The organism is Actinomyces ruminicola (genome assembly GCF_900103885.1).
GTDB classification, from domain to species: Bacteria; Actinomycetota; Actinomycetes; order Actinomycetales; family Actinomycetaceae; genus Actinomyces; species Actinomyces ruminicola.
On record NZ_FNIM01000006.1, the window covers coordinates 57672 to 115342 of the forward strand.

The 57671-nt window shown below is 70.5% G+C and carries 46 protein-coding genes, 5 tRNA genes and 1 other RNA gene (2 of these 52 cut by a window edge); 24 read left to right on the forward strand and 28 right to left on the reverse strand.

Features of this window, described 5'->3' with window-relative positions; translation table 11 throughout:
- The 7 genes from pgsA to BLR49_RS06620 form a co-directional block, all read right to left on the reverse strand.
- Window positions 1-184, reverse strand: the start of a protein-coding gene (gene pgsA, locus BLR49_RS06590) for a phosphatidylinositol phosphate synthase (RefSeq protein WP_092535306.1). 455 nt of this gene lie to the left of the window's left edge; the window shows 184 of its 639 coding nt (coding positions 1-184); the start codon lies at window positions 182-184; the stop codon falls past the left edge of the window.
- A 9-nt stretch (window positions 185-193) separates the two neighbouring features.
- Window positions 194-811: an HIT family protein gene (locus tag BLR49_RS06595; RefSeq protein ID WP_245690531.1), complete on the reverse strand. Its 618-nt coding sequence runs from the start codon at window positions 809-811 to the stop codon at window positions 194-196.
- Between the two features lie 49 nt (window positions 812-860).
- Window positions 861-2903 carry a threonine--tRNA ligase gene (thrS, locus tag BLR49_RS06600; RefSeq protein ID WP_092535312.1) on the reverse strand — a complete coding sequence of 681 codons (2043 nt, stop codon included), beginning with the start codon at window positions 2901-2903 and terminating at the stop codon, window positions 861-863.
- A 90-nt stretch (window positions 2904-2993) separates the two neighbouring features.
- Window positions 2994-4034 carry a lipid II:glycine glycyltransferase FemX gene (locus BLR49_RS06605; protein ID WP_245690520.1) on the reverse strand — a complete coding sequence of 347 codons (1041 nt, stop codon included), beginning with the start codon at window positions 4032-4034 and terminating at the stop codon, window positions 2994-2996.
- Window positions 4035-4228: 194 nt separating this feature from the next.
- Entirely contained in the window at window positions 4229-5476 is a 1248-nt protein-coding gene (locus tag BLR49_RS06610; RefSeq protein ID WP_092535315.1) for a carboxylate--amine ligase, read from the reverse strand.
- A gap of 84 nt (window positions 5477-5560) precedes the next feature.
- Window positions 5561-5632: transfer RNA gene (locus tag BLR49_RS06615), tRNA-Val, on the reverse strand.
- Window position 5633: 1 nt separating this feature from the next.
- Window positions 5634-5706 (reverse strand) — tRNA-Gly (locus BLR49_RS06620).
- Between the two features lie 274 nt (window positions 5707-5980).
- Here BLR49_RS06620 and glgX point away from each other — a divergent pair.
- Together glgX and treY are read left to right on the forward strand one after the other, a co-directional pair.
- Window positions 5981-8401, forward strand: coding sequence for a glycogen debranching protein GlgX (glgX, locus tag BLR49_RS06625; RefSeq protein WP_092535318.1), 2421 nt, complete (start codon window positions 5981-5983; stop codon window positions 8399-8401).
- A complete protein-coding gene (gene treY / locus BLR49_RS06630) occupies window positions 8398-10932 on the forward strand; it encodes a malto-oligosyltrehalose synthase (RefSeq protein WP_092535321.1) in 2535 nt (844 codons plus the stop codon). The genes glgX and treY overlap by 4 nt, the downstream gene beginning before the upstream one ends.
- Window positions 10933-10950: 18 nt before the next feature.
- On the opposite strand, the gene BLR49_RS06635 is transcribed toward treY, so the two are convergent.
- Window positions 10951-12090, reverse strand: a complete 1140-nt coding sequence (locus BLR49_RS06635; RefSeq protein ID WP_092535324.1) for a lipid II:glycine glycyltransferase FemX — start codon at window positions 12088-12090, stop codon at window positions 10951-10953.
- A 182-nt stretch (window positions 12091-12272) separates the two neighbouring features.
- Here BLR49_RS06635 and BLR49_RS06640 point away from each other — a divergent pair, with 182 nt between their 5' ends.
- Both BLR49_RS06640 and BLR49_RS06645 read left to right on the forward strand, forming a co-directional pair.
- Window positions 12273-12875 carry a DUF3000 domain-containing protein gene (locus BLR49_RS06640; RefSeq protein WP_092535327.1) on the forward strand — a complete coding sequence of 201 codons (603 nt, stop codon included), beginning with the start codon at window positions 12273-12275 and terminating at the stop codon, window positions 12873-12875.
- Window positions 12872-14161, forward strand: coding sequence for an HRDC domain-containing protein (locus BLR49_RS06645; RefSeq protein ID WP_245690522.1), 1290 nt, complete (start codon window positions 12872-12874; stop codon window positions 14159-14161). Before BLR49_RS06640 ends, BLR49_RS06645 begins: the two co-directional genes overlap by 4 nt.
- Before the next feature lie 99 nt (window positions 14162-14260).
- On the opposite strand, the gene BLR49_RS06650 is transcribed toward BLR49_RS06645, so the two are convergent.
- The 6 genes from BLR49_RS06650 to dxs form a co-directional block, all read right to left on the reverse strand.
- Entirely contained in the window at window positions 14261-14470 is a 210-nt protein-coding gene (locus BLR49_RS06650) for a hypothetical protein (RefSeq protein ID WP_092535330.1), read from the reverse strand.
- A gap of 5 nt (window positions 14471-14475) precedes the next feature.
- The gene (locus tag BLR49_RS06655; RefSeq protein ID WP_092535501.1) at window positions 14476-15945 is read right to left on the reverse strand and encodes an NAD(P)/FAD-dependent oxidoreductase; all 1470 of its coding nucleotides are present in this window, start codon (window positions 15943-15945) and stop codon (window positions 14476-14478) included.
- A 163-nt stretch (window positions 15946-16108) separates the two neighbouring features.
- The gene (gene pflA / locus BLR49_RS06660) at window positions 16109-16987 is read right to left on the reverse strand and encodes a pyruvate formate-lyase-activating protein (RefSeq protein ID WP_092535333.1); all 879 of its coding nucleotides are present in this window, start codon (window positions 16985-16987) and stop codon (window positions 16109-16111) included.
- Between the two features lie 23 nt (window positions 16988-17010).
- Window positions 17011-17256: an autonomous glycyl radical cofactor GrcA2 gene (gene grcA2 / locus BLR49_RS06665; RefSeq protein WP_092535338.1), complete on the reverse strand. Its 246-nt coding sequence runs from the start codon at window positions 17254-17256 to the stop codon at window positions 17011-17013.
- A 73-nt stretch (window positions 17257-17329) separates the two neighbouring features.
- A complete protein-coding gene (gene pflB / locus BLR49_RS06670; protein WP_092535341.1) occupies window positions 17330-19450 on the reverse strand; it encodes a formate C-acetyltransferase in 2121 nt (706 codons plus the stop codon).
- Between the two features lie 420 nt (window positions 19451-19870).
- A complete protein-coding gene (gene dxs, locus BLR49_RS06675; RefSeq protein WP_092535344.1) occupies window positions 19871-21916 on the reverse strand; it encodes a 1-deoxy-D-xylulose-5-phosphate synthase in 2046 nt (681 codons plus the stop codon).
- Between the two features lie 232 nt (window positions 21917-22148).
- Between dxs and BLR49_RS06680 the strand changes: the two genes are divergently transcribed.
- Both BLR49_RS06680 and BLR49_RS06685 read left to right on the forward strand, forming a co-directional pair.
- Entirely contained in the window at window positions 22149-24155 is a 2007-nt protein-coding gene (locus BLR49_RS06680) for an alpha/beta hydrolase family protein (protein WP_092535347.1), read from the forward strand.
- Between the two features lie 52 nt (window positions 24156-24207).
- Entirely contained in the window at window positions 24208-26076 is a 1869-nt protein-coding gene (locus tag BLR49_RS06685) for a chloride channel protein (protein ID WP_245690524.1), read from the forward strand.
- 14 nt (window positions 26077-26090) lie between these two features.
- Here the strand turns inward: BLR49_RS06685 and BLR49_RS06690 are convergent, their stop codons facing one another.
- Window positions 26091-26570, reverse strand: coding sequence for a hypothetical protein (locus BLR49_RS06690; RefSeq protein WP_092535350.1), 480 nt, complete (start codon window positions 26568-26570; stop codon window positions 26091-26093).
- 103 nt (window positions 26571-26673) lie between these two features.
- Between BLR49_RS06690 and BLR49_RS06695 the strand changes: the two genes are divergently transcribed.
- The 5 genes from BLR49_RS06695 to BLR49_RS06715 all read left to right on the forward strand — a co-directional run bounded on the left by BLR49_RS06695 (window position 26674) and on the right by BLR49_RS06715 (window position 33223).
- Entirely contained in the window at window positions 26674-28245 is a 1572-nt protein-coding gene (locus BLR49_RS06695; protein ID WP_143013719.1) for a leucyl aminopeptidase, read from the forward strand.
- Between the two features lie 205 nt (window positions 28246-28450).
- Window positions 28451-29803 (forward strand): dihydrolipoyl dehydrogenase, encoded by a 1353-nt coding sequence (gene lpdA / locus BLR49_RS06700; protein ID WP_092535353.1) that lies wholly within the window; start codon window positions 28451-28453, stop codon window positions 29801-29803.
- A gap of 65 nt (window positions 29804-29868) precedes the next feature.
- The gene (gene sucB / locus BLR49_RS06705; protein WP_092535356.1) at window positions 29869-31251 is read left to right on the forward strand and encodes a 2-oxoglutarate dehydrogenase, E2 component, dihydrolipoamide succinyltransferase; all 1383 of its coding nucleotides are present in this window, start codon (window positions 29869-29871) and stop codon (window positions 31249-31251) included.
- 713 nt (window positions 31252-31964) lie between these two features.
- Complete coding sequence (locus BLR49_RS06710) at window positions 31965-32231, forward strand: hypothetical protein (protein ID WP_092535359.1); 267 nt, start codon at window positions 31965-31967, stop codon at window positions 32229-32231.
- A 2-nt stretch (window positions 32232-32233) separates the two neighbouring features.
- Complete coding sequence (locus BLR49_RS06715) at window positions 32234-33223, forward strand: SRPBCC family protein (protein WP_092535362.1); 990 nt, start codon at window positions 32234-32236, stop codon at window positions 33221-33223.
- A 28-nt stretch (window positions 33224-33251) separates the two neighbouring features.
- On the opposite strand, the gene BLR49_RS06720 is transcribed toward BLR49_RS06715, so the two are convergent.
- A complete protein-coding gene (locus BLR49_RS06720) occupies window positions 33252-34706 on the reverse strand; it encodes a serine/threonine-protein kinase (RefSeq protein ID WP_092535507.1) in 1455 nt (484 codons plus the stop codon).
- Window positions 34707-34888: 182 nt separating this feature from the next.
- Between BLR49_RS06720 and lipB the strand changes: the two genes are divergently transcribed.
- The 7 genes from lipB (at window position 34889) to BLR49_RS06755 (ending at window position 41909) form a co-directional block, all read left to right on the forward strand.
- Window positions 34889-35575, forward strand: a complete 687-nt coding sequence (lipB, locus tag BLR49_RS06725; RefSeq protein WP_092535510.1) for a lipoyl(octanoyl) transferase LipB — start codon at window positions 34889-34891, stop codon at window positions 35573-35575.
- A 154-nt stretch (window positions 35576-35729) separates the two neighbouring features.
- Entirely contained in the window at window positions 35730-36749 is a 1020-nt protein-coding gene (gene lipA / locus BLR49_RS06730; protein WP_092535365.1) for a lipoyl synthase, read from the forward strand.
- A gap of 29 nt (window positions 36750-36778) precedes the next feature.
- Window positions 36779-37501, forward strand: a complete 723-nt coding sequence (locus BLR49_RS06735; protein ID WP_092535368.1) for a DUF4191 domain-containing protein — start codon at window positions 36779-36781, stop codon at window positions 37499-37501.
- A 135-nt stretch (window positions 37502-37636) separates the two neighbouring features.
- Window positions 37637-39061 (forward strand): type I glutamate--ammonia ligase, encoded by a 1425-nt coding sequence (glnA, locus tag BLR49_RS06740; RefSeq protein ID WP_092535371.1) that lies wholly within the window; start codon window positions 37637-37639, stop codon window positions 39059-39061.
- A 99-nt stretch (window positions 39062-39160) separates the two neighbouring features.
- Window positions 39161-40108, forward strand: coding sequence for an ABC transporter substrate-binding protein (locus BLR49_RS06745; RefSeq protein ID WP_092535374.1), 948 nt, complete (start codon window positions 39161-39163; stop codon window positions 40106-40108).
- Window positions 40109-40110: 2 nt separating this feature from the next.
- Complete coding sequence (locus tag BLR49_RS06750) at window positions 40111-41097, forward strand: amino acid ABC transporter permease (protein ID WP_092535377.1); 987 nt, start codon at window positions 40111-40113, stop codon at window positions 41095-41097.
- Entirely contained in the window at window positions 41094-41909 is an 816-nt protein-coding gene (locus BLR49_RS06755) for an amino acid ABC transporter ATP-binding protein (protein WP_281241801.1), read from the forward strand. The genes BLR49_RS06750 and BLR49_RS06755 overlap by 4 nt, the downstream gene beginning before the upstream one ends.
- 15 nt (window positions 41910-41924) lie before the next feature.
- Here BLR49_RS06755 and BLR49_RS06760 read toward each other — a convergent pair whose 3' ends face one another.
- The 3 genes from BLR49_RS06760 to glnA (BLR49_RS06770) are packed head-to-tail and all read right to left on the reverse strand — an operon-like array spanning window position 41925 to window position 47515.
- The gene (locus BLR49_RS06760; RefSeq protein ID WP_092535380.1) at window positions 41925-42575 is read right to left on the reverse strand and encodes a histidine phosphatase family protein; all 651 of its coding nucleotides are present in this window, start codon (window positions 42573-42575) and stop codon (window positions 41925-41927) included.
- Between the two features lie 52 nt (window positions 42576-42627).
- Entirely contained in the window at window positions 42628-46176 is a 3549-nt protein-coding gene (locus BLR49_RS06765) for a bifunctional [glutamine synthetase] adenylyltransferase/[glutamine synthetase]-adenylyl-L-tyrosine phosphorylase (protein ID WP_092535383.1), read from the reverse strand.
- Window positions 46177-46183: 7 nt separating this feature from the next.
- Window positions 46184-47515, reverse strand: coding sequence for a type I glutamate--ammonia ligase (gene glnA, locus BLR49_RS06770; RefSeq protein WP_092535516.1), 1332 nt, complete (start codon window positions 47513-47515; stop codon window positions 46184-46186).
- Window positions 47516-47703: 188 nt separating this feature from the next.
- Here glnA (BLR49_RS06770) and BLR49_RS06775 point away from each other — a divergent pair, with 188 nt between their 5' ends.
- The 3 genes from BLR49_RS06775 (at window position 47704) to panB (ending at window position 49656) form a co-directional block, all read left to right on the forward strand.
- Window positions 47704-48087: a hypothetical protein gene (locus BLR49_RS06775; RefSeq protein WP_092535386.1), complete on the forward strand. Its 384-nt coding sequence runs from the start codon at window positions 47704-47706 to the stop codon at window positions 48085-48087.
- A 3-nt stretch (window positions 48088-48090) separates the two neighbouring features.
- Window positions 48091-48609 carry a DUF6036 family nucleotidyltransferase gene (locus BLR49_RS06780; RefSeq protein WP_092535390.1) on the forward strand — a complete coding sequence of 173 codons (519 nt, stop codon included), beginning with the start codon at window positions 48091-48093 and terminating at the stop codon, window positions 48607-48609.
- A gap of 258 nt (window positions 48610-48867) precedes the next feature.
- Complete coding sequence (panB, locus tag BLR49_RS06785; RefSeq protein WP_281241803.1) at window positions 48868-49656, forward strand: 3-methyl-2-oxobutanoate hydroxymethyltransferase; 789 nt, start codon at window positions 48868-48870, stop codon at window positions 49654-49656.
- A 99-nt stretch (window positions 49657-49755) separates the two neighbouring features.
- Here the strand turns inward: panB and BLR49_RS06790 are convergent, their stop codons facing one another.
- The gene (locus BLR49_RS06790) at window positions 49756-50499 is read right to left on the reverse strand and encodes a histidine phosphatase family protein (protein WP_092535396.1); all 744 of its coding nucleotides are present in this window, start codon (window positions 50497-50499) and stop codon (window positions 49756-49758) included.
- A 69-nt stretch (window positions 50500-50568) separates the two neighbouring features.
- Between BLR49_RS06790 and map the strand changes: the two genes are divergently transcribed.
- Together map and BLR49_RS06800 are read left to right on the forward strand one after the other, a co-directional pair.
- The gene (map, locus tag BLR49_RS06795) at window positions 50569-51459 is read left to right on the forward strand and encodes a type I methionyl aminopeptidase (RefSeq protein ID WP_092535399.1); all 891 of its coding nucleotides are present in this window, start codon (window positions 50569-50571) and stop codon (window positions 51457-51459) included.
- Between the two features lie 209 nt (window positions 51460-51668).
- Window positions 51669-52796 (forward strand): hypothetical protein, encoded by a 1128-nt coding sequence (locus tag BLR49_RS06800; protein ID WP_092535402.1) that lies wholly within the window; start codon window positions 51669-51671, stop codon window positions 52794-52796.
- A 103-nt stretch (window positions 52797-52899) separates the two neighbouring features.
- On the opposite strand, the gene rnpB is transcribed toward BLR49_RS06800, so the two are convergent.
- The 5 genes from rnpB to BLR49_RS06825 all read right to left on the reverse strand — a co-directional run bounded on the left by rnpB (window position 52900) and on the right by BLR49_RS06825 (window position 55303).
- Window positions 52900-53292, reverse strand: an RNA gene (gene rnpB / locus BLR49_RS06805) — RNase P RNA component class A.
- A 65-nt stretch (window positions 53293-53357) separates the two neighbouring features.
- Window positions 53358-54092 carry a zinc ribbon domain-containing protein gene (locus tag BLR49_RS06810; RefSeq protein ID WP_092535406.1) on the reverse strand — a complete coding sequence of 245 codons (735 nt, stop codon included), beginning with the start codon at window positions 54090-54092 and terminating at the stop codon, window positions 53358-53360.
- Between the two features lie 127 nt (window positions 54093-54219).
- Window positions 54220-55092 (reverse strand): Nif3-like dinuclear metal center hexameric protein, encoded by an 873-nt coding sequence (locus BLR49_RS06815; RefSeq protein WP_092535410.1) that lies wholly within the window; start codon window positions 55090-55092, stop codon window positions 54220-54222.
- Window positions 55093-55114: 22 nt separating this feature from the next.
- Window positions 55115-55195, reverse strand: a tRNA-Leu gene (locus tag BLR49_RS06820).
- A 17-nt stretch (window positions 55196-55212) separates the two neighbouring features.
- Window positions 55213-55303 (reverse strand) — tRNA-Ile (locus BLR49_RS06825).
- Between the two features lie 199 nt (window positions 55304-55502).
- Between BLR49_RS06825 and BLR49_RS06830 the strand changes: the two genes are divergently transcribed.
- Entirely contained in the window at window positions 55503-56675 is a 1173-nt protein-coding gene (locus tag BLR49_RS06830; protein WP_092535413.1) for an aminotransferase class I/II-fold pyridoxal phosphate-dependent enzyme, read from the forward strand.
- Here the strand turns inward: BLR49_RS06830 and BLR49_RS06835 are convergent.
- The 3 genes from BLR49_RS06835 to BLR49_RS06845 all read right to left on the reverse strand — a co-directional run.
- Window positions 56603-57343: a YdcF family protein gene (locus BLR49_RS06835; protein WP_092535416.1), complete on the reverse strand. Its 741-nt coding sequence runs from the start codon at window positions 57341-57343 to the stop codon at window positions 56603-56605. The genes BLR49_RS06830 and BLR49_RS06835 overlap by 73 nt on opposite strands.
- Before the next feature lie 54 nt (window positions 57344-57397).
- Window positions 57398-57470, reverse strand: a tRNA-Val gene (locus BLR49_RS06840).
- 48 nt (window positions 57471-57518) lie between these two features.
- Window positions 57519-57671: the end of a DUF3052 domain-containing protein gene (locus BLR49_RS06845; RefSeq protein ID WP_092535419.1), read on the reverse strand. 252 nt of this gene lie beyond the right edge of the window; 153 of the gene's 405 nt are visible here — the last part of the coding sequence; its start codon lies beyond the right edge, outside the window; its stop codon occupies window positions 57519-57521.

Below are 57671 nucleotides of genomic sequence, written 5' to 3' on the forward strand. Positions count from 1 at the left end.
CGAGTGCCAGCAGGACGGGGCCAAGGATGAAATGCCCCTGCGGCAGGGTGAGCACCGCGACGGCGATGGTGGCCACCGTGCCTGCGACGGTGAGCATGTTGGGAGTAACGCCGACCCTGGCCAGGCCCCGGGCGGGGCCGGTGAACAGGGCCCGGGTCAGGCCGCGTCCGTGTTGTCCGAGCAAGGCGGGCTCCTAGTGATTCGGGCCGACGGGCCGGTCGGCGTCCAGGCCGGTGGGGGCCGTGTCCCAGGCGGCGGCGAGCTGGTCGCGCTGATCGCCCAGCAGCTGCGGCACGGGCTTGGTCTTGCCGATGATCGGCATGAAGTTGGCGTCCCCGGTCCAGCGCGGCACCACGTGCTGGTGCAGGTGGGCGGCGATGCCGGCGCCCGCGACCTGGCCCTGGTTCATGCCCAGGTTGAAGCCGTGCGGGTGGGAGACCGCGCGCACCACCTCCATGGCGCGGGCGGTGAGCCGCCCGATATCCGCGCGTTCGGCCTCGGTGGCCTCGGTCCAGTCCGAGACATGCCGGTAGGGGCAGATCAGCAGGTGGCCCGTGTTGTAGGGGTACAGGTTCATCAGCACGTAGGCGGACTCGCCGCGGTGCACGATCAAGGCGTCGGTGTCGCTGCGGCCCGGGGCTGCGCAGAAGGGGCACTGTGCCGCGGAGTCGTCGGCGGGCTTGTTCTGGCCGCCGATGTAGACCATGCGGTGAGGGGTCCACAGCCGCCCGAACGGGTCGGGGGTGTCGGCGGGTTGGAAGGGGGCCTCGATGCGCACGCCGTCGACGACGGTGCCGGTGAGCTCATCCAGCGGGCCGGCGCCGGAGGGCGCGCCGAGGCTCTCGGGCACGTCCGCCTGATCAGTCACGGCTGAGCCTCTCCCCCGCCGGGTCGTTGACGCGCTCGGCGATCACGCGGGTGATGTGGGCGACGGCCTCGTCCACCGGCACGCCGTTGGTCTGGGAGCCATCGCGGAAGCGGAAGGAGACTGCCCCGGCGTCGGCGTCCTCCCCGCCCGCAATCAGCGTGAACGGGACCTTCTCCTTGGCGGCGTTGCGGATCTTCTTGCCGAAGCGGTCGTCGGAGTGGTCCACCTCGACGCGTACGCCGTGGGCGCGCAGCTTGGCGGCGACGTCGTCGACGTAGGCGTCGAAGGCCTCGGCCACCGGCACCAGCCGCACCTGCACGGGTGCCAGCCAGGCGGGGAAGGCGCCCGCATAGTGCTCGGTGAGCACGCCGATGAAGCGCTCGACGCTGCCGAGCTTGGCGGCGTGGATCATGATCGGCCGCCGCCGGGTGCCGTCGGCGGCGGTGTACTCCAGGTCGAAGCGCTCGGGCTGGTTGAAGTCGTACTGAATGGTGGACATCTGCCAGGTGCGGCCGATGGCGTCCTTGACCTGCACGGAGACCTTGGGGCCGTAGAAGGCGGCGCCGCCCGGGTCGGGGACGAGCTGCAGCCCGGTGGAGTCGCACACCTCCTGCAGGGTGCGGGTGGCGGCCTCCCAGTCGGCGTCGGAGCCGATGAACTTGTCCTTCTTGGCGCCGTCCTCGTCGCGAGTGGACAGCTCCAGGTAGAAGTCCTCCAGGCCGAATGCCTTCAGGATCGACAGGAAGAACTCGATCTGCCGCCGGATCTCCTCCCCCGCCTGCTCGGGGGTGCAGTAGGTGTGGGAGTCGTCCTGGGTGAAGCCGCGCATGCGGGTGAGTCCGTGCACCACGCCGCTCTTCTCATAGCGGTAGTCGCGGCCCATCTCGAAGAACTTCAGGGGCAGCTCCCGGTAGGAGCGGCCGCGGGAGCGGAAGATGAGGTTGTGCATGGGGCAGTTCATGGCCTTGAGGTAGTACTCCTGGCCGGCCTTGGTGATACTGCCCTCGGCGTCGCGCTCCTCATCGGCGAGCATGGGCGGGAACATGGTGTCCGCGTAGTAGGGCAGGTGGCCGGAGGTGTGGAACAGGCCGCCCTTGGAGATCTCCGGGGTGTGGACCAGGTCGTAGCCGGCCTGGATGTGACGATCGATCACGTACTGCTCGATCTCGTGGCGCAGGATGCCGCCCTTGGGGTGGAAGACGACCAGGCCGGGGCCGATCTCCTCGGGGAAGGAGAACAGGTCCAGCTCGGCGCCGAGCCGCCGGTGGTCGCGGCGGGCGGCCTCGGCCATGCGGGTCTGGTAGGCCTTCAGGTCGTCCTTGGTGGCCCAGGCGGTGCCGTAGATGCGCTGCAGGGAGTCGCCGTTCTGGTCGCCCTTCCAGTAGGCGGCCGAGGAGCGGGTCAGGGCGAAGCCGTTGCCGATGAGCCGGGTGGAGGGCAGGTGGGGGCCGCGGCACAGGTCCTTCCAGACGACGGTGCCGTCGCGCCGGACGTTGTCATACATGGTCAGGCCGCCCGCCCCGACCTCCACGGAGGCGGACTCCGCGCCGGCGCCCTTGGTGGTGATCAGCTCCAGCTTGTAGGGCTGCTCGGCCAGCTCTGCGCGCCCCTCGGCCTCGGTGATGTCGCGCCGCCGGAAGGTCTGGCCCTCCTTGACGATGCGCTTCATGCGCTTCTCGATCTCGCGCAGCAGCTCGGGGGTGACGGCGTCGATGCCCCCGAAGTCGTAGTAGAAGCCGTCGGTGATGAAGGGGCCGATGCCGAGGTTGACGTCGGGGAACAGCTCCTGGACGGCCTGCGCCATGACGTGGGTGGCGGAGTGCCGCAGAATGTTCAGCCCGTCCTCGCTGCCGAGCGTGATGGGCTCGACTACGGCGTCCGCGGGGACGGCGCGGTCCAGGTCCCAGGGCTCACCGTCGACCTTCATGGCGACCACCTCGCGGTCGGCCGCGAACAGCGTGGTCCCCGTTGTGCCCGCCTCAATGGTGCGCTGTGCTCCGTCAACAGTGATGGCGAGTGTGGGCTGGGGTGACACGAATGCTCCTTTGATCAACTGATCAGCTCGGCGCGAGCTGTACTGGTGCTCGCGCGCACGCATCGGATCATACCGAGTGGTGCCTCCGCCTCAGCGGCCCAACCGCCCCCGCACGGCGTGACGCGCGCGACGTGCCCGCACCAGTGCCCGGTACAGCACCGGGCGCACCGCCACGTCCCAGGCGCCGTCGACCTCGGTGGGATGCTGGGCGAAGCGCCGCTTGTAACGGCCCACGCTGTACAGCTCCGGCACGCGCGTGGACTCGGCGCCCATCAGGTCCAGGCCGTGCATGCCCTCCTCGGCGAGTCGGCAGGCCACGGCCCAGTCCAGCGCCTCGGCGCCGCGGAAGGTGCGTGACTCGTTGGAGGAGGCGCCGTAGTAGGCGACCGCATCCTTGCCGGAGACGGTCACCAGGTCCCAGCAGTGCGGCACGCCGTCGCGCCGCAGCACGAACAGCCTGGCATGCTCCGGCCCCAGGCTGGTGAGCATGTCCCAGTACACCTGGGAGGGGTGCGGACGGAAGCCGTCTCGCTCGGCGGTGGCGACCAGCACCTGGTAGACGCGCTCGAACTCCTCCCGGTCCAGGCTGGTCTCCTCGGCCACGGTGCAGCCGGCCTCACGGGCGACGCGCTCAGCCCGGCGCACCCCGCGCCGCCCGTCCCGGGGCATGGCGGCACTGATGGCCTCAGGCGTTCCCGGACGCAGGTCGATGATGTAGGTGCGGTCGTAGGTGATGGAGCTGAGCAGCGGCAGGGTGTCGCGCGCCTGGAAGCGGGCGTGCATGCGGATGAAGGCGATGCGCCGGTCGCGCCGCCGCGCCTCGGCCACGAGCAGGCGCCGCAGCTCTGCCTCGCGCGCCGGAGTCTGCTCGCTGAGCCACACCGGGCCGTGCTTGGCCCACAGAAAGGGGCGGCCGGCCACCTGGTGGCGGTACAGGGCGATGACGGCGACCTTCCGGGAGTCGCACACGTAGGCGTAGCGGCCGAACAACTGCCTGCCCTGACTGCGTTCGAATGCCTCCCATGGCTCGGTCTGCTCCAGCGGCGCCGGCGTGCAGCCGATCGCTATGCGCATCTGACGGGCATCTAGGGGGACGAGGCTGCCGGGGGCGGGCGGCGTCGCTGTGGACATGGGCTGGCACTCCTGTGCGGAAACTGTGTTCAGCCACATCATAGGGAACGCAGCCCCGGACCCGCCCTCATCCGTGGGGATGATCCTGAGCCCCGAGTCCTCCTCAGGGAGAACCCCGACTCCTCCTCCGGGGGCGGGACTGGACGGCGTGCCGCCTCCTCCGGGCGGCGCCCGGACACCCCGGGAGGCGCCTTTCAGCGGCGTCGCAGCAGCGGCTTGGGATGGTAGCGATGGAACTTGCGGTCGTGGTTCAGCTTCTGCGCCGCGACCAGCAGGCGCCGCCGCAGCGAGCGCTCGGCCGGGTCCAGGAGCGGGTCGACGGCGCGCGGCGCCAGCCGCAGCACGCGTCGCCGCAGCGCCGGATCATCGAGCTGGTGGAGTACGAGATGATGCGGCAGCAGGCTGTAGAGCACTTCGCCACGGGCCTCGCGGCGCGGGCCGGGTCGGCCATCGACCAGGTCGGAGATCATCGACAGCATCGGGTTGACACCGGCAGCGCTCATATAGAAGGAGTTGCGGCCGATGCGCGGATTGACCTCGAAGAAGACGGCCCGCCCGTCGCGCGGGTCGATCTTGATGTCGAAGTTCGCGAAGCCGCGGTAGCCGACGGAGGCCAGCAGGCGCTCCGCCCCCGCCCACAGCTCCGGATACGCCTCGGTGATCATCGCCACCGGGTTGCCGATGAGCGTGGGCGCGTGGTCCTCGAGCAGCACCCGAGCCGAGCCGATCACCGTCGTCTCCCCGGTGGAGGCGATATAGGCGGTCACCGAGCGCATGGCGTCGTCCTGACCGGGGATGCGTTCCTGGATCAGGAAGGTGGAGTCGAAGCCGGCCCGCCGCAGGTCCTGCCACAGCGCGCGCAGCTGAGCCGGGGTGTCGAGGAAGTAGATCTTCCGCTTGCCCTCGAACTCCAGGTCGTCCCAGTCTGAGCCGATGGCCGCCTTGCCCACCAGTGGGAAGGGGATGTCGATCTCCGGGTCGCCGTCGGCGAGGTCGGCGCCGGTGATCTCGACCTGCCGCGGCGTGTGCAGGCCCAGCGCGGCACAGGCCTGCGCGAAGCCGACCTTGTTGCTCAGCTCGTCCATGGCCTGCACCGAGGGGAAGGGGACGACGTAGCGCGGCTCGAGCTCGTGCCTGTGGGCGGCCAGATCCCGCGCGACCGAGTCCCGGTTGGCCATCACGATGGCGCTGCGCTCCCCACGTCCGTCCGCCAGTTCGTGCAGCCGGGCGAGCATGGCGGCGGTGTCGTTGGACACCTGCGGCACGACGTCGATGTACGCGGAAAGGCTGATGGCCTCGATCGGGCTGGCCGACAACAGCTTGACCCGCTGACCGGTTGCGTCGTGGAGCTGGCGAGCCAGGGCGTAGGCGCCGATATCGCCGCCAATGACGACGGGGAGTAGGTCCGGTCGGGAGGGGGTTTGGCGCTGCGAGCGGGGCAAGTGGGACCTCCTGCTGGTGTGCCCGGGAACCGGGCCGCATTCAGAAACGAAGACCCCGGGCCATTCGGTCCGAGGTCTTGCCGGTGGGCGATACTGGGATCGAACCAGTGACCTCTTCCGTGTCAGGGAAGCGCGCTCCCGCTGCGCCAATCGCCCGAGCGGATGACGGGACTCGAACCCGCGACCCTCACCTTGGCAAGGTGATGCTCTACCAACTGAGCCACATCCGCATGTTCGGCCTCCCTGTGGAGGCACGCGAGAAAACTAGCAGAGGGCTACGGACGCTGACAAATCCTCCCGGCCTCGCGCACCGATGACCTCGCTCACGCCTCGCTGCCGACCGCCGTAGTGCGGCGCGGGCCGGCATGCGGGTGGCCGGAGCTCCACGATCCGGCCGCCCGCAGCCATCGGGGCGCCCGCGGACCTCCGAGGTGCAGGCGTTCGGTACGAAGTCATATGCAAGGTTCCCGTACCAGGACGTCAATCCGTGGCACAGTTGAGCCCATGCACAGTCCCGCACTCGTCTCGGCCGACTCGGCGGAGCAGTCAGCACAGCCCGTCGAGTCGCCCGCACAGCAGCCCAGCATCCAACCGTCGGTTCCGCAGCCAGCGGCGGAACCGGAGCGTCCCGAGCGGGCGGTATGGCCGGGCCGCCCCTACCCGCTGGGCGCCAACTACGACGGCTCGGGCACGAACTTCGCCCTGTACTCCTCAGCGGCCGAGGCCGTGGAGCTGTGCCTGTTCGACGACGACGGCCGGGAGACCCGCATCCCGCTGACCGAGGAGGACGCGGATGTGTGGCACGCCTACCTGCCGTCCGTGCAGCCGGGCCAGCACTACGGCTACCGGGTGCACGGCCCCTACGATCCGGCCAACGGTCATCGCTGCGACCCCTCCAAGCTCCTCCTGGATCCCTATGCGAAGGCGATCTCCGGCGAGGTGACCGGCTCGCGAGCCCTTTACTCCTACGACTTCGAGGATCCGTCGGCGCGCAACCAGGAGGACTCCGCCCCGGTCACCATGCGCTCGGTGGTGGTCTCCCCGTACTTCGACTGGGGCCGGGACCGGCCGCCCAGCCACGAGTACCACAACACCATCATCTACGAGGCGCACGTCAAGGGCATGACCAAGCTCAACGAGCGCATCCCCGAGCACCTGCGGGGCACCTACGCGGGCCTGGCCGAGCCGGCGGTGATCGAGCACCTCAAGGACCTGGGCATCACCGCGATCGAGTTGATGCCCGTGCACCAGTTCGTCAACGACACCTTCCTGCAGGACAAGGGGCTGTCGAACTACTGGGGCTACAACACCATCGGCTACTTCGCCCCGCACAACGCCTACGCCGCCCACGGCACCGACGGGCAGCAGGTCCAGGAGTTCAAGACGATGGTCAAGGCCTTCCACGAGGCCGACATCGAGGTACTCCTGGACGTGGTCTACAACCACACGGCCGAGGGCAACCACATGGGCCCCACACTGTCCTTCCGCGGTATCGACAACGCCGCCTACTACCGCCTGGTGGACGGCGACCAGGCCCACTACTTCGACACCACCGGCACCGGCAACTCCCTGCTGATGCGCTCCCCGGCGGTCCTCCAGCTGATCATGGACTCGCTGCGCTACTGGGTCACCGAGATGCATGTGGACGGATTCCGCTTCGACCTGGCCTCCACCCTGGCCCGGCAGTTCCACGAGGTGGACAAGCTCTCGGCCTTCTTCGACATCATCCACCAGGACCCGATCCTGTCCCAGGTCAAGCTCATCGCCGAGCCGTGGGACGTGGGCGAGGGCGGCTACAACGTGGGCGAGTTCCCCGCCCTGTGGAGCGAGTGGAACGGCAAGTACCGGGACACGGTGCGCGACTTCTGGAGGGGGGAGCCCTCCACCCTGGGCGAGTTCGCCGCGCGGATCACCGGTTCGTCGGACCTCTACCAGCGCTCCGGCCGCACCCCCGTGTCCAGCATCAACTTCGTCACCGCGCACGACGGCTTCACCCTGCACGACCTGGTCTCCTACAACACCAAGCACAACGAGGCCAACGGCGAGGGAGGCGCCGACGGCGCCTCGGACAACCGCTCCTGGAACTGCGGCGCGGAGGGCCCGACGGACGATCCCGACGTGCTGGCGCTGCGGGGGCGGCAGGTGCGCAACTTCATCGCCACCATGATGTTCAGCCAGGGCGTGCCCATGCTCTGCCACGGCGACGAGATGGGCCGCACCCAGGGCGGCAACAACAACGGCTACTGCCAGGACAATGAGATCACCTGGGTCAACTGGGACCTGACCGAGGAGCAGGAGGACCTGCTGCAGTTCACGCGCAACATGATTCGCCTGCGCCGGGAGCATCCGGTGCTGCGCCGGCGCCGGTTCTTCACCGGCGCGGCCGGCCACGGCGGGGAGTCCGAGCTCGGCGAGATCGAGTGGCTCAGCCCCTCCGGCGCCCGCATGACCGACGAGGACTGGGACACCTGGTACGCCCGGGCGATCACCGTCTTCCTCAACGGCCATGCCATCCACGAGCCCGACGAGCGCGGCCAGCGCATCGACGATGACTCCTTCCTGGCGCTGTTCAACGCCTCCGGCGAGGACATTGTGTTCACCCTGCCGGGTCCGGGTCACAGTCCCCGCTGGTGCACCGTGCTCGACACCGCCCCGAGCACGGCTCCCCGCCCCCAGCAGGTGGCGACCGGCTCCGGCGAGGAGTGGGAAGCCGGCCAGCAGGTGACGGTGGAGGCCCACTCCATGCTGTTCCTCATCTCCATCCCCGAACCGGAGCCGGAAGCGCCCGAGGACCGGCGTGAGCATGAGGAGACGGCCGCTGACACCGCCGATACGGCCGCCGAGGTCACCGGGGCGGCCACCGGTGCCGTCGGCCCGACCGCCCCGACACAGCTGAACGCAGCAACGGCAGGAGGCGCCGCATGACCACCCCTGGCTCCGACCGGCACCTGCCCTCCCCCTCTCACCGCACCCCGGTGACCACCTACCGGCTGCAGCTGGGCGCGTCCCTGACCTTCGACGACGTGCGTGAGCTGCTGCCCTACCTGGGCGAGCTGGGTGTCACCGACCTGTACCTGTCGCCAGTGCTGGCCGCCAGCCCGGGGTCTACGCACGGCTACGACGTCGTCGACCACAATCGCATCAGCGACGTCATGGGCGGCCGGGAGGGGCTGGAGAGGCTCGCCCGGGCCGCGCACGACGCCGGCATGGGCGTGTTGGTGGACATCGTCCCCAATCACATGGCGGTGCCGACGCCGCTGTGGCACAACCCCGTCCTGTGGTCGGTGCTGCGTGACGGCGAGGCCTCGCCCTACGCGACCTGGTTCGACGCCCCCCGGGGCGAGAAGCTGTTCATGCCGGTGCTGGGCAAGCGCCTCGGGCAGGCGCTCACCGACGGCGACTTCACCATTGAGCGAAGGGCGATCCCCACCGAGCCGGAGCGGGGCCAGCAGTGGGTGCTGCGCTACTACGACCACGTCTTCCCGCTCGCCGAGGGCACGCACGACCTGCCCCTGCCCGAGCTGCTGCAACAGCAGCACTACCGGCTGGCCTACTGGCGGGTGGGTGATGAGGAGCTGAACTACCGCCGCTTCTTCGACATCGCCACGCTCGCGGCCGTACGGGTGGAGGACCCGCAGGTCTTCGCCGGCTCGCACGCGCTCGTCCTGGAGCTGTTCGACGGAGGCGTGATCGACGCCCTGCGGGTGGATCACCCCGACGGTCTGGCGGACCCGGAGGGTTACTTCGAGCAGCTGTCCCGCGCCACTGACGGTGCCTGGATCGCCGCCGAGAAGATCCTCGCCCCCGACGAGCTGCTGCCCGGCACGTGGCCCGCCGCGGGCTCGACCGGTTACGACGCCGCCTGGCGGATCGATCAGCTGCAAGTCGACCCCGCCGGCGCCGCGCCGCTGGGCGCGCTGATGCAGGAGCTGACCGGCCAGGCACCGATCGACTACCCCCGCGTGGCCGCCGACGCCAAGCGGGAGATCATCGCCGGCTCGCTCTCCGCCGAGGTCAACCGGCTGACGCGGCTGCTGTACTCGCTGACCTCGCAGGACATCTACTTGTCCGACCACACCTTCCGCGATCTGCGGGCCTGCGTCGTCGAGCTGCTGGTGGCCGCGGACCGCTATCGCGCCTACGTGGTTCCGGGGCGGGCCGCCGATCCCGAGCAGGCCGCCGTGCTGCGGTCCAGCGCCGAGCGGGCGCGTGCGCATCTGACCGCCGAGCAGAGCCAGACCCTGGATCTGGTGGTGGCGATCCTGCTGGGCGAGGAGATCGGTTCCGGCAAGGTCTCCGCAGTGCCTGAGCGGGGCGAGGTCATCACCCGCTTCCAGCAGGTGTGCGGTGCGGTGACCGCCAAGGGCGTGGAGGACACCACCTTCTACCGGTGGACGCATCTGACCAGCCTGACCGAGGTGGGCGGTGACCCCGGCGGTTTCGCCCTGTCCGCTGATGAGGCGCACGCCTGGGCCGCGCGGGTGCAGGCCGGCTGGCCCGCCACCATGGTCACCTCCACCACACACGACACCAAGCGCGGCGAGGACGTGCGCGCCCGCATCGACGTGCTGGCCTCCTACGGCAACGAGTGGGTGGAACTCGTACACCGGTTGCGCGAGTTGACGGCCGACGCTCGGCCCGCCGATCTGGACGGGCGCACCGAGAATCTCCTGTGGCAGACGCTGTGGGGTACCTGGGCGCCCGAGACCGCGGACCCGATCGACGCCGAGCGCCTGGGCGCCTACCTGGTCAAGGCCTCCCGCGAGCAGAAGGCGTGGACCACGTGGACCTCCCCCGACACCGATCGTGAGCGCCGACTCGTCGATTACGCCGGCCACCTGCTCACCCGCGCCGACGTGTCCGAGCAGCTGGACGCCTTCGCCGCGCTGACCTCCCCGGCCGTGCGCAATACCATTCTGGCCAACAAGGCGATGGCACTGACCTGGTTGGGGGTGGCTGACGTGTACCAGGGCAGTGAAACGACCCGTACCAGTCTGGTTGATCCGGACAACCGGCGCCCGGTCGCCTATGCGGGCGAAGCCGGCCTGCGCGCGGCCCTGGAGCGGGCCTCGCGGGCGCGCGCCGGCGCCGACCTCTCGCTGGATGCGGCCAAGCTGCGGCTCACGTCGCGGTTGTGCCGCCTGCGCGCCGAGCGACCCGAGACCTTCGTGGGGGCGCGTTCGGGTTATCGGCCGCTGCCGGTGAGCACGTCCTGCGCCTTCGCCTACGCTCGGACGCTCGACGGCGAGGACGACGTCGTCGTGGTCGTCCGACGCCTCGGGCGGCGCCTGGAGCGCATCGGCGGCTGGGGTGAGCACACCGTGGATCTGCCCGTGGGTCCCTGGGACGACGTGCTCACGGATGCGCGGGTCCCGGGGGGCTCCCGGCGCCTGTCCGACGTGGTCGCGGACGCGCCGGTGACCGTGCTGGCCCGCCCGCGCCGCATCCGCGACTGACGTCCGGCCGACCCGGCGCTACTGCTGCTCCGGCGCCTCGGCCGCTCCGGGGCGCAGCGAGCGCAGGCGGCCGCGCACTGCGGCCACGCCGGACTCGGCACGATGCTTAAGCTCCAGTGCCCTGACAAGGCCGGCATATACACGCGGCCGGACGGGCAGGTCCCACGGCCCGGGAATGGCCACGGTCCCCTCGGGCGTGAACTTGCCCTTGAAGGAACCGACGCCGTTCAGCTCGGGAGTCCGCTCGGAGCCGGCGCCCATCAGGTCCCAGGTGCGCACCCCCCGTTCACGCAGCCAGCAGCCCTCCTTGTACAGCAGGGCGTCCGCGGCCCGGCCCCGACGTCCCTCCGCCGTCGACGCGGCGTAATAGCGCCCGGCGCCGTCGCCCCACAGGGTGTCGATGCTCCAGGCCAAGGCCTCGCCCCCGCCTCGGCGGGCGACGTACAGGCGGCAGTGATCGGGGCCGAGAGTGCGCAGCATGGTCCGGTAGGTATCCTCCGGAGCGGCGCTGAAGCCGTCCCGATCGCCCGTCTCCAGCAGGATCTGGTACAGCTCCCCGAACACCTCCTCGGCCTTGTCGGTCTCGTCGTGGTAGGTGAGTTCGGTGTTGCGCAGCGCCTTGCGCACATCACGGCGCCCCCGCGGCTTGAAGGAGGCGAGAAAGGCCTCGTCGTCGGCCCGATCCACGTTCAGGATGACGGTGTGGTCGTAGGCCATGGTCTGCAGCAGCTCGCGCAGCTCCGGGGCGGGGTGCGTGCAGTGCAGGCGCACGAAGACGACCGCTGGATCGTGGAACCGCACGCCCTCCACCAGCAGCTCCCGCAGCTCGGCCTCCTCGGCGGCGGTGGGCTCCTCGGCGGCGGTGGGCTCCTCGCCGAGCCACACGGGCGCGTGGCGGGCCCACAGATACGGAAAGCCGCGCACGTCCATACGGGTCAGTGAGATCAGTGCACGCGGGGTGCCGGCGGCGGTCTCGTAGACCAGCCGCCCCCAGGGCTCGCGTCCCTCCATGGCGGCGTCGAAGGCGTCCCATGCCGCGGTCTGCTCAATGGGCAGCGTGGTGGCGGCGTCTTCGGCAATACGACGGAAGGTCTCCCAGTCGATGCGCCGCATGGAGCCGCGGGATGCGAGGGGGGTGGCGTTCTCGGGCGAGGTCATGGAGTGTGTTCCTGTCCTGTTCTACTTGGCTGGTGGTGTCGCGGCCGCGAGCGGCGCCGCCTGGCCCGTCTCACGATAGACCAGGACTCCGGCCCATGGCGTGGTTGGACTCGTCAGACGTGTCGGACCGCCGGATCGGCGTGGCGACGCTACCTGCGCATATCCGCCGGTAGCCTGGGGCGGTGGCAGACATCCCCCGCGTGCAGGCTCGTGAGGCGGCCGCGGATACGATCCCGGATCGCTTCCGCACCGCGCTGGAGTCGCTGCGCTCCACTCCCCGGCCGCGCGGCCTGATCCTTCAGGAGGTGCCTGCGTCGTCCCGCCTGGCCCCGTATGCGGCGGCGCTGACGGCGGAGACCGTCCAGACCGAGGCGGGCACGCCGGTCGCCTCCGGACGCTTCGTCGTGCTGCACGATCCCGACACTCAGGCCGCGTGGGACGGAGACTTCCGCCTGGTGGTGATGGCGCGCTCGCGCGTGGATCAGGAGATCGGCACTGACCCCCTGCTCGGCTCGGCCGCCTGGTCCTGGCTGACCGACGCCCTCGACCACGCCGGCGCCGGCAGGCGCGCCCTGGTGGGCACCGTCACCCGGGTGCTGTCAGACACCTTCGGCGGCCTGGAGCTGACGGACGCCTGCGCGCATGTGGAGATCCGTTCCTCCTGGACGCCGTCCACCCCCGACCTGTCGCCACACCTGCTGGCCTGGTACGAGCTGATCCACCTCACCGCCGGGCACGAGCCGGAGAGCGCCGTTCCACTGGGCCTGGCGGGGGCGTCCCGGTGACCGGCGCCCGCGTGCCGCACTCCGCCGTCACCCCGGGCACGACCGATAACCCCGTGCCCGCAGAGGCGGTGGTCTCCTACCAGCGCCCCGCGGAGGGACTGCCCCCGGTCACGGATACGCCGGCGGCACTCGCCGCCGCGGCCGCAGCCCTTGCCCGTGGCTCCGGTCCGATCGCGGTGGACGCCGAACGAGCCTCCGGCTTTCGCTACGGGCAGGACGCCTACCTGGTACAGCTGCGGCGTCAGGGAGCGGGGACGGTGCTGGTGGACCCGCTGGGAGCCGGCGACCTGTCCGCCCTGGCCGCCGCCCTGGACGGGCCGGAGTGGGTGCTGCACGCCGCCGACCAGGACCTGCCGTGCCTGACGGCGCTGGGACTGACGGCCGGCGCCCTGTTCGACACCGAGCTGGCGGCGCGCCTGCTGGGGCGCCGGCACGTGGGACTGGGCGCGGTGGTCGAGGAGACGCTGGGGCTGCGGCTGGCCAAGGATCATGCGGCCGCCGACTGGTCTACCAGGCCGCTGCCGGAGTCCTGGCTGGTTTACGCGGCCCTCGATGTGGAACTGCTCCTCCCCCTGCGCGACGCCCTCGCCCAGGAGCTCGAGGCCGCCGGAAAGGCCGACTGGGCCGCCCAGGAGTTCGAGTACGAGCGCACCCGGCCGATCCGGCCTACCCGGATTGACCCCTGGCGCCGCACGCCCCGATCCGGCCGGGCGGTGCGCACGCCGCGTTCGCTGGCGGTGCTGCGCGAGCTGTGGACCGTCCGTGAGGAGCTGGCCCGGGAGCTGGACGTCACGCCGTCGAAGGTGCTGCCCCACCGCGCCCTGGTCGCGGCGGCCGTGGCCCAGCCGTCATCGCGCCGCCGTCTGGCCTCGCTGCGGGAGTTCTCCTCCCGGCAGGGTCGCCAGCACCAGGAACTGTGGTGGCAGGCGGTGGAGCGCGCCCTGGCACTGCCCGATGACCAGTTGCCGCCCGTGCACGCCCCACTCGCCCCCGGAGAGCTGCCCCAGCCGCGCTCCTGGGGCCGGCACCACCCGCAGTCCGCGGCGGCGCTGGAGCTGGTACGCGGGGCGGTGCGCGCCCAGGCCGAGCTCCTGCGCATTCCGCATGAACTGCTGCTGGGCACCGAGGTACAGCGGCATCTGGCCTGGGGCATCGGCGAGGCCGCGGCCGCCGGTGAGCGCGTCGACGTATCCGTGGCGGCCGTGGCCGTCCGGCTGGAGAGGCTCGGGGCCCGGCACTGGCAGGTGGAGCAGACGTCCGCGCCGCTGTCGGTCGCCCTCGGCTGACCGCCGAGGTCGGTGGAAGTCACCTGACCCAGGTCGGTCGTTTCGGCTCGAGCCCGCCGAGTCATGCTGGGCCATGCAGGATCGTCGGCCGCACCTAGGCTAGAGTCCCAGGCGCTCGCGCAGCACGATGTCGGCGATCCGCAGGTTCGTCTCCAGGAACTTGTAGGCCTGCAGGGGAATGAAACGGCGGCGCCTGAGTGTCTGTGGCGTCGGCAGGGGCGCCCGGGCGATGCGTTCCGCCTCCAGCGGGTCGAGTTCCTCGGGGCTGGGGCTGCCGGCCGCTGGCGCAGTTGCGGTAGGGGGCATCATGTCGATCACTCCGGAATGAGGAACCAGCCCGGCAGGGCCTTGGCCTTGTAGATGAACAGGTAGTGGAGCATGTACTTGATCCAGTGCCCGAACAGGCCGATCTCGCCACGGGTGTGGTACGGGTGCCTTCCGGTCTGGGGGTACTTGTGCTCGTCCGGGACCACCGGGTACATGATCATGGCGGCGGCGGATCCCGTGCGCAGGTTGGCCCCTGTGGAGGCCACGCAGGAGGCGCCCATGCGCGCCATGGAGGCCTCATGCAGCGGCCTGTCGCGCCCCTTGATACGGTCGACGATCGACTCGGCGCAGGCACGGCCGATCGTGCCGGCGGGCTGGCCGGTACGCGGCGGCGCCGGTGCGATCGGCGTCCCTTTGGGGGTGCTGCGCGGTCGGGAGATCGCATGCGGGGGCGCGAAGGCGATACCGGCGGCGAATAGCTCGGGATAGGTGGGATTCTGGTAGGTCTTCGGCCAGTCCTCCGCGCTCCATTCCTCATAGGGCTTGCGGGTGTAGTCCGCGTCAACCTTCATGAAGCCGCTGGGGGCGAAGACGACGTCGGTGATGTCGGCACCGTGGCGGTCGTATGCCTTCAGGGGCTGGCCGGTGAACGGCGGCAGGAGCATGGCGAAGTCGAAGTCCAGGGTGTGCGTGGCGCCGTCGAGCGCCTCATACACCAGCCGGCCCGGATCGACCCGAGTGACCGCCGCCCCGGTGATGGCCTTGACCTGGCGCTCTCGGAAGAGGGATTCGGTCCATAGTTGCGAGGTGGTCTGGTAGCCCTCCTGACGGAAGCGCATGCCACCGACCCCGAAGTCGCCGAGCTCGGCCTCATTGGTCAGGTAGACCACCTCGCAGAGTTCACGCACGCCGGCCTCGCGCAGCTCGAAGTCGACGTTGAAGGCGTACTCGAAGGCGGCTCCCTGACAGGTGCAGGTTCCGTGTCCCATGCCGATGACCAGCCGCTGCGGACGGCCGCCGCGGGCCGCCGCAATGACCCCGCGCAAGGCGCGGGCGGTCTGGTCGGCGTGCACGGCGGTGCACACCGACCAGGTATACCCGCCATCTGGCCCCAGTCCCGGTGTGGCGGCGAAGTCGAGTCGGGGCCCGGTGGCGTTGATCAGATAGTCGTAGGCCAGGCGCCGGACTTCGCCCTTGCGCGAGGGCTCGGTGAACTCCAGCTCGACCTGTGGTCGTGGCGTCTCGGCCCGGTCTGCCGGGTGCCCCTCGGGGTAGATGGCGGTGGCCTTAGCCTGGTGGAAGCAGATGCCCTGGCGGCGGTAGACCGGCGCCAGGGGGAAGAGCACCTGCTCCTTGCCCATGCGGCCGGTGCCCACCCAGATGTTCGAGGGAATCCAGTTCCACTGCGCGTTGGGGCTGATGACCACGACCTGGTGCCGGCGGGGCAGCATTCGGCGCAGGTGCAAAGCGGCCGTGTGCCCCGCGACACCGGCGCCGAGGACAACGACTCGTGCCATGATCATCGAACCTCATGCGATTGAAGGCGCCGACGGCGTTGTCGGCTATATCACATGGTACTGGTTAGACACGCGGATTGTCATGACACGAATTCGACACCGGCTGGATCGCGTGAATACGTCGGCCGGACCCGATTCGGGTCCGGCCGACGTATCGAGGTGCTCAGTGCACGGTGAATCCGTGCGCGCGGAAGATCGCCCGGGTGGACTCCACCAGTTCCGGTTCGGGCGGCCGGGTGTCACGAAGCCTGTACTCCAGCTTCAGGGCATCCCACTTGTCGGTACCCATCTGGTGGAAGGGCAGTACCTCCACGCGGGAGACCACCGGGCGCCATCGCTCGATGATCCGAGCCACGTTCTCAACGTTGTCAGGATCATCGGTCAGTCCCGGCACCAGCACGAAGCGAGCCCAGGTCTCGATGCCCTTCTCGGCGAGCCGGTCACCGAAGGCGATGGTCGGGGCGAGTTCACGCCCGGTCACCCGCTTGTAGGTCTCCTCATCGCCGCTCTTGACATCCAGCAGCACCAGGTCGATGTTGTCCAGCATCTCGTCCGAGGCGTTGGCGCCCAGGTAACCGGAGGTATCGATGCAGGTGTGGATGCCCATTGCCTTGGCTCCGGCGAGGATGCGCCCGGCGAAGGCGGGCTGCATGAGCACCTCTCCACCGGACAGGGTGATACCGCCACCGGTCGCCTTGAAGACGTTCCGGTAGCGCCTGATCCGCCGCAGAATCTCGTCCGCCTCCACCGGCTCGCCATCACGCATGAGGAAGGTGTCCGGGTTGTGGCAGTACAGGCAACGCAGCGGGCAGCCGTTGAGGAAGACGGTCATCCGGGTGCCCGGTCCATCGACCGCCGTGACGAGCTCCCAGGAATGGATGGATCCCAGAGATCCCTCCCGCATCCGGGCCAGGCGCTCCGACCTCTCCAGGTCGGTCAGTTCTTCGAGCGCGCCGATTCCAGCCCCGCGCAGACGGGCGGCCGGGGCCAGAAAGTCCTGGTCCCGGCCGCCGGTCTGCTCCGGGGTGATGGTCTCAGTCATCCGAGTCCTTCACCCGTTGTGGTTCAGGCGCCGGCGTGGAAGGTGCGGTTGAGCACGTCCAGCTGCTGCTCACGCGTCAGCTTGACGAAGTTGACGGCGTAGCCGGAGACGCGAACCGTCAGGTTGGGGTAGTTCTCCGGGTGCTCCATGGCGTCCTCAAGGGTGGAGCGGTCCAGCACGTTGATGTTGGCGTGGTACAGACCCTTGACGCCACCGGTGTCATCGCGCTGCGCCTTCATGGACTCCAGGCGCTCTTCATACGTGGCCATAGCAGGCCCCTTTCTGGTGAGGTGAGAAATGTGTATTCGGATGGTCTGGTGGCCCGCCGCTTGGGCGGCGGGATCAGACCTCGGCGCAGTCGTCGGGGACGAAACCGGCGTCGAGGATGCCCACGAGGTTGGACACGCGCTCGTCGAGCGTGCGGCCCAGTCCCTGGGGCGTGATGGTGTTGGTCAGGGAGATGCCGTCAAGGGCATCGTTGTAGTCCAGCTTGCCCACGCTCAGCATGGAGGCCACCATGCCGTGGGTGTCCATGCCGTTCTCCGGGTTGGCGCCCGGGGAGAAGGGGGTGCCCTTCTTGTGGCCGGACGGGAAGGAGCCGGTGGCCTTGCCGTAGACGACGTTGGAGGTGATCGTCAGCACGGACTGGGTCGGGATCGCGTCCCGGTAGAAGGGCTGCTCCTTGATCTTGGACATGATCGTGTGGACCACGGTGGCGGCGATCTCGTCGGCGCGGTCGTCGTCGTTGCCGTAGATCGGGAAGTCGCCCTCGGTGACGTAGTCGACCACGAGCCCGGTCTCGTCGCGCACCGGGGTGACCTTGGCGTACTTGATGGCGCTCAGCGAGTCGGCGACGATGGACAGCCCGGCGATGCCGCAGCCCATGGTGCGCACGATCTCGGAGTCGTGCAGCGCCATCTCGATCGACTCATACGCGTAGCGGTCGTGGCAGTAGTGGATGATGTTCAGTGCCTCTACGTAGGTGCCGACCACCCAGTCGAGCATCTTCTCGTACTTGTCCCAGACCTCGTCGAAGTCGAGCGGGGCGTCGCCCTCGATGCCGGGCAGGCCGGCGACGATCTGCTTGCCGGTCATCTCGTCGCGGCCGCCGTTGATGGCGTACAGCAGTGCCTTGGCGGCGTTGACGCGGGCGCCGAAGAACTGCATCTGCTTACCCACCCGCATCGGGGACACGCAGCAGGCGATGGCGGCGTCGTCGCCCCAGTGCTCGCGGATCTGCTCGTCCGCCTCGTACTGGATGGAGGAGGTGGTGATCGAGATCAGGGCGCAGAAGTCCTTGTATCCCTGGGGCAGCTCCTCGTTCCAGAAGATGGTGATGTTCGGCTCGGGGGCGGGGCCGAGGTTGCGCAGGGTCTGCAGCAGGCGGAAGGAGGTCTTGGTGACCAGGGTGCGCCCGTCCTCGCCGAAGCCGGCGTCTGACCAGGTGGCCCAGTAGGGGTCGCCGGAGAAGATCTGGTCGTAGTCGGTGGTGCGCAGGAAGCGGGTGATGCGCAGCTTCATGACGATGTTGTCGATGAGCTCCTGGGCGCGGGACTCGTCGATGACGCCGGCCTTCAGGTCGCGCTCGAAGTAGATGTCCAGGAAGGCGGACAGGCGGCCGATGCTCATGGCGGCGCCGTCCTGGGACTTCACGGAGGCCAGGTAGGCGAAGTAGGTCCACTGCACGGCCTCGTGCGCGTCCTTGGCGGGACCGGAGATGTCGAAGCCGTAGGAGGCGGCCATGTTCTTGAGCTTCTTCAGCGCCTTGATCTGCTCGGCGTGCTCCTCGCGGTAGCGCGCCCAGTGCTCGGAGAAGGGCTGGTCGGCGACGGCGTCCTTGGCCTTCTGCTTGAGCTCGATGAGGCGGTCGACGCCGTACAGGGCCACGCGACGGTAGTCGCCGATGATCCGGCCGCGGCCGTAGGCGTCCGGCAGACCGGTGATGATGTGGCTGGAGCGGGCGGCGCGGATACGGGGGGTGTAGATGTCGAAGACGGCGTCGTTGTGCGTCTTGCGGTAGCGGGTGAAGATCTTCTTGACCTCGGGGTCGACCTCCTTGCCGGCCTCCTTGATCGCCTGCTCGACCATGCGCCAGCCGCCGTTGGGCATCATGGCGCGCTTGAGCGGCGAGTCGGTCTGCAGCCCGACAATGACGTCGTCGTCCTCGCTGATGTAGCCGGCGGGGAATGCGTCGATGTCAGACGGCGTGTGGGTGTCGACGTCGAGGATGCGCACCTTGCGCTCCTCGGACAGGTAGTTCTTCTCCAGGGTGTCCCACAGGCGCAGGGTCTTGTCGGTTGCGCCGGCGAGGAACGATGCATCGCCGGTGTATGGCGTGTAGTTGCGCTGGATGAAGTCCCGGACGTCGATATCCTCGGTCCACGGGCCCGTGGTGAAGCCCTCCCACGCGTCGCGACTGGTGGTCTCCTCCGCAGTGGCGGATGCTGTGACCTCGGTTGTCATCCGTGCCCTCCTATAGGGTGGGTGGCCAGGGCCACCCGGTTGCTTGCGCCCTTGTGAGGCGCGGCGGTACATCGTTGCGCCGTCGACCCAAGACTAGGCCAGACGTCCCGCCTTGTGTCAGGCCGATTTGAAACCAGCCGGTGGGATCACTCACAGGCCACCTCCAGCCCGCACCCACCTAGGACTTTAGTCCCGACCTGCGGATGTTGTCCCGCCTCCGGCCACGCCACCCGCAGGCCGCCCGGGTTCGGCGGAATTCCCCCGTTCCGGCAGCGGCTCGGAAGCGGCTCGTGACTGCCGTCATATCAGGTCTGCGTCCCGCCGGCCCCCGGAGCGTCCCGCGCTCACGTCCGAACGACGCCGATCGCTGCGCACGGCCCCTCCTCATCCCCGCCGCGGGCCTCATCTAGGACGGGCGTCCTAGACGGCCGAGCTGCGTCCCGTACCGGGGCGGGCCGGGCAGCCCGCGAGGCGGCGGGCAGCCGCCCAGATCCCCGCCAGGTCCATGCCGAAGTCCGCCAGGAGCTCATCGCGACTTGCCGTGGGCAGGAAGCTGCGCGGCACGCCCAGGCGAGCCACCCGCGGGAAGGTGCCGACGCCGTCGGACAGCGCCGCGTCCTCAACCGCGTCACGCAGCTGAGAGCCCACGCCGCCGTCAACCAGCCCGTCCTCCACCACGAGCACCCCGCGGCATTCGCGTGCCATTTCAACCAGCGCGGGCGGTACGGGCACCGGCCAACGGGGGCTGACCACCCGCACGCCGATCCCCTCGGCCGCCAGGCGCCGGCCGGCGTCGAGACTCGCTGCCGCCATGGCTCCCACCCCGACCAGCAGCAGCGGCCCGGCCGCCGCGACGCCGTCCGTTGGTGCGGCGGGGCCGCCGACGGCCTCCAGCAGCACATCCACCGCGCCGAAGGGGACGTCCTCCTCCCCCACCGTGCGCAGGGCGGGCAACGGCGCGGGCAGCGAGCCCTTGGGGTAGCGCACCACGGTGGGGGCGTCGTCCACCCCGACCGCCACCGCCAGCGCCTGACGCAGCGTCGCCTCGTCGCGCGGGGCCGCCAGGCGCAGTCCGGGCACGTGCGCGAGCAGCGCCATGTCCCACATGCCGTTGTGACTGGCGCCGTCGGTGCCGGTGATGCCCGCACGATCCAGCAGGATCGTCACGCCCGCCCGGTGCAGCCCCACATCCATGAGCACCTGGTCGAAGGCCCGGTTGAGGAAGGTGGCGTACAGGGCGACCACCGGGTGCATCCCGGCAAAGGCCATGCCTGCGGCACAGGTGAGTGCATGCTGCTCGGCGATCCCGACGTCGATGACGCGCTCGGGCAGGGCATCGGCGAGCGGCTGCAGCCCCACCGGCTGCTGCATGGCGGCGGTGATGCCCACAATGCGCTCGTCGCCGCGGGCCAGCGCCAGCAGCTCCTTGGCAACCACGGCGGTCCACCCGAACCGGGAGGGCACCACCGGCAGGCCGGTCTCCGGGTGAATGCGCCCGACGGCGTGGAAGCGGTCGGCGGGGTCCTCCTCGGCGGGGGTGTAGCCGCGGCCCTTCTGGGTGATCACGTGCACGATCACCGGCTCGGCGTACTCGCGCGCACGGGTGAGGGCGAACTCCAGGGCGGTCTCATCGTGCCCGTCCACTGGGCCGGTGTACTTGATGCCCAGGTCCTCGAAGAAGGCCGAGGGCACCAGGATGTCCTTCAGTCCGCGCTTCAGGCCGTGCAGCGCCTCGAAGGCGGCGCGCCCGGGAGCCCCCTGCGCCAGCAGGGTGTGCTTCACGCCGGCGAGCATGCGCTCGTAGCCGGGGTTGGTGCGCAGCGCGTCGAGGTGGTGGGCCAGTCCGCCGATGGTCGGGGCGTAGGAGCGGCCGTTGTCGTTGACGACGATCACCAGGTGCTTGTCGGCGGAGTCCGCGATGTTGTTCAGCGCCTCCCAGGCCATGCCGCCGGTCAGGGCGCCGTCACCGATGACGGCGACGATGTGCCGCTGGTCCCGCCCCTGCAGGTGGTTGGCGCGAGCGATGCCGTCGGCCCAGGACAGGGCCGTGGAGGCGTGGGAGTTCTCGACGACGTCGTGGATGGACTCCCGCCGGGAGGGGTAGCCGGACACGCCGCCGCGCTCGCGCAGCCGACTGAAGTCCTGGCGTCCGGTGAGCAACTTGTGCACATATGCCTGGTGACCGGTGTCGAAGACGATGGTGTCGCGCGGGGAGCGGAAGGTGCGGTGCAGCGCCAGGGTGAGCTCGACGACTCCGAGGTTGGGGCCCAGGTGGCCGCCCGTGCGGGCCACCGTGGCCACCAGGTAGCGGCGGATCTCGGCGGCCAGCGCCTCCACCTCCTCGCTGGTCAAACGGTGCAGGTCGCCGGGCCGGTGGATGCGGGACAGCAGCGGGGTGGCCGGCAGATGCGGCGTCGAGCGCGGGCCCTGTCCGTCCGCACCGACCGTGGCAGTGTCTTCGCTCATCGGCGCGGCTCCTCCTGCTCCTGATCCGATCCTGATCTCCGGTCTGCCGCGGCGTAGGGGCGCGCCGCCGACACGGCATCTCAGCATATGCGCATCGGCGCCTCCGCGCCGCCACGACCCGCATCCGCTCGCCCGACATGGCACAAGAGCACGTAGGGTTGGCTCCGGACCGCGTACACCGCCCGCCGGACGGACGGCGCACGCGCCGACCGCACCGCCCTCAGGAGGAACGATGAGCACGACAGCGCCGTACGGGACCTGGCCCTCGCCGATCACCCCCGGCACCATCACCACCCGCACCCTCTCCCTGTCGCAGGTGCGTGTAGACGGCGGGGACACCTACTGGGTGGAGCAGCGCGCCTCCCAGGCCGGCCGCCAGGTCCTGCTGCGCCGCGACGGCGACGGCCAGATCGGCGAGGTGCTGCCGCTGACTCCGTCCGACGAGCTGGTGGACGCCCGCACCCGGGTGCACGAGTACGGCGGGCGCGCCTACGCCGTCGACTCCGGCATCATCGTCGTCTCCCACGCCGGGGACGGACGGCTGTACCGCTACGACGTCGCCCACCGGCTGCGCGGCCTGGTGCCGCTGACCATCTACGGGGACGTCCGGCACGGCGACCTGGAGATCGACACGGCCCGCGCCCTGGTGTACGCGGTGCGCGAGGACCACCGCGGTGATGGCGAACCGGTCAACTCGCTGGTGGCCATTCCACTTGACGGCTCGGCGGCGCGCGACGACTCCGCCGTGACCACCATCGTCTCCGGAACCGACTTCGTGGTCTCCCCCACCCTGTCCCCCGACGGCGAGCACCTGGCCTGGATCACCTGGAACCACCCGGACATGCCCTGGGACAACGCCACCCTGCACGTCGGCGACCTGCGCCCGGACGGCACCATCGGCTCTCAGACCGTGGTCGACGGCGGCACCGGCTACTCCGTGTCCGAACCGCGTTGGACCGAGCAGGGCGAGCTCGTGCACGTGTCCAACGCCTCGGGCTTCTCGAACCTGTACCGCACCGAGGGCTTCCCGCGTCGCGGCACCAACCGCGAGGGCTGGACCGAGGCACTGCGCACCCGTCCCCTGCACCCGGTCGACGCGACCTTCACCTCCCCCGCCTGGATCCTGGGACCGCACCACTTCGACGTGCTCGACGGCGAGCACCTGATCGCCTCCTGGGCGCGCGACGGCGTGTGGCACCTGGGCACCGTCAAGCTGTCCAACGGGGAGCTGGAGGAGTGGAACGTGGGCTGGCAGCCCCTGGGGAACGTCGCCTCCTCCGCCGGCCGTGTGGTCATGCTGGCCGGCAGTGAGACGGAACTGCCGAGCATCGTCGAGGTGCGCGGGCGGGAGGTGGAGGTCCTGCGCGGCTCGGGAGACTTCAACGCCCACGACGCCGGCATCTCCTTCGCCGAGCCCGTCTCCTGGTCCACCACCGACGGCGCCACCGCGCACGGCTTCTTCTACCCGCCGGCCTCCGCCGCCTACGTCGGCCCCGAGGACGAGCTGCCGCCCCTGATCGTGGGCGTGCACGGCGGCCCCACGGCGATGGACCGCACCGGTTACGACCTGCGCATCCAGTTCTGGACCAGCCGCGGATTCGCCTACCTGGCCGTCAACTACCGCGGCTCGACCGGCTACGGCTCGGACTACCGGCGCCTGCTCAACGGCAAGTGGGGCGTGTACGACGTCGACGACGTCGTCTCCGGGGCACAGTTCCTGGCCGCCTCCGGCAAGGTCGACCCGGCCCGCATCGCGGTGCGGGGCGCCTCCGCCGGCGGCTTCACGGCGCTCGCGGCGCTGGTCCGCTCCGACGTGTTCAGCGCCGGCACCTCCCTGTACGGAGTGGCCGACCTGGCCCAGCTGGCCCGCACCACCCACAAGTTCGAGTCGCACTACATCCAGCGGCTCGTGGGCTCCGACGACCTGGATGATCCGGTATACGCCGAGCGCTCACCGCTCAACCACATCGACGACATCCACGCACCGCTCCTGCTGCTGCAGGGCAGCGCGGACCCGATCATCCCGGCGGTGCAGGCCACCAGCATGTACGAGGCCGTCAAGGCCAAGGGGCTGCCGGTGGCGCTGGACGTGTTCCAGGGCGAGGGGCACGGGTTCAACCTGGCCGCCAATGCCCACCGGGCCCTCCAGGACGAGCTGAGCTTCTACGCGCAGGTATGGGACCTCGCTTCGCCGGTGACCGAGCGCGTCGTCCTTCGGGTCGACAACCTCGAGCGCTGACGGCACCGAGGCCGTGGCGGTGGGCGCGCCCGGGCGGCCCGTTGGCGGTCGGTTGCGGGCCCGTGCGCTGAACCTGCTGCGTTATCACCGCACGGGGCTGTTCATCCTGGCGGTGCTCACCGGCCTGACCGCCGGGGCGGGCGCTGTCGTCTTCCGGGTGGGCATCGACCTGTGGACGCGGGTGCTGACCGGCACCACCGACTACACCCGGGCGCTGGGCGCCTCCACCGGCGTGCTGTCCGCCCTGGGCCCGTGGTTCCTGGTGGCAGCACCCGTCATTTCCGGTCTGCTGGTGGGCCCGCTCATGCAGCGCCTGGGCGCCACCAGCACCGGACACGGCGTATCGGGGGTCATCTGGTCGGCGCGCCGGTCGGACGGGACCATGGCACCCGGGTCGGCGGCGGCGGGTGTCCTTGCCGCCGCCCTGACCATCGGCGGGGGCGGCTCCGTCGGGCCCGAGGGCCCCATCGCCGAGCTGGGCGCGAGCACGGCCACCGTCTTCGGGCGGCGGCTGGGCCTGCCCCGCCGCTCGGCGCGCCTGCTGGCGGCCGCGGGCGCGGCCGCGGGCATCGCTGCCGCGTTCAACACCCCACTGGCCGGGGCGTTCTTCGCCCTGGAGGTCATCCTCATGGACTTCACGGTGGACGCCTTCGCCTTCGTGGTGCTGGCATGCGTGGCCTCCACGGTGCTGTCCCACCACCTGCTGGGAACCACGCTGTCGCTGTCCCTGCCCGCCCTCGACCTGCACGGCGACGCCCAGCTGGTGTGGGTGGCGCTGCTCGGTCTGGTGGGCGGCGCGGTCGGGGTCGGCTTCTCCCGGAGTCGCTACCTGGTCGGTGATCTGCTGGGCGCCGTCGGCGACCGGCTGCGCCTGCCCGCCTGGCTCCGGCCCGGGGTCGGAGGCGTGCTGGTGGGGGCGCTGCTGCTGGCCGTGCCTGAGGTGTACGGCGAGTCCTCCGCCGTGCTGGACCGCGCGCTGGACGGCGGTTACTCGACGGCGGTCCTGCTGGGGCTGACGGCGGCGAAGCTCCTGGCCACCTCGGTGACGCTGGGCGTGGGCATGGCCGGGGGCGTCTTCGCCCCCTCCCTGTGCATCGGCGCCACCCTGGGAGCGGCCTTCGGCACCGCGCTCGCCCCGGACCGCCCCGAGGCGGCCGCCGTCTTCGGAGTGATCGGCATGGGGGCGGTCTTCTCCGGGGCCGCGCGCGCCCCGATCACCGGCACCGTGCTGATCATCGAGATGACCGGCCAGTACGGCCTGCTGCTACCGCTGATGCTGGCCGTGGCGCTGGCCACCACCATGAGCCGGTTCCTCACCCGCACGACGATCTACACCGAGGAGCTGCGCCGCCGCGGGGACGACATCGAGGACCCGCTGCACACCACCCTCATTGGCCGGGCGAACGCCCGCAGCATCATGCATCAGCCCCCGGCGCTCCTGCCGGTCACCGCCTCCCTGGTTGAGGCCGCTGACGTGCTGCGGGCCGCCGGCGTACCGCGTCTTCCCGTGGTGGCGCCGGTGGTCGGCGGCGGTCGGCCGAATGCCCCCGCCGGGGCTGCCTCCGGCGCGGTGTGGCGGGGCTGTGTCTCCGCCGTCGCCGTAGCGGAGGCGCGCTCACGCGCCGACCGGGAGGCGCCGCGGCAGGTCGGCGAGCTCCCGCTGGACCGGGTCCGGGTCAGCGGCGACGACGATGCCGGGCATGTGCTGGAGACCCTGATCGAGTCCCATCTGGAGGCGGTGCCCGTAACCGAACCGCTTCCGGGGTCAGACGGCGAGCTGCGCCTGATCGGCTGGGTGAGCCAGGAGGACATGGTGCGGCGGCTGTACCGGCAACAGCGCCGGGCCCTCGAGGCCGCCGAGCAGCGCACCTCCTTCGGCTCGCGCACGCAGGCGTGGCTGCGGCGCCGACGCGCGCGCTGAGCCCGCGCTCGGGCTCACGACCGATCGCGGTGGACGGTCCCCTGGATCGTGTCGGAGATGTCGGTGATGCGCTCGGCATTGGTGACGATGCGGCGCGGGTCCGCCAGCCACAGCTGCAGGGCCCCAACCAGCGGCAGCAGCACCGGCAGGTACCACAGCGCCGCGCCCCACTGCGACCAGGCGGTGCCGGACCCGCCGGCCAGGTTGACGCCGAGCAGCCCCAATGCCTCCAGCACCAGGCAGGCCCACCCGACCCGGCGCATGCGCCGGCCGTTGTGGGCCACCGCCACGGCCAGAACCAGGTAGCCCGCCCCGGCCAGCATGCTGAGTGCGGCCGGCAGGCGGCTTCCCGCGCCCGCGCGGGCCAGGGCGACGAAGGCGGGAAGCAGGATCACCAGACCGAAGATCGCGAAGACCCCGACGAGAGCGCGTCCCCAGCCATGCGCGGGGCGGCGCGTGTCGTTGAGGGCCCGCGGCTGGAAAGACTCATCCATGCGGTAGCTGACCTCGTGTTTAACTGCGGGCCCGCGGTTCGGGCCGACGGTGCCGGACGACGCCTCGGCGAGTGGCCGGCCCTGCGACGTTACCATTCCCCGCATGACTGCGATTACGACTTCCAGCCTGCCGCCCGCTGCGGCGGGCGGTGATGTCCTGGTCCTGGCCGCACGCGCCGCCGACGGCGCCCCGGCGCTGCTCACCACGGATGCCGCCCTGGACCTGGCTTCGGAATTGGGCGTCCTGGCGGAACTGCTGCCCAGTCTTGGCTTCACCGGCGCCACCGACGCACTCGTGCGGGTACCCGCGGCGGCCCTGGGGCGGGGCGGGAGCCGCGTACTCGCCCCAACCCTGCTGGTGGTTGGTACCGGTGACGCATCCGACACCGCCGCGCTGCGGCGCGCGGCGGGGCGGGCCGCCCGCGACCTGGCGGGCACCGGCCACGCGGTATTCGCCCTTCCCGCCGACACCGCCGAGGAGCTGGCCGCCGTGGCCGAGGGCGCGCTTGAGGGGGCGTACGCCTGGTCGCGCCGGGTTCCCGAGGCGCCCACTCCCCTGGCCCGGGTCACGGTGCTGACCCCGCTGGCCCCGGCGCCGCGCACGCTGCTGCACCGCAGCCCGGAGGACCCCTCCGCGCCGGTGATCGAGCGTGCCCGGATCCTAGCAGAGGCCGTGGCCGCGGCCCGGGACCTGGTCAACGACCCACCCGCCCGACTCACGCCGGTGGCCTTCGCCGACCACGCCCGGCGGGAGGCCGACGCCGTCGGACGCGGTCAGGGACGGCTGGACTTCGAGGTCTACGACGAGCGGCGGTTGGCGGACGAGGGGTTCGGCGGCATCGCGGGCGTCGGCCAGGGCGCGGTGCACCCGCCCCGGCTGGTCCGCCTGGAGTGGACGCCCAAGCTCTCCAAGGCGCGCCGCCGCGCGGCGGCGCACGTGGCGCTGGTCGGCAAGGGCATTACTTTCGACTCCGGCGGCCTGTCGCTCAAGCCCCCGGCCTCCATGCCGGCCATGAAGTCCGATATGGCCGGTGCCGCCACGGTGCTGTCCGCCACCTTGGCCGCGGCCCGCCTGGGGCTGCCGGTACGGGTGACTGCCTGGCTCGCCCTGGCCGAGAACCTCCCCGGCGGGGCGGCGCAGCGGCCCGGAGACATCGTGACCATGTTCGATGGAACCACCGTGGAGGTGACCAACACGGACGCCGAGGGCCGCCTGGTGATGGCCGACGCCCTGGCCGCAGCGGTCGCGGAGGAGCCGGACGTCGTGCTGGATGTCGCCACCCTCACCGGAGCCCAGATCGTGGCGCTCGGTGAGCGCACCGCCGGAGTGATGGGCCAGGCGCGCGATGCGGTCGTGGCCGCGGCCGCACGCGCCGGTGAGGACTTCTGGCCCATGCCGCTGCCGGAGCATCTGCGGGCCAATCTGGACTCCCCCTTCGCCGACCTGCGCAATGCCGCAGTGGGCAACCGGGCCGGCGGCATGCTCGTTGCGGGGCTGTTCCTGAGCAGCTTCGTCGGCGACACCCCGTGGGCGCATCTCGATATCGCCGGGCCCGCCTACAACGAGAAGGCCGCGTGGGGGCTGACCCCGCAGGGCGGCACCGGATTCGGCGTGCCCACGCTGCTGACCTTCTTGGAGGAACGGGCGGCCGTCGCACAGGCCACCGCCGATTGAGGGGATGAACACGCCCCGCGAAGGTGACGCATGCCGTAGGCTGTCTGGGACTCTGGTCCCCGTTCGCGGGACGACGGCCATTGCCGGCCGCCAACAATCATTGCCGACCACGGCCGATCACGGCCGACTACGAAAAGGGATCATCTACGTGACTGACACAGCTGTGATTGACGGAGCAGGTACCGCTGCAGACGCGGTTTACGACATGGTCGTCCTCGGCGGCGGCTCAGGCGGTTACGCGGCGGCGCTGCGCGGCGCCCAGCTGGGGCTGCGCGTGGCGCTGGTCGAGGCGGACAAGGTGGGCGGCACCTGTCTGCACCGCGGCTGTGTGCCCACCAAGGCGATCCTGCATTCTGCGGAGACGGCGGAGGCGATTCGCCATGCCGGCGTCGTCGGCCTCAGGGCGACCCTTGAGGGCGTCGACATGCCCGCCATCCAGGAGTACAAGAACAGCGTGGTCGCGCGCATGTACAAGGGTCTGCAGGGCCTGGTCTCCGCCCGCGGCATCGACGTGATCTCCGGCTGGGGCCGCCTGGTCGCGGCCGACACCGTGGAGGTGGGCGGCCGACGCTACCGGGGCAGGAACGTGATCCTCGCGTCCGGCTCCTACTCCAAGACCATGGGACAGGAGATCTCCGGCCCGGTGCTCACCAGCGAGCAGGCCCTCGAGCTCGACCACGTACCCGCATCGGCGGTGATCCTGGGCGGCGGGGTGATCGGCGTCGAGTTCGCCTCCGCCTGGGCCAGTCTGGGGACCCGCGTGACGATCATCGAGGCCCTGCCGCACCTGGTGCCCAATGAGGATGAGGCGATCTCCAAGCAGCTCGAGCGCGCCTTCCGCAAGCGCCGGATCGACTTCCGCACCGGCACCCGCTTCGAGTCGGTGGAGCGCAGCGACGGCGGCGTGCAGGTGCGCACCGCCGACGGCGCGGTCATTGACGCCGAGGTCCTGCTCATCGCGGTGGGGCGCGGCCCGGCCACCGCGAACCTGGGCCTGGAGGAGGTGGGCGTGTCCATGGACCGCGGCTTCGTACTGGCCGACCCGTACGGGCGCACCAATGTGCCCGGGGTTTGGGCGGTCGGCGACATCGTGCCCGGGGTGCAGCTGGCGCATCGCGGCTTCGCCCAGGGCATCGCCGTCGCCGAGCGGATCGCGGGCCTGAGCCCGGAGCCGGTGGACGATGTCAAGGTGCCCAAGGTGACCTTCTGCGAGCCTGAGATCGCCTCCGTGGGCCTGTCCGAGGCACGTGCGGCTGAGCTCCACGGAGCAGAGAACATCGTCACCAGCCAGTTCAATGTCGCCGGCAACGCCAAGTCCCAGATTCTGGGGACTCAGGGCTTCGTGAAGCTGGTGTCCCTCAAGGACGGCCCCATCCTCGGCTTCCACGCCATCGGCACCCGCATGGGCGAGCAGATCGGCGAGGGACAGCTGATCGTGTCCTGGGAGGCCGACGCCAACGACGTCGCCGCCCTCGTGCATGCCCACCCCACCCAGAACGAGGCCATTGGCGAGGCCGCCATGGCGTTGGCCGGAAAGCCGCTGCACAATCACGGCTGACCACGCAACCGTCCGACTGATCCAACTCCGTCAATCCGGAAACCTACGAGGAAGAGATTGCCCAAATGTCCGAGTCCGTGAAGATGCCCGCGCTGGGCGAGTCGGTTACCGAGGGAACCGTCTCCTCCTGGCTGAAGTCCGTGGGAGACACCGTCGAGGTCGGCGAGCCCCTGCTCGAGGTGGCCACCGACAAGGTGGACACCGAGGTCCCCTCCCCGGTCGCCGGCACCCTGCTGGAGATCCGCGTCGCCGCTGACGAGACCGTCGAGGTCGGCGCCGTCCTGGCGATCGTGGGCGACCCGGCCGAGGCGGCCGAGGCGGCCGGCGCACCCGCGGCGCCCGCACCGCAGGAGTCCGCGCCCGCTCCCGCGCCGACTGCTCCTGCCCCCGCGGCCCCCGCACCCGAGCCCGCAGCCCCGGTCTCGGAGCCGGCCGCCGCGCCGCCGTCGGCGGCTTATGTGACCCCGATTGTGCGCAAGCTCGCCCGCGAGCGGGGTGTCGACCTGGCCACCGTTACCGGCACCGGCATCGGCGGGCGCATCCGCAAGCAGGATGTGGAGGCCGCTGCGGCGCAGGCCGAGGCCGCCCGCAGTGCGGCCGCACCCGCGGCCCCCCAGGCAGAGGCTGCGGCGGCTACTGCGCCCGTGGCGGAGGCGGCTGCCGAGCCCGTGCCGTCGGCTCCCGCCACTGCGGGCGATGCCCGGCCCGCGCCGACGGCGGACGGCAGCGAGCTGCGTGGCCGGACCGAGAAGATGAGCAGGCTGCGCCGCCTGATCAGTGAGCGGATGATGGCCTCGCTGCAGACCTCCGCGCAGCTGACCACGGTCGTCGAGGTCGATATCACCCGCGTCGCCGCCCTGCGGGCCCGTGCCAAGAACGAGTTCCTGGCGCGCAATGGCACCAAGCTCACCTACCTGCCGTTCTTCGTCGCCGCCGCGACCGAGGCGCTGAAGGCCCACCCGAAGCTGAACGCCACCATCGGCGACGGCCAGGTCACCTACCACGACGTCGAGCACATCGGCATCGCGGTCGACACGCCGCGCGGTCTGTACGTGCCGGTGGTCAAGCACGCCGGCGACCTGAACATCCCGGGCCTGGCCAAGCGCATCAACGATCTGGCCGCACGCACCCGCGACAACCGGGTCGACCCGGGCGAGCTGTCCGGCGCCACCTTCACGATCACCAACACCGGCTCCGGCGGCGCGCTGTTCGACACCCCGATCATCAACCAGCCGGAGGTCGCCATCCTGGGGCTGGGGGCGATCACCCGCCAGCCGCGTGTGGTCAAGGACGCCGACGGCAACGAGGTCATCGCCGTGCGCTCGGTGTGCTACCTGTCGCTGTCCTACGACCACCGGCTGATCGACGGCGCGGACGCCTCCCGGTACCTGATGACGGTCAAGAAGCGTCTGGAGGAGGGCGACTTCGCCGGCGAGCTGGGGCTCTGACGCCAACCGCCGCATAAGCGAAGTTCGCATCACCGCTCATGCCAAAGGCAGATGGGCCCGCACCAATTGGTGCGGGCCCATCCTGTTCCCGTGGCTTGTCACTTGTGCGGGCTCGGTCGACGCGCCGGAGGCGTTACTGCGTGCAGCTGTGGACCAATTGCGCCGGGGCCTCGGAGGTCGTGCGACTCTGGCGCTGGCACTACGGGGGTGCCTGCTGAGGAGACGCCCCAGTCGGCCGGGACCAGTCGGCCCGGACCAGGGGGCGTGGTGTGCCAGGAGTGACAGCCGGGGCATGCGACGGACAGCATCCGACCCCTCGGGTCTTGGGGACGTGCCGATCCGGGCGCTGACAGCAGGCGTCTTTCACTCAACGGCCGGTGCGCAACGGCAAGCCCTCGTGAGCCCACCCCCGCATCACCCCAGACACTCACGCCGCCTCGCCCTCCACCCGCACGCACCACTTGGACCGCCACTGTCCACTCGGACCGCCATTCTCCACTTGGACCGCGCGTGTCCACTTGGACCGCCTCAGAGCGCGTCTTGGACGGTCCAAACGGCGGCAGGCGGCCCAAACGGCGGCAGGCGGTCCAACCGTGCGCGGACGCCGAGAGCGCCCGTTCAATGCGGGGCCGCCGGGTACTACCCCAGAACCGGAGGACCCCATTAAGCAACCCATGTTGACAACTCGGTGCTTGTCAACGTAGGTTGCTCGCATGGGATCGAACAATGTTCCTTCACCCGGCCAGGTCGCCGCCACGGCCGCAGATACCGCAAATCCAGTCGCGGGATTGCGCGCGGTGGCCGCACTGCGCCGACTTACCGAGGCCATGGAGCTGGCACAGGTGGAGGCCGCCCTGCGCACAGGCATGGGCTGGACGGAGATCGCCACCTACCTCGGCATCACCCGCCAGGCCGTGCACAAGAAATACGCCAAACGCGTCACCCCGGGGCTGGCACGAACACGAAGGAGTCGCCGATAACAATGAGTACGACTACGCACTTGATCGCCTGGCTCGCTTGTTCCTCACACGAGGCCGCGCGCCTGCGCCACCCCGAGGTGGACGTGGACCACCTGCTGCTGGGCCTGATTGCCGAGGGCGGCGCGGCAGCGGCTCTGTTGGGCATGCATGGGGTCACCCTGGCCGGCGCTCGGCAGGCGATACAGGAATTGGCCGACACCGACCTTGCGGCACTAGGTGTTGACGCCCCCACCATCAGGGCTACCGCGCCGCCTTCGGCCTTGGCGGCGCAGGCCTTCTCCGAGCTTGGGGAGATCCCCATATCCGCCCGGGCGCAACAGCTCGTCGGCGCCCGCCAGGCATCCTTCAACACCTCGCTCTCCACGCTGCAGGCCCTGCTGGATGCAGACACCGATGCGCCCATGCGGCTACTCGCCCATCTCGGCGTGGATCCGGAGTCCCTGCACGCCGAACTGACCGCCCGCGCGCGACGCCGTCCCCGCGGCCAGGACGGGACCTCCCGTAGGGACAGCGCGGTGGTCGAACGAGACCTGCTGCCCGACGGTCCGGCGGCGGCGCTGTGCCTGACTCGCTTCATCTCCGCGCCGTCGGCACGCGTGCGGGCGGTGCTGGCAGATCCGTCTCTGCTGCACGACTGGGCCGTGCTTCCCGAGGAGGTGCGCGCAACGCACCCGGACGGAATCATCTCCCGGCATGACTCACGGACCGGACGACGGCACCTGGACCTGCGTTGGTGTCGCGTCGAGCCGGCTCCTGACTCGCTCGTCTGGGCCAAGACACTGCTGAACGGACCGAACCGCGGACAGGCCTTCGCCTACGACCGTTTCGACTTACGACCGGCGCCCGGCGGATGCGCTCTCACCCTCACCCGCGCCTACCGGATCTGGCGGCTGTCCGGCCGCCTGCTGCACCCGGTAACGCGGCGCCTGACGCGCATCGGCATGGTCAACGCCTTCGGCGCCATCGCCAGAACGGTTGCCGCGTCTCTGTGATTGGTTCACACCAAGCCGGAGACTCGGCCTAGGCCTCCCGCACCTCGGCCACCCGCCACGGTCCGGGCACGAGCACCAACACGACCTCGCGTGCGGCCTGCGCCGGCACCGTGCGCACCGTTCCGTCCGCGCCCGTCCTCGTGGATGCAGGCTGGGACTGGCGGATCCGCACCGCCCTGGCACCGGGCCAGGTCTGCTCGTAGCCCTCCGGCAGGTCGACCTCGACCACGCTCAGCACGGAGGTGTCCAGGCCGCCCACGCTCTCCCCCGCTGCGGCTAGCGCATCGAGAACTGCCGTATCCGCGAGCGCAGCCGGCGACCCGGGAACGGTGGTTTCCGCCAGGGCCGCGGCGTCGGCGGCACTCAGCGCCGCATCGCGCCTGTCCGCCAGTTCCACCACCACGTCCAGGAGGGACTCCGGCGCTGCGTCCTGCGGTGCCTGCGCAGAAGTCGCGGGCGCGGCGGCGGTGGGTTCTGCGCTCATTGATGCAACCTGCGCGGCCGGCCCAGCTCCGAGCATCCCGATCACTGCGGTAACACCGCCGATGCCGATCAGGGCGACGCCGCCCAGACGCGCCGCGCTGCCCGTTAGGTGCCGCCGGGAGGACCGCGGGCGGCGTCGTGACGGGACTACGCGGGTGGGTCGAGCCACGGCGGCCCGCAGGGCGCCTGCGGCCAGGCGGGCGCCGTCGGGGAGGACGACGCGGCCGGGCTTGGCGATCTCGGGGGCACGCGCCGCGAGCGCGCGGGCACTGGGGCGCTGCTGCGGATCGGTTGCCAGTGCGTCGGGCAGGATGCGGTCGAGCCGCGTCCGCAGAAGCGCGGAGCCGGAGGCGCATTCGCGCAGCAGCGCCGCCAGCGCGTACACGTCGGAGGCGGGCGTTGCGGGGCCGCCACCGCGGCGCTCGGGTGCGGCGCAGGAGTCGGTCCCGGACTCGAGGATTCCGCCGAACAGGTCGATGAGCACCAGTCCGCCCTCGGTGGTCACCATGACATTGGCGGGCGAGACGTCCCCGTGGGGCAGCCCGTGAGCGTGCAGGTGGGCCAGGGCACTGCCGACGTCGTCGAGTACTCGGGCTGCCTCGGCGCGGGTCAGTCCGCCGCGGGCTCCGAGGACCACGGCGAGGTCGGCGCCGGCGACCAGGTCGACGGTGACGGCGGCGCATCCATCGGGCAGGAGGATGACGTCGCGCACCGGTGCGATACCCGGATGGGTTAGGGCCTTTAGCTCGCCCAGTCGGCTCAGTGTGCGCCCGCCGGCCGCGTCGTCGGGCAGGTCTAGCAGGTGGATAACCACGTCCCGGCCGGCGGCGTCCAGCCCGCGCCGCGGCGCCCGCCGCCCGGGCGCGTCGGCGCCCAGCGGGGCGCCGACGGCGAGGCCCGCCCGGATGAGGGCGTCCAGGAGCTCGGGGGCAAGGGCATCGGGGTCCTCGGGCTGGGACTCCGACCGGGAGCGGCGGCGGTGATACTGATTGGTGCCCATGGCCTCCATGGTCGCGGCACCGGGGCGCGGCGGCCAGGGGCAATATGCTCCCTGTGGATAACCGGTCACATTTGCCGCCGGCCGCCGCCAGGGGACGCCGTCACCGCTGCCGCCGAGCGCCGTGGCGTTCAGGCACCTGAACGCCCCCGGGCGACCTCATCTAGGCTGGCGGGGTGCAGTACCTGGATCGCGTCGACGTCGGCCTGGGGTCCCGGCTCGTGCCCTTCACGGAGGGTCTGGAGCTTCAGCGCTCCGTGCACGCCGCCGTTGCCGCCGGCAGCCGGCCCGCGACGGTCCTGCTGCTGGAGCATGAGAGTGTTTACACGGTGGGGCGCCGTACGCACTCGTGGGAGCGTCCCCGGGAAGCGCGCGTGGGCGCGGACCGCGTTCCGGTGGTGGACGTCGACCGGGGCGGTAAGACGACCTGGCACGGACCGGGCCAGTTGACCGTCTATCCGATCATTCGGCTGGCCCCGCCGATCGACGTGATCAAGTACGTGCGCGCGCTCGAGGCGGCGGTGATGGACGTCTGCGCGGACTTCGGTGTGAGCACGCTGCGCGTGGCCGGACGGTCGGGGGTGTGGGTGCCCCCGGCGCCAGGCCGGGACGGTGCCGCGAGGCGGGAGCGCAAGCTCTGCGCCCTGGGGGTACGGGTGGCCCGCGGGACGACCATGCACGGAATCGGTCTGAACGTCGACCCCGACCTGGCCGCCTTCGACCTGGACCGCATCATCCCCTGCGGAATCACTGATGCAGGCGTGACCTCCCTGACCGCCGAGACAGGCATCCACTACGAGGCGGCCCAGCTGGCGGATCTCGTTGCGGCGGCGCTGCAGGAGCACTTGGGTCCGCTCATGGCCGACAGCTAGCCGCTTGCCACCGGGCCGGAGACCGGTTGGGAGGCTCCGCGCTGCCGGCACCTTCGCCGTATCTACCGATCTCAGCACGTAACTCCTACCGATCTCGGCGGAGGAAGACGGCATAGACTACGGGCCCATGGTCCTATGTCAGGGAGGAGTGCCAGTGCCCGACGCCGTCGCCCCCGAGGGTCGCCGCCTGCTGCGCGTGGAGGCCCGCAACGCCGAGACGCCGATCGAGGCCAAGCCGGACTGGTTGCGCACCCGCGCGGTGGTGACCGAGACCTACCAGGACGTGCGCGACCTGGTGCGCGCCCACGGCCTGCACACGGTGTGCGCCGAGGCCAACTGCCCCAACGTCTACGAGTGCTGGAACGACCGCGAGGCCTCTTTCCTGGTGGGTGGGAGCCTGTGCACCCGGCGCTGCGACTTCTGCAATATCGCCACGGGCCGCCCCACCGAGTACGACGCCGGCGAGCCGGAGCGGGTGGCCGCCTCGATCGCGGAGATGCGGCTGCGGTACGCCACCGTGACCGGGGTGTGCCGCGACGACCTGCCCGACGGCGGCGCCTGGCTCTACGCCGAGACGGCCCGGCAGGTGCACGCCCGGGTGCCCGGCTGCGGCATCGAGCTGCTGGTGCCCGACTTCCGGGGCCGGGAGGAGTCCCTACAGGAGGTGTTCTCATCCCGCCCGGAGGTGTTCGCCCACAACCTGGAGACCGTGCCCCGCATCTTCAGGCGCATCCGGCCCGCCTTCTCCTACGAGCGCAGCCTGGAGGTGCTCTCCCGCGCCTCGCAGGCCGGGCTGCTGACCAAGTCCAACCTGATCCTGGGGATGGGCGAGACCCGGGCGGAGATCGAGCAGGCGATCGCAGACCTGGTGTCCGCGGGCGTAAACATCCTCACGATCACCCAGTACCTGCGGCCCTCCAAGCTGCATCACCCGATCGACCGGTGGGTCAAGCCGCAGGAGTTCGTCGAGCTGGCGGGTCTGGCCGAGGAGATGGGGATCGCCGCGGCCATGAGCGGCCCCATGGTGCGCTCCTCATACCGCTCCGGCCTGCTGTGGGCGCGCGCGATGCGCGCCGCGGGCAGGCAGATTCCCGAGAACATGCTTGACCTGGCCGAGCCGGGCACCGCCCGGCAGGAGGCCTCCGCCCTGCTGGCCGACCGCACCGCCTCCTGAGGCCGCCGCCGTCGGCTAGAGTTGTCGGTGTGAGCACAGCCCAGAGCGCCAAGCCGAAGAAGAAGCGGCGCCTCGCACAGGTCGCCCAGAACATCAAGGACTCCTACACGATCTCGCGGCGCAGTTATCCGTGGATCGGTTGGGCCCTGCTCGGCATCCTCGTGGTGCTGCTGGCGGTGGCCGGCGTACTGGCGGCCGTCACCAGTCAGGCCCTGTGGTACTGGCTGCTCATGGCGTTGGTATTCGCGCTCATGGTGGACATGATCGTCCTCTCCCTGGCCACGCGGCGCGCCTCCTACATGCAGATCGAGGGCCATCCCGGCGCGGTCAAGGCCGTGCTTGATCAGGCCGGTCGCGGCTGGTACGTGGAGGAGCAGCCGGTCGCCTTCAGCCCGAAGGGGCAGGACTTCGTGTGGCGCCTGGTGGGCCGCCCGGGTGTGGTCCTGGTTGCCGAGGGCTCCCCCGGCCGCACCCAGCACCTGATCGAGGAGGAGAAGAAGGTGCTGCGGCGCATCCTGTCCACGGTGCCGGTGCACGTCATCAGCGTGGGCACCGCGGAGGGGCAGACGCGGCTGATTCACCTGGAGCGGACCCTGCGGCGGCTGCCCACCAAGCCCACCAAGCTGACCAACACGGAGATCGACCGGGTGTCCAAGCGCCTGTCCTCCCTGTCCTCCAAGGGCCTGCCGATCCCCAAGTACATGGACCCGAACAGCATCCGCCCCGACCGCCGCGCCATCCGCGGCCGCTGATTCCGGCAGCCGCGCCCCGCAGCGCCGGCGAAACACTGCGGACACATTTGCGGCACGCCGACGACACTCCGTCGTCCTAGCCTGCGTTGGCCCTAGGCATGCACACCAGTCTCACAACCCCGTTGGAGGAACTTCATGTTCAGTGACGCTTCGGAAGCGCTGGCCTACATCGAGAGGGAAGGGGTGCAGCTGGTCGACGTGCGCTTCTGCGACCTGCCCGGCGTCATGCAGCACTTCACCATCCCGGTAGCCGCCTTCAAGGACGAGGCGCTCACCGAGGGCCTCATGTTCGACGGCTCCTCCATCCGCGGCTTCACCGCCATCCACGAGTCGGACATGAAGCTCATCCCGGATGTCACCACCGCCTTCCTGGACCCCTTCCGCGAGCAGCGCACGCTGGTGATCAACTTCTCGATCGTGGACCCCTTCACCGATGAGGTCTACTCCCGCGACCCCCGCTCGATCGCCGCCAAGGCTGAGGACTACCTGCGCTCCACCGGCATCGCGGACACCTGCTACATCGGCGCCGAGGCCGAGTTCTACCTGTTCGACTCCATCCAGTACGAGACCACGCCGGCCTCCACCCGCTACCTGATCGACTCCGCGGAGGCCGCCTGGAACACCGGCCGCGACGAGCCGGGCGGCAACAAGGGCTACAAGACCGCTTTCAAGGGCGGCTACTTCCCCGTCTCCCCCAACGACCAGATGGCCGACCTGCGCGACCGCGTGGTGCGCACCTGCATCGAGGCCGGGCTCGACATCGAGCGCGCCCACCACGAGGTGGGCACCGCCGGGCAGCAGGAGATCAACTACCGCTTCGCCTCGCTGCTTGCGGCCGCCGACGACATGATGAAGTTCAAATACATCGTCAAGAACGAGGCCTGGCGCAACGGCAAGACCGCCACCTTCATGCCCAAGCCGATCTTCGGCGACAACGGCTCGGGCATGCACACCCACCACTCCCTGTGGAAGGACGGCAAGCCGCTGTTCTTCGACGAGCGCGGCTACGGGCAGCTGTCCGATCTGGCCCGCTGGTACATCGGCGGCATCCTGCGCCACGCCCCCAGCCTGCTGGCCTTCACCAACCCGTCGGTCAACTCCTTCCACCGGCTGGTGCCCGGCTTCGAGGCCCCCGTGAACCTGGTGTACTCGGCGCGCAACCGCTCCGCCTGCATCCGCATCCCGGTTACAGGCTCCTCCCCCAAGGCCAAGCGCATCGAGTACCGCGTGCCCGACCCGTCGGCGAACCCCTACCTGGCCTTCGCGGCCACGCTGATGGCCGGCATCGACGGCATCCGCAACCGGATCGAGCCGCGCGAGCCCGTGGACAAGGACCTGTACGAGCTGGAGCCCGAGGACTACCACGACATCGAGAAGCTGCCGGCCACCCTGGACGACGCCCTGGAGGCGCTCGAGGCCGACCATGACTACCTGACCGCGGGCGACGTGTTCACCCCGGACCTGATCGAGACCTGGGTGGAATACAAGCGCACCAACGAGATCGCACCCATGCGGCAGCGGCCGCACCCGTATGAGTTCGAGCTCTACTACGACCTGTAAGCCGGCTCTCATCCGGGTACGCCCACAGCCATTTGCATATCTATGCTCCAATGTGGATATTCTGACGGCCGTTCTTGTCATCAACCAGAAGGAGCCGCGATGGCATCCGCCCGCACGTTCAGCGCTCGGCTCTCCGGAGGGCTGCGCCTGGCGCTCTCGCTGACGCTGCCGCTGGCGGCCTGCACGAATGCCGCCGACTGGAAGGCCACCCGGGAGGGCGGCGAGGCCGCCTTCACCGGCTATGACACCTCCGGCATCCAGGCGCAGGAGGACATCATCGCCATGCTCCCCGAGGGTGCCCTGGCCGACGGCGTGCTCGACATCGGCGCCTCCACCGACTACGCCCCCGCGGAGTTCCTGGACACCGACGGCACCGCCATCGGCTACGACGTCGACCTGACCAAGGCCATCGCCGCCGTGCTCGGCGTGGAGTCGACCACGCACACCGCGGAGTTCGACTCCATCATCGCCGCCATCGGCTCGAAGTACGACGCCGGCGTCTCCTCCTTCACCGTCACCGCCGAGCGGGAGGCGGCGATGGACATGATCGCCTACATCAACGTGGGCTCCCGCTTCAACGTGGTGGCCGGCAACCCGGAGGGGGTAGACCCCTCCGACCATCTGAACCTGTGCGGGCTGACCATCGGTGTGCAGACGGGCACCGCCCAGGAGGAGGCCATGAACGCCGACTCCGCCGCCTGCACCGCGGCGGGCCTGCCCGCCATCTCGGTGCGCTCCTACTCCTCGCAGTCCGAGGCCACCACGGGCCTGATCGGGCACGTGGTCGACGCCGTCTACTCCGACTCCACGGTGGCCGGATACGCCGTCGAGCTGACCGACGGGGCCGTGGAGACGGTGGGCGAGATCGAGGACGCCCTCCCCCAGGCCATCGTCCTGACCAAGGACGATCCGCAGTTCAACGCCGCGATCCAGGCCGCCGTCCAGTACCTCATGGACTCCGGCATCTGGGAGGAGATCCTGGATGCGTGGGGCATTGAGGACGCCGCGCTCACCACCGCCGAGCTGAACCCGAACGTGGAGCAGTGAATATGACCCCGACACCCCATTCCGCTGCGGCCGCCTCCGCACAGGCCCCCGACCAGCCGGTGCAGCTGAACCGCGTCAAGCCGGTCCCCCGGCCGGGCACCTGGATCAGCGCCACCGTCGTCGCCGTGCTCGGCGCGATGCTCGTCCATGCACTGTTCACCAATGAGAAGTTCCACTGGGGCACCGTCTGGTTCTTTTTCCGCGAGGTGCACGTGGTGCGCGCGGTCGGCTGGACGCTGCTGCTTACCTTCCTGGCGATGCTGATCGGCATCGTGCTGGCGGTGACGACGGCGGTGATGCGCCAGTCCTCCAACCCGGTGCTGCGCTGGGTGTCGCTGTCCTACCTGTGGTTCTTCCGGGGCACTCCGATCTACACCCAGCTGGTGTTCTGGGGGGCGCTGTCGGCGCTGTACCAGTACCTGAGCCTGGGCATCCCCTTCGGGCCGGAGCTGCTGACCTTCCGCACCACCACGGTGTTCACCCCCTTTGTGGCCGCCGTGCTGGGGCTGGGCATCAACGAGGGCGCCTACCTGTCCGAGATCGTCCGCTCCGGCCTGGCCAGCGTGGACCCCGGGCAGACCGAGGCGGCCGGCGCCCTGGGCATGAGCAAGGGGCAGATCCTGCGGCGCATCGTGCTGCCGCAGGCCATGCGGGTGATCGTGCCGCCCACCGGCAATGAGACGATCTCCATGCTGAAGACCACCTCCCTGGTGCTGGCGGTGCCCTTCACCCTGGACCTGACCTTCGTCACCAACTCCTACGCCTCCTACACCTACCAGACCATCCCGCTGCTGATCGTGGCGGCACTGTGGTACATCATCATCACCTCGATCCTGATGGTGGGGCAGCACTTCATTGAGCGCTACTACGGCCGCGGCTTCGACGGCTCCACCAAGGCCGGTGGCAGGCGGGGCATGTCCGCGCGCCAGCAGGCGATCCTCGACTCCCACACCACTAAGGAAACGCCCTTCCTGGAGGTCACCCCGTGAGCGCATCGAACGCAACTCCGGCCACGTCCGAGTCGGCCGTGCCCAAGGTCCGCATCGCCGGGCTGCACAAGTTCTTCGGGGAGCTGCACGTCCTGAAGGGCATCGACCTGACGGTCCAGCCCGGCTCCGTGACCGTGCTGGTGGGCCCCTCCGGCTCCGGCAAGTCGACGCTGCTGCGCTGCATCAACGAGCTGGAGACCATCGACGCCGGCCGTGTGTGGGTGGACGGCGAGCTGATCGGCATGCGGGAGGTGCAGCGCCCCGACGGCACCGTGCAGCTGCACGCCCTGACGGACAAGCAGCGCGCCGCCCAGCGCTCCAAGATCGGCATGGTCTTCCAACGCTTCAACCTGTTCCCCCACATGACGGCCCTGGGCAACGTCATCGAGGCGCCCATCCACGTGCGCCGCATGGACAAGCAGCAGGCGCGGGCGCGCGGCGTTGAGCTGCTGGAGCGGGTGGGGCTGGGCGACCGGCTGGACCACTACCCCTCGCAGCTGTCCGGCGGGCAGCAGCAGCGGGTGGCGATCGCCCGGGCGCTCGCCATGGACCCGGAGCTGATGCTCTTCGACGAGCCCACCTCCGCCCTGGACCCCGAGCTGGTGGGCGAGGTGCTGCAGGTGATGCAGGACCTGGCCGCCGACGGCATGACCATGGTGGTGGTCACCCACGAGATGGGCTTCGCCCGGGAGGTCGGGGACCAGCTGATCTTCATGGACGGCGGACTGGTGTGCGAGTCCGGCGACCCGGTTCAGGTGCTGGACCACCCCACCCAGGAGCGCACCCAGGCCTTCCTCGCGTCCGTGCTGTAAGCCCCGTCCACCCGACTACCGCAAGACGTCGGCCCGCCAGGTGCCCTCGTCCCAGTCGACCAGGCGCCAGCCGGAATCCGGGTCGCCCTCCACCACGCTGACGGCGGTGTTCCGCATGGGGTGGTTGGCGATCCAGGCCGGGTCCGCGCCCCCGGCTGCGGCCGCCGCCAGCGCCACCCACAGCCGCAGGATGGTGCCGTGAGCCACCAGCAGCGCGGTACCGCCGGTGCGAGTGGAGTTGTAGATCTCCTCCACCACGGCATTGAAGCGGGCGAAGGTGTCCGCGCCGTCCTCGGGGCTGCCGGGGATGCGCGCCGCCGTGCGGCCAACCATCCAGGAGCGGGTGGTGTCCGTGTAGCAGGCCACCGAGCGCACGTCGGTGTTCATCTCCATGTCCCCGGCCAGCACCTCCCGCAGGCCGGGGCGGATGCGGGCTGCCAGGCCCGTGGCCCGCTCAATCGGCGCGATCGTCTCCCGGGCCCGCTGGATCGGGGACACCCACAGCGAGGAGATGGCATCCAGGTCCCCACTCGCCTCCAGGCGGGCGGGCAGCAGGGAGGCCTGCTCCACGCCGACGGCGTCGAGCGAGTTACCGGGGAATGCGGTGTCCAGGGCGCCGGCGACATTCGCGATGGTGCGGCCGTGGCGAATGAGGAGAAGCTTCACGGCGCCTATCCTGCCAGGCGCACCGACCGCTCCGCGACGTCCTGCAGGGACTTTAGGACCACGGGTAGGGGCCGGCGCCGCGAGGCCTACTCCCCCGGCGCGCCCCGTTGGCGCCGCCGGACGGCTCGCGCCTGGTTCCCGCCCGCGCGTTCTGCGGCGGACGGGAGGACGCCGCCCCTGTACGTGCGGGGGCGGCCGGGCGGGCCGGGGCGGCGTCCCCGAACACTACGTGCTCGACCACACGCCGGGCGTGCCTGGCGGTGCGCCGGTAGACATCCTCCAGGTCCCGCTCGCTGCCCGCCGGGATGCCCAGCAGCCGCGCGACCAGCCGGATCTCCCGCTGATCGGTGGGCAGCACCTGCACCCGTTCCCCGCCCTCGCGGCCGGTGCCCAGCACGGTGGCGGCGCGCACCCGGGAGGCCAGCACCCAGGCGGCGGTGAGCTTGCCGGCGTCGTCCACCCCGAGCAGGCCCGCCTGCGCGGCCGCAGCCAGTGCCTCCAAAGTCGAGGTGGTGCGCAGTCCCGGCACCCGCGCAGCCCGGGTCAGCTGGAGGATCTGCGCGGACCACTCCACGTCGGACAGGCCGCCTGGCCCGAGCTTGACGTGCCGACTCGGGTCTGCGCCCCGGGGCAGCCGCTCGGCCTCCATCCGGGCCTTGAGCCGCCGGATCTCCCTCAGCCCGGCGTCGTCCAGCCCCTCCGGGCTCCACCGCAGCGGACTGATCAGCTCCTCGAAGCGCTCCCCGAGTCCCCGGTCGCCGGCGCAGGCGCGGGCGCGCAACAGGGCCTGCCGCTCCCACACCGATCCCCAGCGCTGGTAGTACTCCGCATAGGAATCCAGGCTCCGGCTGACCGGCCCCTGCCGCCCCTCCGGGCGCAGCCCGGTGTCCACCACCAGCGGGTGCGGGCGGGCCTGTCCCATCAGCCGGGTAACCCATTTGGCGACCGCCTCCGCCTCCGCGGCCGCCCCGTCGGGATTGGCGCCCGGGAGCGGCTCATGCACGAACAGCACGTCGGCGTCGGAGGTGTAGGTGATCTCGCGCCCACCCAGCCGGCCCATGGCGATGATGGCGTGACGGGCGGTGGCGGCGGGCCAGGTACCGTCCTCATCCGGTCCTGCAGCAACCGCGTCCCGCCCGTCCCGCTGCGCAACCACCAGGCCAGTAGCCACAGTCAGGGCCGCCCCCAGGACGGCGTCGGTGGCGTCCCCGAGTATCCGGGCAGTGCGGCCGGGGTCGACGCCGTCGAGGGAGTCGGCCAGGGCGGCGCGGATGAGTTCACGGGTGCGCACGCTCATCACCGCACGGATGGCCTCTGTGGCCTGCTGCTCCAGGCCGGCGGTGTCGGTGGCGGTGAAGGCGCGGCGGCGCAGCACCCGTTCGGTCTCGGCACAAATGGCGCCGGCCGGGCGGGCGGCCAGCTCGGCGTCGTCGTCGAGCCAGGCGATGGAGTCGGGGCGCTCGGCCAGGCGGTCGGTGGTCCAGCGGGCACCGGACAGCACCTGGCACAGGCGGCGGGCGGCCACGGGCGAGTCCCGCAGCATGGCCAGGTACCAGTGGGAGCCGCCAATGGACTCCGAAAGCCTGCGGAAGGACAGTAGACCGTTGTCGGGATCGGGGCCCTGCCCGATCCAGCCGATGATCACCGGCAGCAGCTGGCGCTGAATGGCGGCGCGGCGGCTGACGCCCTCGGTGAGTGCCTGGATGTGGCGCAGGGCGCCGTCGGGGTCGAGGTAGCCGAAGGCGGCCAGGCGCTCCCGGGCGGCGGCCGGGGTGAGCGTCATCTCCTCGGTGGTGAGGCTGGCGGCGGCGCTCAGCAGCGGCCGGTAGTAGATCTCCTCGTGCAGGGCCCGCACGCGTCGGCGCACCGAGCTGAACAGCTTGCGCACCGCGGCGGGGTCCTTAAGCCGCCGCCGGTCTATGCCCCGACCGATGCAGCGCAGGTCGGCGGCGCTGGCCGGCAGGTCGTGAGTGCGGCGCATACGCAGCAATTGGGAGCGGTGCTCCAGCAGGCGCAGCATCCGGTAGCAGTCTCCGAGCTCGGCGGCATCGGAGCGCCCCACGTAGCCGCCCTCCGACAGCTGCGCGAGCGCGTCCAGGGTGCCGCGCACGCGCAGGCGCTCATCGGCGCGACCATGGACCAGCTGGAGCAGCTGCACGGTGAACTCCACGTCCCGCAGGCCTCCGGGGCCGAGCTTGATGCGCCGATCGTCAGGACCGGGCTGCGCGGACTCGACCTCGACCCGGCGGCGCATGGCCCGGGCGTCGTCGACGAAGTTCGCTCGTCGGCTGGCCGACCAGACCATGGGGGCGACGCCGGCCTCGTAGGCGGCGCCGAGCTCCCGGTCACCGGCGCAGGCGCGGGCCTTGAGCAGCGCCTGGAACTCCCAGGAGGAGGCCCAGCGCTCGTAGTAGGCCAGGTGCGAGTCCAGGGTGCGCACCAGCGCCCCGTCCTTGCCCTCGGGGCGCAGCGCCGTGTCCAGCGGCCACAGGGGCGGCTCCGTCCCGCTGGTCGAGGTGGCCCGGGCGATCTCGGCGGCCAGCTGCGTGCCGATACGGACCATGCTCTCCTCGTCCACGGGTTCGGCCCCATCCCAGCGGGCAGGGCCGACGACGTAGACGACGTCGACGTCGGAGATGTAGTTCAGCTCCCGGGCGCCGGCCTTGCCCATGGCGATGATCGCCATGGCCACGTGGTCGGCTCCGGGGCCGACCACGGCGCGCGCGACGGTCAGTGCCGCCTCGAGGGCGGCGTCGGCAAGCGCGGTCATGCGCTGACCAACCACCGGCATATGGGCCAGCGGCGTGTCGGAGGCCAGGTCGTCGGCGACGACGGCGAGCAGCCTGCTGCGGTAGGCGATGCGCAGGGCGCTGATGGACCGCTCGGCGAGCTCCGCGGAGATCGGCGTCGGCACCCCGTCCAGCACTGCGGTGACGGCGTCGGACAGGGCCATATCGGGCGGGGGCTGGCCGGAAGCGTCCCAGGCGTGCTCAGGGGCGAGGGAGTCCAGGTGCTCGGGGTGGGTGATCAGGAAGTCGCCGAGCGCCTGGGAGGCACCGAGCACCGCGAACAGGCGGGCACGGTGCGCAGCACGGGCTTCATCGGCCGTCCGGTCCTCAGAGTCCTCTCCGGCCTCGGGCTCCAGGCGCAGCAGCGCGCGGAGCGCGTACGCGGGGGCGCACACGCCGCTGGAACCGCCGTCGGAACCGGCGCCGCCACTAGCCTGGGCCGGCTCGGCTGCGGTGCCGGCGCCGATCACGGTGCAGGCCTCCGCCAGGCGGACAAGCGCGAGCAGGGCCAGGTCCGGGTCCGCGGTAGCGCCAAGCTCGTCCACGAGCCGTCCACGGGCCGGGTCGAGCCCTGGCAGCTCGCCCTGCGTGCCGGAGCCGGACGGGCTGGCCACCGGCGGCAGGAAAGGGGCCAGCGCCGGGTCGGTGAGCAGAGCGTAGGCGCGCTCTACCTCAGTGAACCCGGCCCAAAGCAGCCGGGCCCGGGTGCTGGGCCAGCGGCTGCGCCTGTTGAGGACGGGATCGCCGCCCGCTGGCCCCGCGGAGCTGCTCCCCGGGCCTCGCCCCGTCTCCCTCCCATGGTTGGTGGGCATCACGGCGTCACAGTCTCGGGAAGAACTGGCTGATCTCGAAGTCGGTGACCTGGGCGTCGTAGGCCAGGTACTCGCGGCGCTTGTTGCGGCGGAAGAACTCGAAGGCGTCCTCCCCCAGGGTGTCGGCCACCAGGTCCGACTCGGCCATCGCGGCCACCGCGCTCTTCAGGGAGGTGGGCAACGCGCCAATGCCGAGCGACTTGCGCTCCAGCTCCGACAGCGCCCAGACGGTGTCCTCCGCCTCAGCGGGCAACTCGTAGCCCTCCTCGATGCCCTTCAGGCCCGCAGCCAGAATCACGGCGAAGGCCAGGTAGGGGTTGGCGGAGGAGTCGATGCCGCGGAACTCGATGCGCACGGACTGGGCCTTGCCGGGCTTGTGCATGGGCACCCGCACCAGGGCGGAGCGGTTGTTGTGGCCCCAGCACACGTAGCTGGGGGCCTCGTCCCCGCCCCACAGCCGCTTGTAGGAGTTGACGTGCTGGTTGGTCACCGCGCAGATCTCGGTGGCGTGGTGCAGCAGGCCGGCGATGAACGCACGCCCTGTGGCGGAGAGCTGGTACTGCCCGGCCGGGTCATGGAAGGCGTTGCGGTCACCCTCGAACAGCGAGAAGTGGGTGTGCATGCCGCTTCCGGGCTGGCCGATGAAGGGCTTGGGCATGAAGGTGGCCTGGCAGCCCTCCTGCAGGGCCACTTCCTGGACCACGGCGCGGAAGGTCATGATGTTGTCCGCCATGGACAGCGCGTCGGCGAAGCGCAGGTCGATCTCGTTCTGGCCGGGGCCGCCCTCGTGGTGGGAGAACTCCACCGAGATGCCCATCTGCTCAAGCATGAGGATGGCGTGACGGCGGAACTCGTGCGCGGTGCCGCCGGGCACGTGGTCGAAGTAGCCGGCGTAGTCGGTGGGGACGATGCGGCCGTCACCGTCACGGTCCACCAGGTAGAACTCGATCTCGGGGTGCACGTAGCAGGTGAAGCCGGCGTCGGCCACGCGGGCGAGCTGCCGCTCGAGCACGGCGCGCGGATCGGTACGGGCCGGTTCGCCGTCGGGAGTGAGCACGTCGCAGAACATCCGGGCGACGCTGTTGACCTCCTCCCGCCAGGGCAGCATCTGGAAGGTGGAGGGATCCGGGGACAGGAGCATGTCGGATTCGAACACGCGGGTGAGTCCCTCAATGGCGGAGCCGTCGAAACCGATCCCCTCCTCGAAGGCGCCCTCCACCTCGGCGGGGGCGATGGCAACCGACTTGAGTTGCCCGAGCACGTCCGTGAACCACAGTCGGATGAAGCGGATGTCGCGTTCCTCGATGGCGCGGAGGACGTATTCCTGCTGCTTGTCCATGATGCTGTTCATTGCCTCCTTGCGCGGCACTGGCCGGCGCGTGTCCGGTAGGGCGACGCGGCCGCCGCATGCTTGCGGAGGCAGCCTATCGGCTCGAGGAGTCGGCCGGGTTTCGAGAACCGACGCCACCAGCGACTGTGTCTGGGCCTATGCTGGTGTCGGAGCGAGGCCAGTGGAGGAAGATTACGGTGATCCGGACCTACAGCGACTTCGCCGCTTGGAAAGCGGACGAGGCGGATAACCACTTCGCCGTTCAGGTGCTCAAGAACCTGGTGACGGAGCTTCAGGCCATGGCGCCCGGCCCCGAGTTGGACCAGGCGCATGGTGAGCCTCCCTCAACCGGCCATCCGGGCTGGGACCGGCTTATCCAGGGCGCCGCCCTATGGACTGGTGCCAGCAGGCTGAACGACCCCGCGGTGCTTGACTGGGCTCGCCGCACTCCGGACGATGTCAGCGACATCTTCGATCCGCTGGCGCCGCAACGTCGCTTCGCGTTGTCCTACCTGCGCACTCCCGTCCCGCTGCGGGAAAAGGGCGTGTGCCTGGCCCGCGGCAACCTGCAAGGAGTGTGAACCATGGAGGAGTTCACCCGAGAGAGCATCATTGCGCTGCTGAAGGAGCTCAACACCCTGTTGGAGGAGCACGGCCAGGAGGCTGAGCTGTACATCGTAGGTGGCTCCGCGATGGCCCTGACCTATGACATCAGGCGCACAACCGCGGACATAGACGCGGCTTTCCTGCCACGCGACGTGGTGCTCGAGCACGCGCGGACGATCGCGGCTAGGCACGGCCTGTCTCCGAATTGGCTCAGTGATGGTGTCACCGACTTGGGTTTTGACTTCTCCGCTGACGCTGACCCGCGCACGATCGAGATCGGTCCCGCGTTGACGGTCAATGTAGCCTCCCCAGACTATCTCTTGGCCATGAAGGTACTGTCCTCAAGACAGTCGGACGCTGATCGCCGCGACGCAGTCGCTCTTTGCCGCCTCATGGGGTTGACGAACGAGGCTCAGATCCAACAGCGAGTCGGCCGCTACTTCCGCGTCGACGGCCGTACAGAGCTCTTCGTGGAGGACATCGCGGCAGAGCTTTAGCGACGCTTCCGGCTTGGGGTGTGGCGAGCGGGGCATGAGGAGTCATCTCCTCGGCCTGATGGTTCGTGCCTTCTGATCGACAATCCCCAGCCCGCATGCGACGAGTAGGCTCCGGGCATGAGCACTTCCGCGTCCTCTCATCCGGTCGGCGAGCCCTCTGCGACCGCCGATACCGCCGCCGATACCGCCGCAGGTGCCGTCGCGGCCGCCGCCAGCGCTGCGGACGCTCCGGCATCGCAGCTCTCGCAGGTCAAGAAGGTGCGCGTCCACCACCTGGTCGGCGCCAAGGAGCGGGGCGAGAAGCTGACCATGCTCACCGCCTACGACGCCGTCACCGCCCGCATCCTCGACGCTGCGGGTACGGACATGCTGCTGGTGGGCGACTCACTGGGCAACGTGATGCTCGGCTACGACTCCACCATGCCGGTAACCCTCGACGAGATGGTCGTCGCCACCCGCTCGGTGGCCAGCGCCGCCACTCGGGCACTGGTAGTGGCTGACCTGCCCTTCGGCACCTACGAGGCCGGCCCGGAGCAGGCCCTGGCCAGCGCCGCCCGGCTCATGCGGGTGGGGGCCAACGCCGTCAAGCTCGAGGGCGGGCGCCCCCGCGCGCAGACGGTCAAGCTGCTGTCCGACGCGGGCATACCGGTGGTCGGGCACCTCGGCTTCACCCCGCAGTCGGTCAACAAGCTGGGCGGCTTCCGGGTGCAGGGCCGCGGCGAGGACGCGCAGGAAGCGCTGCTGGCCGACGCCGTGGCGCTGGCGGACGCCGGGGCAGTCGCCATCGTCCTGGAGATGGTGCCCGCCCCCGTGGCATCCCGCATCACTCAGGCGGTGCCGGTGCCCACGATCGGCATCGGTGCGGGCGCCGGCTGCGACGGCCAGGTGCTGGTGTGGACGGACATGGCCGGGATGACCGACTGGACGCCGCGCTTCGTGCGCCGCTTCGGGCAGGTCGGCCAGGCGCTGCATCAGGCCGCACAGGACTACAACGCGGCCGTGCAGGACGGCTCCTTCCCGGGCCCGGCGGAGAGCTTCGAGGCCTGAATACCGACGCCTGTACTCATCCCGGGTAGAGGTGTCAGCGCCGCCACCGGCGCCAACGAGCCGCAGCACCGCGCGGCCCGCGGCTCGCACATCCGGCTCTCAGGAGTCCTGCGCCGCCACTCCTTCCGGGTGCTCCCAGTCGATGGGCACGGGCACGACCCCCACGAACGCGCTGCTGAAATCCCGGACCGGGTAGGTGACCCCCTGGTTGCCGGGGTCCTCCGCCCAGGCGAGCAGCCGCGGAGCGCCGTCGACGGCGGCCGGGGTCACCTCCACGGTGGTCACCGCACAGTTGGCCATGGGCGCCATGGCGTAGATCTCGGGGCCGACCCAGCGGGCCATGATGGTCATCAGAGTCATGCCGTGGGAGACGACGAGCACGTTGTCGACAGTCTGCCCGCTCGCTGCGGCGGCGCGCAGGTCGGCGAGGATCCGGGCCAGGGCCGCGTCGACGTCGGCGAGGTACTCACGGGCGGTGATGCCGTCGGGAGCGCCGGGGTGGACGCCGGCCAGGACGGCCGGCAGGTGCTGCTCCGCGGGCAGGGCGGCGTGCATGACCGGGTCGGGGCCGCCGTCGTAGATGCCGTAGTTGTACTCGCGCAGGCCAGTGAGGTTCACGGGTTCCACTCCGGGGTGGGCCTGCAGCAGGATGCCGCCGGTCTCCTGCACCCGGCCCTGGGGGCTGAAGTAGGCGCGGGTGAAGGGCACCTCGGCGAGGTAGTCCCGGCAGATCTCGGCGCCCACGCGCCCCTCGGGAGTGAGCGGGGAGTCCGACCGTCCCTGGGTGCGCCGCTGCTCGTTCAGGACGGTGCGGCCGTGCCGCACGAAGTAGATCCTCGCCATGCCGCAATCGTATGGCAGTGCACAGTTTGGCGTGGGTTCCACTGCGCATATGGCTCCTATGCTGTCGCCATGACTACAGCGACCACCGTGCTCGCGGACCGGGCTCCACGCGGCACCCTCACCAAAGGCGTTCTCACCCCCGAGCGGCACGTGCCCGCCTCCGTCGCCCGCCCCGAGTACATGTTCCATGACGGCCCGGAGCGGGTGACGGCCTCCGACGTCAAGGACGCCGAGACCATCGAGCGGATTCGCGCCGCGGGCCGGATCGCGGCCCGGGCCATGGCGGAGGCCGCCAAGGCGATCGCGCCGGGAGTGACCACGGACGAGCTGGACCGGATCGCGCACGAGTACATGTGCGACCATCACGCCTACCCCTCCTGCCTGGGCTACATGGGCTTCCCCAAGTCGATCTGCACCTCGATCAACGAGGTCATCTGCCACGGCATCCCCGACTCCACCGTGCTGCAGGAGGGCGACCTGATCAACCTGGACGTGACCGCGTACTACGAGGGTGTCCATGGCGACACCAACGCCACCTACGCGGTGGGTGAGGTGGACGAGGAGACGGCACTGCTGATCGAGCGCACCCGCACGGCCATGGAGCGCGGCATCAAGACCGTCAGGCCGGGGCGCGAAGTCAACGTGATCGGTCGCGTCATCGAGAAGTACGCCAAGCGCTTCGACTACGGCGTGGTGCGCGACTACACCGGACACGGGGTCGGTGAGGCATTTCACTCCGGGTTGATCATCCCCCACTACGACTCCGCCCCCCGCTTCGACGACGTCATGGAGGTGGGGATGGTCTTCACGATTGAGCCGATGCTCACACTGGGCACGGAGGACTGGGAGCAGTGGGACGACGGCTGGACCGTGGTCACCAAGGACCGCTCGCGCACGGCCCAGTTCGAGCACACGCTGGTGGTTACGGAGAACGGCGCAGATATCCTCACCCTGCCGTGAGCCGCGTATCGACTCCGCACGCCCGCACTTCCGGCGCCGAGTTCCGCCCCGCCCAGACGCGGCCGGGCACTTCTCCCCATCCTCTTGGCTGAGACGAATGCGCCATGAGCGCATCCCCACGTGTACATTCATCTTCGTGACATGTCCGCGACCGACACTCGCGGCATCGCGTGACAACATGCATTCCCCTTCCCGGAAGGTTGTAACTCATGGCTCTACGCTTCAACCCGCCGCCGAACTGGCCCGCGCCCCCCGAGGGATTCACTCCCCCCGCGGGCTGGCAGCCCGACCCCGCCTGGGGCCCCGCCCCCGAGGGCTGGCAGCTGTGGGTCGAGGACTCCGCCCCCGGCGCGAGCGCCGGTTCCGCTCCACAGGCGGGCTCTGCACCCGACGCCGGCTGGGCGCCCACCCAGGCCGTCCCCGCCGGCGCGTCCGCTCCCGTGGCTGACCCCACCGGCCAGTCCGCCTCGGCTCCCTCCGGCGACTACGCCTCCGGGGCGAGTCCGTACGCAGCCAGCATGAACTATGCCCAGTCTCCGACGCCGTACCACAACCAGCAGCAGGCTCCGGGGGCCTCTCCGCAGGCCGCCGGCTGGCAGCCGATCGACGTGGGCCAGGGCGGCCCCGGCGGCAAGAAGCCGGTGACCAAGCAGTGGTGGTTCTGGACCATCATCGGCGTGGTCGTGCTGGCGCTGGTGATCGGCCTCATCGTGGCGCTGACCGGCGGCGACGACGAGGGCGAGCAGCGTTCAGGCACCACGACATCCAGCCGCAGCGACGACTCGGACGACAGCACTTCCAAGGACGACAGCTCTAGCGATTCCTCCTCGGACGACAAGAGCGACGATTCGGACTCCTCCTCTGACGTGGGCACCACCATGGACAACCCGGGCGACCCCGAGAAGCAGCAGATCACCTTCACGGCCAGCGAGTACGCCGACGACCCGGACGCGTCTTTCGATGTGGCGTTCGGCTCCGTCGAGTGGGATGCCACGTCCACCGTCGAGTCGGAGGCCGGCAAGTACCGCTACGAGGACCCCGGCAGCGGCAAGGTCTACATGCGTGTCCCGGTCACCGTGACATATCACGGCAAGGGCAAGATGGATGCCTACGACCTGACGGTCGACTACGTCAAGGACGGCAACACCACCGAGCAGACCAACCTGTACATCGACAGCGAGTTCAAGCAACAGGACATGCCGCGTGACGGCGGCACCGCCACGGGCTACTTCATGTTCATCATCAGCGAGGAGGACGCCAAGGCCCAGGAGGGCGTCTTCGCGGTCAAGGGCTTCTATGGCTCTGACGAGCTGTACATGGCGGCCAAGTCCTTCTGAGCCCGTCTGACGGGCACCAGCCCGGATGCTCAACCGGTTCTATTGAGCGACGGCGGCCCCGCCCATTGGGCGGGGCCGCCGTCTGCCTGTTTGCGAGGGAGCGCGGACGAGCCGACCTGTACGCCGGGTTCTGTTGCCGCCCACCGTTGCCGGTGCGGCGGTGGCGACCATCCATCTTGGACCACCGTTGCCGGTGGCCTCACGCGACCTACCCGCAGGCTCGGGCGAGCAACCCTTTCCGCCACCGTGATGACGGGCACCTGCTGCGCGGTCTTGCTCCGGGCGGGGTTTACCTAGCCGTGGCGGTCACCCGTCACGCTGGTGGGCTCTTACCCCACCGTTTCACCCTCACCGGCCGAGGCCGGCGGTCTGCTTTCTGTGGCACTGTCCCGCGGGTCACCCCGGGTGGCCGTTAGCCACCGCCCTGCTCTGTGGAGCCCGGACGTTCCTCGATCCGCCGGCTAACCGGCGGTACCGCGGCCGCCCGGTCGGCTCGTCCGCGGGGAAGATTCTAGGCGAACGGCGCGCCAAGGGGGTAGCGGGCTGCGCCCGGCTCAGCCTTCAGTCCTCCATGCGGACCACGATCACGTCGTTGTCCTCGGCGTGGATGATCCGGTCCTTCGGCGCGGCCATGATCCGGGCGTACTCCTGCGGGCTGATCTCGACGCTGCCGCCCTCGACCCGGCGCCCGTACAGGGCCACGGCCCCCAGCCCGCCGGTGGACTTGCGCACCGCCTCGTATTCGGCCAGCAGCTGGTCGTCGATTACGGCCGCCAGGTCCGCGCGCTTGGCGCGAGTGTCAGCGATCTGAGCATCCAGTCGGGCGAAGTCGGCGTCTCGGGAGGCCGTCAGCTCCCGGCCGCCGGCCCGAATCTCCTGCTCCTCGGCTCCGGCCGCATCCGCCTCCGCCTGCGCGGCCTCGAGGGCCTCCATGGCGGCTATCTGCGCCTCCTCCAGGGCCGTCTGGCGGCGGCCGAGCTGATCGATCTCGGACTGAATGGCCGGCAGGTCGCGGGCCGCTGCCTGACCGGATGAGAGGCGTTCCCGCAGCACCTGGGCACGACGGACGACCTGGCCGACCTCCTCCTCGCGCGTCTTGGCGTTGGCCTGCGCCTCCTGAAGCGCGGCGGCGGCCACGACGGCGCGGCGGCGGTTGGTCTTCAGGCGCTCGACCGTGGCCTCAATGCGTTCCAGCACGGGCAGGTGCTTGCGCTCGTGGGTGAGGCGTGCGAGCTGCGAGTCGAGTCCTTGCAGGTCGATGAGCAGTCGCTGCTGGCTGAGGGGGGCGCTGGTCACGGCTTGATCCTTCGCTGATCCGTCGGGGTGGGTATCGAGTTTTGAACGGCAGTGCCTTCCGCACGCTGCGCACCGTCCGCTCGAGGCGGGCACGGCTGCCACCGAGCGCCCGCGGCGTGGCCTCGAGTCAGGACCCGGTGCTCAGGCGCAGCGCCCACGGGTCGGTGACGATCTGCGACACGTGCGTGCGAAGTCTATGCCCGCGCGCGGCCGCAGCGGCCTCGAGCCCGGCGGCCAGCGGCGGCAGCCCCACCCATTCGGTGGCCCAGTGGGTACCGCACAGCAGGTATGGGCGTCCCGCCTCCAGATGCTCGCTGGCCGGATGGTGTCGCAGATCCGCGGTCAGGAACACGTCGGCGCCGGCGGCGCGAGCCGCCTCGAGCAGCGAGTCCCCGGCGCCGCCGGAGACGGCGACCGTCTCGACGACCGCCTCCGGGTCTCCGCCCACCAACAGGCCGGGAGCGGAGTCGGGCAGGGCCGCCGCCACGCTCTCCGCGAAGTCGCGCAGGCGGGCGGGCGCCGGGAGCCTGCCTACTCTGCCGATGCCCTGGGAGGGGTCGGCGGGGCTGGGTTGCAGCGGCCGGGTCCGTTCCAGGCCGACCCGTGCGGCCAGCGCGGAGGCGACCCCTCCGTGTGCGGCGTCAAGCGTGGTGTGCGCATTCGCCAGGGCGATGCCCGCGCGGATGAGCCGGTGGGCCACCCGCCCCTTGGGGTCGATGGCCGAGACGTGGTCGGTGCCGCGCAGGTAGAGGGGGTGATGAGTGATGACCATGTTCGCGCCCCGCGCAATGGCCTCGTCGACGACGGCGGCCACCGGGTCCACGGCCAGCAGGATGCTGTGCACGGGGTCATCCGGGTCTCCGCAGATCAGCTGGTTGGAGTCCCACGACTCCGCCAGCTGCGGCGGGGCGGCCGCCCGCAGCATGGCCTCCACCTCCCCGACGGTCAGGGGCCTGATGGTCTCCGCTTCCTGGGCGCCGTTGGGTGAGGGCTGGGTCATGGACACAGGTTAGCGGCCGAAGTGCCCCTGGCGGGTTTCGAACCCGCACGCCCGCAGGCAGCGACTTTTAAGGTCGCCGTGTCTACCGTTCCACCACAGGGGCCGGAGTCCTGAACCCGGTACCCCCTCTGGGATTCGAACCCAGGACCATGTGCTTATCAGGCACGCACGAGGTATAAGCTCGCTGCTCTAACCACTGAGCTAAGGGGGCGCGAAGGCGAGCCCGCGGTACGGGGCCCGGCTTCGGCGTCGGCCGCAGGGCCGACGCCCTAGAGACTATCAGCCCCGGGGGTGGCGTATTTCCCACGTCTGTTCCCGTGCGTCGCTCGGCAGGCGGGCCTAGCCTTGACTACTCCGACTCAACTTGTGCCGCGCGCCTGGCATGGTGCGCACGTCTTGGAAAGAGAACCATGAAGCTCGCGCAGCGCGGACTATTCGCACCGCCGTTCCACGCCATGAGTATCGGTGCGCGCGCCCGCGAGATCGAGGCCCAGGGGCACTCGGTGTCCAAGCTGAGTCTGGGAGAGCCCAGCTTCGGCGCCCCGCCCCCGGTGCGCGAGGCGCTCGCGCGCGCCGCCCGGCAGGATCTGCCCTACACGCCCGCCGCCGGGCTGCCGCAGCTGCGCCAGGCGATTGCCCGCTTCTACCGGGAGCACCACCGCGTAGACGTCAGTCCCGAGCGCATCCTGGTCACCTCCGGCGCCTCAGCCGGGCTGCTGCTGGCCACGGCCCTGACGACCGAGCCGGGTGACGACGTCGTCATCGCCGATCCGTGCTACCCGTGCAACCGTGAGCTAGTGGCGTCCTTCGGGGGCCGCATCGTGATGGCGCACACCTTCGCGGAGACCCGCTACCAGCTGGACGTCGATGCCATGGAGACCGCCTGGACCCCGTACACCAATGCGGTCATGATGGCGACGCCGTCGAACCCCACGGGCACCTCCATCCCCTTCGACGAGTTGGCTCGGCTGTGCGCTGCCGCACGCGCGCAGGGGGCGTGGCGGATCGTGGACGAGATCTATCTGGGGCTGTCCGATCCGGACGCGCAGGGCCGCCCGGCTCGCACGGTGCTCGCCACGGATCCCGACGCCATCGTCGTGTCCAGTTTCTCCAAGTACTTCGGGATGACCGGCTGGCGGTTGGGCTGGCTGGTACTGCCCGAGGAGCTCGTCGAGCCGGCGCAGAATCTGGCGGTCAACTACTTCCTGTGCGCCTCGACGCCGGCGCAGATCGCCGCGCTGGAGGCGTTCGCCCCCGCCTCGCTCGCGCTCTGCGAGGAGCATCGGGCGGAGCTGGTCGACCGGCGCCGGCTGACGCTGGGGCGCTTGCGCAGCCTCGGCCTGGAGGTGCCGGTGGAGCCAGACGGGGCCTTCTACATCTACTTCGACGTCTCCGCCACGGGGCTGTCCTCATGGGACTTCTGCATGCGGGCGCTGGAGGAGGCGCACGTGGCGCTGACGCCGGGGCGCGACTTCGGGGTACGCACCGCCGAGTCGCACGTGCGCCTGTCCTATGCGGCCTCGTCAGCGGAGATCACCGAGGGGCTGGACCGGCTGGGCGGCTTCCTGGAGGGCCTGGCCTGACCGCGGGCAAGCAGACGCCGCACCCCGGCCAGGCCGGTGGCGGAGTTGCGCGCCCACCCGGGCACCCACGCGGACAGCCCCAGGTCGATGATCCCGGCCAGCGCGGAGGCCGGCTTGTGCAGCAGGTCCTCGCCCAGCCGGTAGTCGCGCCCCCGGGCCAGGCGTGCGGCCAGGTCGGGGCACTGCCGACGCAGAAACATCCGGGCCTTGAGCGCGTGCACGCAGTCGGAGACGATGATGATACGGGCGGAGTCCTCAAGCAGGGGGATGACGGCGACGATGTTCTCCCAGGTGGAGCGACTCGTGGTCTCAAGTGCGAGCGGTCCGGTGTAGCCGCGGTCTTCGGTGGCGTAGCGGGCCATGAGCTCGGCCTCCGTAACCGGCCCCGCCACCGCCCCGCCGGACAGCACCAGCTGGGACTCCGGCGTGCTGCGACTGCGCAGGCCGGCCCGCACACGCCTACGATTCTCGGCTCCAGCGGTGGGACCGGGATCGGCGTGCCCGAGCACCACCACCGTCTCTCCCCCGGGCGCAGACGCCGACACGGCACCCGGCCCCAGCAGGCAGTGGGACGCGATCCAGTGCGTCGCCTCCCCAGCCGCAAGCACCGCGACGACGACGGCGCCCAGGACCAGCGGCGCGCGACCGCTGGGGGAAGCACTGGCCATGGGGATCCTTCCGGCAAGCCTCGACGCGCCAAGACCAGGGCATGGAGCTGACAGTGGACCCGGCCGGGCTCGAACCGACGACCTACGCGGTGTAAACGCGTTGCTCTACCAGCTGAGCTACAGGTCCTTGTCCGCCGCCACCGACGGTCGGCGGCGCGGGCGACAGTTTACGCCATCAATGCCTGCGGCTGGACACGCGGATGCCGCTCCAGCGCTCGCCCATGGAGGCGGCGGAGGTGGCGTGCATGCCGGCGGTGCGGGCCGCCTCCTCGATCTCGGTGGCGTCCACCGCCCCGGTGGTGCGGGCCTTGGGGGTCAGTACCCAGAC

Coding starts and splice junctions, on each gene's coding strand:
- BLR49_RS06605 (WP_245690520.1), bottom strand. CDS start 4,034: ATGTCCACAGCGACGCCGCCCGCCCCCGGCAGCCTCGTCCCCCTAGAT.
- BLR49_RS06650 (WP_092535330.1), bottom strand. CDS start 14,470: ATGATGCCCCCTACCGCAACTGCGCCAGCGGCCGGCAGCCCCAGCCCC.
- BLR49_RS06745 (WP_092535374.1), top strand. CDS start 39,161: ATGGCATCCGCCCGCACGTTCAGCGCTCGGCTCTCCGGAGGGCTGCGC.
- BLR49_RS06800 (WP_092535402.1), top strand. CDS start 51,669: ATGGCTCTACGCTTCAACCCGCCGCCGAACTGGCCCGCGCCCCCCGAG.
- BLR49_RS06790 (WP_092535396.1), bottom strand. CDS start 50,499: ATGGCGAGGATCTACTTCGTGCGGCACGGCCGCACCGTCCTGAACGAG.
- BLR49_RS06780 (WP_092535390.1), top strand. CDS start 48,091: ATGGAGGAGTTCACCCGAGAGAGCATCATTGCGCTGCTGAAGGAGCTC.
- BLR49_RS06715 (WP_092535362.1), top strand. CDS start 32,234: ATGAGTACGACTACGCACTTGATCGCCTGGCTCGCTTGTTCCTCACAC.
- BLR49_RS06695 (WP_143013719.1), top strand. CDS start 26,674: ATGACTGCGATTACGACTTCCAGCCTGCCGCCCGCTGCGGCGGGCGGT.
- dxs (WP_092535344.1), bottom strand. CDS start 21,916: ATGAGCGAAGACACTGCCACGGTCGGTGCGGACGGACAGGGCCCGCGC.
- glnA (WP_092535371.1), top strand. CDS start 37,637: ATGTTCAGTGACGCTTCGGAAGCGCTGGCCTACATCGAGAGGGAAGGG.
- map (WP_092535399.1), top strand. CDS start 50,569: ATGACTACAGCGACCACCGTGCTCGCGGACCGGGCTCCACGCGGCACC.
- grcA2 (WP_092535338.1), bottom strand. CDS start 17,256: ATGGCCACGTATGAAGAGCGCCTGGAGTCCATGAAGGCGCAGCGCGAT.
- BLR49_RS06750 (WP_092535377.1), top strand. CDS start 40,111: ATGACCCCGACACCCCATTCCGCTGCGGCCGCCTCCGCACAGGCCCCC.
- BLR49_RS06680 (WP_092535347.1), top strand. CDS start 22,149: ATGAGCACGACAGCGCCGTACGGGACCTGGCCCTCGCCGATCACCCCC.
- BLR49_RS06655 (WP_092535501.1), bottom strand. CDS start 15,945: ATGGCACGAGTCGTTGTCCTCGGCGCCGGTGTCGCGGGGCACACGGCC.
- BLR49_RS06690 (WP_092535350.1), bottom strand. CDS start 26,570: ATGGATGAGTCTTTCCAGCCGCGGGCCCTCAACGACACGCGCCGCCCC.
- BLR49_RS06635 (WP_092535324.1), bottom strand. CDS start 12,090: ATGACCTCGCCCGAGAACGCCACCCCCCTCGCATCCCGCGGCTCCATG.
- treY (WP_092535321.1), top strand. CDS start 8,398: ATGACCACCCCTGGCTCCGACCGGCACCTGCCCTCCCCCTCTCACCGC.
- BLR49_RS06710 (WP_092535359.1), top strand. CDS start 31,965: ATGGGATCGAACAATGTTCCTTCACCCGGCCAGGTCGCCGCCACGGCC.
- BLR49_RS06835 (WP_092535416.1), bottom strand. CDS start 57,343: ATGGCCAGTGCTTCCCCCAGCGGTCGCGCGCCGCTGGTCCTGGGCGCC.
- glgX (WP_092535318.1), top strand. CDS start 5,981: ATGCACAGTCCCGCACTCGTCTCGGCCGACTCGGCGGAGCAGTCAGCA.
- BLR49_RS06765 (WP_092535383.1), bottom strand. CDS start 46,176: ATGCCCACCAACCATGGGAGGGAGACGGGGCGAGGCCCGGGGAGCAGC.
- lpdA (WP_092535353.1), top strand. CDS start 28,451: ATGGTCGTCCTCGGCGGCGGCTCAGGCGGTTACGCGGCGGCGCTGCGC.
- BLR49_RS06830 (WP_092535413.1), top strand. CDS start 55,503: ATGAAGCTCGCGCAGCGCGGACTATTCGCACCGCCGTTCCACGCCATG.
- pflB (WP_092535341.1), bottom strand. CDS start 19,450: ATGACAACCGAGGTCACAGCATCCGCCACTGCGGAGGAGACCACCAGT.
- pflA (WP_092535333.1), bottom strand. CDS start 16,987: ATGACTGAGACCATCACCCCGGAGCAGACCGGCGGCCGGGACCAGGAC.
- BLR49_RS06720 (WP_092535507.1), bottom strand. CDS start 34,706: ATGGGCACCAATCAGTATCACCGCCGCCGCTCCCGGTCGGAGTCCCAG.
- sucB (WP_092535356.1), top strand. CDS start 29,869: ATGTCCGAGTCCGTGAAGATGCCCGCGCTGGGCGAGTCGGTTACCGAG.
- BLR49_RS06815 (WP_092535410.1), bottom strand. CDS start 55,092: ATGACCCAGCCCTCACCCAACGGCGCCCAGGAAGCGGAGACCATCAGG.
- glnA (WP_092535516.1), bottom strand. CDS start 47,515: ATGGACAAGCAGCAGGAATACGTCCTCCGCGCCATCGAGGAACGCGAC.